53 protein-coding genes and 1 pseudogene (1 of these 54 cut by a window edge) are annotated in these 56,353 nt (G+C 71.9%); 32 read left to right on the top strand and 22 right to left on the bottom strand.

The features are described 5' to 3' along the window. Nucleotides 1–381 (top strand): annotated as a pseudogene (locus ACSDR0_RS13895) (IS110 family transposase); its annotated part reaches 141 nt to the left of the window's first position; the annotation flags it as partial. A 146-nt stretch (nucleotides 382–527) separates the two neighbouring features. On the opposite strand, the gene ACSDR0_RS13890 reads toward ACSDR0_RS13895, so the two are convergent. The 3 genes from ACSDR0_RS13890 to ACSDR0_RS13880 form a co-directional block, all read right to left on the bottom strand. Then, nucleotides 528–1,256, bottom strand: coding sequence for a spermidine synthase (locus ACSDR0_RS13890; RefSeq protein WP_435289192.1), 729 nt, complete (start codon nucleotides 1,254–1,256; stop codon nucleotides 528–530). Nucleotides 1,257–1,428: 172 nt separating this feature from the next. Next, nucleotides 1,429–2,328: an LLM class flavin-dependent oxidoreductase gene (locus ACSDR0_RS13885; RefSeq protein WP_435289191.1), complete on the bottom strand. Its 900-nt coding sequence runs from the start codon at nucleotides 2,326–2,328 to the stop codon at nucleotides 1,429–1,431. Between the two features lie 95 nt (nucleotides 2,329–2,423). Next, on the bottom strand, nucleotides 2,424–3,023 hold the full coding sequence (locus tag ACSDR0_RS13880) for a MarR family winged helix-turn-helix transcriptional regulator (RefSeq protein ID WP_435289190.1): 600 nt from the start codon (nucleotides 3,021–3,023) through the stop codon (nucleotides 2,424–2,426). A 150-nt stretch (nucleotides 3,024–3,173) separates the two neighbouring features. On the opposite strand from ACSDR0_RS13880, the gene ACSDR0_RS13875 reads away from it, so the two are divergent. Beyond that, the gene (locus tag ACSDR0_RS13875) at nucleotides 3,174–4,769 is read left to right on the top strand and encodes an LLM class flavin-dependent oxidoreductase (RefSeq protein ID WP_435289189.1); all 1,596 of its coding nucleotides are present in this window, start codon (nucleotides 3,174–3,176) and stop codon (nucleotides 4,767–4,769) included. A gap of 54 nt (nucleotides 4,770–4,823) precedes the next feature. Here the strand turns inward: ACSDR0_RS13875 and cydB are convergent, their stop codons facing one another. Next, nucleotides 4,824–5,765 carry a cytochrome d ubiquinol oxidase subunit II gene (gene cydB, locus ACSDR0_RS13870; RefSeq protein ID WP_435289188.1) on the bottom strand — a complete coding sequence of 314 codons (942 nt, stop codon included), beginning with the start codon at nucleotides 5,763–5,765 and terminating at the stop codon, nucleotides 4,824–4,826. An 11-nt stretch (nucleotides 5,766–5,776) separates the two neighbouring features. Next, nucleotides 5,777–7,264, bottom strand: a complete 1,488-nt coding sequence (locus ACSDR0_RS13865) for a cytochrome ubiquinol oxidase subunit I (RefSeq protein ID WP_435289187.1) — start codon at nucleotides 7,262–7,264, stop codon at nucleotides 5,777–5,779. Nucleotides 7,265–7,814: 550 nt separating this feature from the next. Here ACSDR0_RS13865 and ACSDR0_RS13860 point away from each other — a divergent pair. Then, nucleotides 7,815–8,342: a hypothetical protein gene (locus ACSDR0_RS13860; RefSeq protein WP_435289186.1), complete on the top strand. Its 528-nt coding sequence runs from the start codon at nucleotides 7,815–7,817 to the stop codon at nucleotides 8,340–8,342. 298 nt (nucleotides 8,343–8,640) lie between these two features. Here ACSDR0_RS13860 and ACSDR0_RS13855 read toward each other — a convergent pair whose 3' ends face one another. The 3 genes from ACSDR0_RS13855 to ACSDR0_RS13845 all read right to left on the bottom strand — a co-directional run bounded on the left by ACSDR0_RS13855 (nucleotide 8,641) and on the right by ACSDR0_RS13845 (nucleotide 10,675). Continuing rightward, nucleotides 8,641–9,105 (bottom strand): hypothetical protein, encoded by a 465-nt coding sequence (locus tag ACSDR0_RS13855; RefSeq protein WP_435289185.1) that lies wholly within the window; start codon nucleotides 9,103–9,105, stop codon nucleotides 8,641–8,643. Further along, nucleotides 9,087–9,800, bottom strand: coding sequence for an SDR family oxidoreductase (locus ACSDR0_RS13850; RefSeq protein WP_435289184.1), 714 nt, complete (start codon nucleotides 9,798–9,800; stop codon nucleotides 9,087–9,089). The genes ACSDR0_RS13855 and ACSDR0_RS13850 overlap by 19 nt, the downstream gene beginning before the upstream one ends. 110 nt (nucleotides 9,801–9,910) lie before the next feature. Beyond that, nucleotides 9,911–10,675, bottom strand: coding sequence for an alpha/beta fold hydrolase (locus ACSDR0_RS13845; protein WP_435289183.1), 765 nt, complete (start codon nucleotides 10,673–10,675; stop codon nucleotides 9,911–9,913). A 71-nt stretch (nucleotides 10,676–10,746) separates the two neighbouring features. Between ACSDR0_RS13845 and ACSDR0_RS13840 the strand changes: the two genes are divergently transcribed. Next, on the top strand, nucleotides 10,747–11,967 hold the full coding sequence (locus ACSDR0_RS13840; protein WP_435289182.1) for an FAD-dependent monooxygenase: 1,221 nt from the start codon (nucleotides 10,747–10,749) through the stop codon (nucleotides 11,965–11,967). Nucleotides 11,968–12,059: 92 nt separating this feature from the next. Further along, nucleotides 12,060–12,779, top strand: coding sequence for a TetR/AcrR family transcriptional regulator (locus ACSDR0_RS13835; protein WP_435289181.1), 720 nt, complete (start codon nucleotides 12,060–12,062; stop codon nucleotides 12,777–12,779). A gap of 187 nt (nucleotides 12,780–12,966) precedes the next feature. On the opposite strand, the gene ACSDR0_RS13830 is transcribed toward ACSDR0_RS13835, so the two are convergent. After that, nucleotides 12,967–13,845, bottom strand: a complete 879-nt coding sequence (locus ACSDR0_RS13830) for a polysaccharide deacetylase family protein (RefSeq protein WP_435289180.1) — start codon at nucleotides 13,843–13,845, stop codon at nucleotides 12,967–12,969. Between the two features lie 280 nt (nucleotides 13,846–14,125). On the opposite strand from ACSDR0_RS13830, the gene ACSDR0_RS13825 reads away from it, so the two are divergent. The 9 genes from ACSDR0_RS13825 (at nucleotide 14,126) to ACSDR0_RS13785 (ending at nucleotide 23,767) form a co-directional block, all read left to right on the top strand. Continuing rightward, the gene (locus ACSDR0_RS13825; protein WP_435289179.1) at nucleotides 14,126–15,193 is read left to right on the top strand and encodes a fatty acid desaturase family protein; all 1,068 of its coding nucleotides are present in this window, start codon (nucleotides 14,126–14,128) and stop codon (nucleotides 15,191–15,193) included. Between the two features lie 154 nt (nucleotides 15,194–15,347). Beyond that, entirely contained in the window at nucleotides 15,348–16,064 is a 717-nt protein-coding gene (locus ACSDR0_RS13820; protein WP_435289178.1) for an SRPBCC family protein, read from the top strand. A gap of 194 nt (nucleotides 16,065–16,258) precedes the next feature. Then, on the top strand, nucleotides 16,259–19,048 hold the full coding sequence (locus ACSDR0_RS13815) for a Na+/H+ antiporter subunit A (RefSeq protein ID WP_435289177.1): 2,790 nt from the start codon (nucleotides 16,259–16,261) through the stop codon (nucleotides 19,046–19,048). Next, the gene (locus ACSDR0_RS13810; protein ID WP_435289176.1) at nucleotides 19,045–19,863 is read left to right on the top strand and encodes a Na(+)/H(+) antiporter subunit C; all 819 of its coding nucleotides are present in this window, start codon (nucleotides 19,045–19,047) and stop codon (nucleotides 19,861–19,863) included. The genes ACSDR0_RS13815 and ACSDR0_RS13810 overlap by 4 nt, the downstream gene beginning before the upstream one ends. A gap of 52 nt (nucleotides 19,864–19,915) precedes the next feature. After that, nucleotides 19,916–21,559 (top strand): Na+/H+ antiporter subunit D, encoded by a 1,644-nt coding sequence (locus tag ACSDR0_RS13805; RefSeq protein WP_435289175.1) that lies wholly within the window; start codon nucleotides 19,916–19,918, stop codon nucleotides 21,557–21,559. Continuing rightward, nucleotides 21,556–22,116 (top strand): Na+/H+ antiporter subunit E, encoded by a 561-nt coding sequence (locus ACSDR0_RS13800; protein WP_435289174.1) that lies wholly within the window; start codon nucleotides 21,556–21,558, stop codon nucleotides 22,114–22,116. Before ACSDR0_RS13805 ends, ACSDR0_RS13800 begins: the two co-directional genes overlap by 4 nt. 139 nt (nucleotides 22,117–22,255) lie before the next feature. Then, the gene (locus ACSDR0_RS13795) at nucleotides 22,256–22,516 is read left to right on the top strand and encodes a monovalent cation/H+ antiporter complex subunit F (RefSeq protein WP_435289173.1); all 261 of its coding nucleotides are present in this window, start codon (nucleotides 22,256–22,258) and stop codon (nucleotides 22,514–22,516) included. Then, nucleotides 22,513–22,842 (top strand): monovalent cation/H(+) antiporter subunit G, encoded by a 330-nt coding sequence (mnhG, locus tag ACSDR0_RS13790; RefSeq protein ID WP_435289172.1) that lies wholly within the window; start codon nucleotides 22,513–22,515, stop codon nucleotides 22,840–22,842. The genes ACSDR0_RS13795 and mnhG overlap by 4 nt, the downstream gene beginning before the upstream one ends. A gap of 25 nt (nucleotides 22,843–22,867) precedes the next feature. Continuing rightward, nucleotides 22,868–23,767, top strand: coding sequence for a hypothetical protein (locus tag ACSDR0_RS13785; RefSeq protein WP_435289171.1), 900 nt, complete (start codon nucleotides 22,868–22,870; stop codon nucleotides 23,765–23,767). Between the two features lie 103 nt (nucleotides 23,768–23,870). Here the strand turns inward: ACSDR0_RS13785 and ACSDR0_RS13780 are convergent, their stop codons facing one another. Next, nucleotides 23,871–24,836 carry an MBL fold metallo-hydrolase gene (locus ACSDR0_RS13780; protein WP_435289170.1) on the bottom strand — a complete coding sequence of 322 codons (966 nt, stop codon included), beginning with the start codon at nucleotides 24,834–24,836 and terminating at the stop codon, nucleotides 23,871–23,873. A gap of 197 nt (nucleotides 24,837–25,033) precedes the next feature. Beyond that, entirely contained in the window at nucleotides 25,034–25,915 is an 882-nt protein-coding gene (locus ACSDR0_RS13775; RefSeq protein ID WP_435289169.1) for a serine hydrolase, read from the bottom strand. Nucleotides 25,916–26,152: 237 nt separating this feature from the next. Between ACSDR0_RS13775 and ACSDR0_RS13770 the strand changes: the two genes are divergently transcribed. The 4 genes from ACSDR0_RS13770 to ACSDR0_RS13755 all read left to right on the top strand — a co-directional run bounded on the left by ACSDR0_RS13770 (nucleotide 26,153) and on the right by ACSDR0_RS13755 (nucleotide 29,520). Continuing rightward, nucleotides 26,153–27,163, top strand: a complete 1,011-nt coding sequence (locus tag ACSDR0_RS13770; protein ID WP_435289168.1) for a LysR family transcriptional regulator — start codon at nucleotides 26,153–26,155, stop codon at nucleotides 27,161–27,163. 580 nt (nucleotides 27,164–27,743) lie between these two features. Next, the gene (locus ACSDR0_RS13765) at nucleotides 27,744–27,938 is read left to right on the top strand and encodes a DUF5999 family protein (RefSeq protein WP_435289167.1); all 195 of its coding nucleotides are present in this window, start codon (nucleotides 27,744–27,746) and stop codon (nucleotides 27,936–27,938) included. Next, the gene (locus tag ACSDR0_RS13760; protein ID WP_435289166.1) at nucleotides 27,935–28,390 is read left to right on the top strand and encodes an ATP-binding protein; all 456 of its coding nucleotides are present in this window, start codon (nucleotides 27,935–27,937) and stop codon (nucleotides 28,388–28,390) included. Before ACSDR0_RS13765 ends, ACSDR0_RS13760 begins: the two co-directional genes overlap by 4 nt. 434 nt (nucleotides 28,391–28,824) lie before the next feature. Then, nucleotides 28,825–29,520 carry a DsbA family oxidoreductase gene (locus ACSDR0_RS13755; protein ID WP_435289165.1) on the top strand — a complete coding sequence of 232 codons (696 nt, stop codon included), beginning with the start codon at nucleotides 28,825–28,827 and terminating at the stop codon, nucleotides 29,518–29,520. 99 nt (nucleotides 29,521–29,619) lie between these two features. On the opposite strand, the gene ACSDR0_RS13750 is transcribed toward ACSDR0_RS13755, so the two are convergent. Together ACSDR0_RS13750 and ACSDR0_RS13745 are read right to left on the bottom strand one after the other, a co-directional pair. Next, on the bottom strand, nucleotides 29,620–30,252 hold the full coding sequence (locus ACSDR0_RS13750; RefSeq protein WP_435289164.1) for a thymidine kinase: 633 nt from the start codon (nucleotides 30,250–30,252) through the stop codon (nucleotides 29,620–29,622). A gap of 269 nt (nucleotides 30,253–30,521) precedes the next feature. Then, on the bottom strand, nucleotides 30,522–31,160 hold the full coding sequence (locus ACSDR0_RS13745; RefSeq protein ID WP_435289163.1) for a hypothetical protein: 639 nt from the start codon (nucleotides 31,158–31,160) through the stop codon (nucleotides 30,522–30,524). A 303-nt stretch (nucleotides 31,161–31,463) separates the two neighbouring features. On the opposite strand from ACSDR0_RS13745, the gene ACSDR0_RS13740 reads away from it, so the two are divergent. The 3 genes from ACSDR0_RS13740 (at nucleotide 31,464) to ACSDR0_RS13730 (ending at nucleotide 36,175) form a co-directional block, all read left to right on the top strand. Further along, a complete protein-coding gene (locus ACSDR0_RS13740; RefSeq protein ID WP_435289162.1) occupies nucleotides 31,464–31,910 on the top strand; it encodes a hypothetical protein in 447 nt (148 codons plus the stop codon). A gap of 173 nt (nucleotides 31,911–32,083) precedes the next feature. Then, entirely contained in the window at nucleotides 32,084–34,174 is a 2,091-nt protein-coding gene (locus ACSDR0_RS13735; protein ID WP_435289161.1) for a hydantoinase/oxoprolinase family protein, read from the top strand. 120 nt (nucleotides 34,175–34,294) lie between these two features. Continuing rightward, nucleotides 34,295–36,175 carry a hydantoinase B/oxoprolinase family protein gene (locus ACSDR0_RS13730; protein ID WP_435289160.1) on the top strand — a complete coding sequence of 627 codons (1,881 nt, stop codon included), beginning with the start codon at nucleotides 34,295–34,297 and terminating at the stop codon, nucleotides 36,173–36,175. 15 nt (nucleotides 36,176–36,190) lie between these two features. Here ACSDR0_RS13730 and ACSDR0_RS13725 read toward each other — a convergent pair whose 3' ends face one another. From ACSDR0_RS13725 to ACSDR0_RS13710, 4 genes are all read right to left on the bottom strand, one after another. Beyond that, entirely contained in the window at nucleotides 36,191–37,159 is a 969-nt protein-coding gene (locus ACSDR0_RS13725) for a hypothetical protein (protein ID WP_435289159.1), read from the bottom strand. A 113-nt stretch (nucleotides 37,160–37,272) separates the two neighbouring features. Beyond that, nucleotides 37,273–38,154, bottom strand: coding sequence for an ABC transporter ATP-binding protein (locus tag ACSDR0_RS13720; RefSeq protein ID WP_435289158.1), 882 nt, complete (start codon nucleotides 38,152–38,154; stop codon nucleotides 37,273–37,275). After that, nucleotides 38,151–38,570, bottom strand: a complete 420-nt coding sequence (locus tag ACSDR0_RS13715; protein WP_435289157.1) for a GntR family transcriptional regulator — start codon at nucleotides 38,568–38,570, stop codon at nucleotides 38,151–38,153. Before ACSDR0_RS13715 ends, ACSDR0_RS13720 begins: the two co-directional genes overlap by 4 nt. Before the next feature lie 260 nt (nucleotides 38,571–38,830). Then, complete coding sequence (locus tag ACSDR0_RS13710) at nucleotides 38,831–39,601, bottom strand: TetR/AcrR family transcriptional regulator (protein WP_435289156.1); 771 nt, start codon at nucleotides 39,599–39,601, stop codon at nucleotides 38,831–38,833. A gap of 123 nt (nucleotides 39,602–39,724) precedes the next feature. Between ACSDR0_RS13710 and ACSDR0_RS13705 the strand changes: the two genes are divergently transcribed. The 11 genes from ACSDR0_RS13705 to ACSDR0_RS13655 all read left to right on the top strand — a co-directional run bounded on the left by ACSDR0_RS13705 (nucleotide 39,725) and on the right by ACSDR0_RS13655 (nucleotide 52,218). Next, nucleotides 39,725–39,979: a hypothetical protein gene (locus ACSDR0_RS13705; protein WP_435289155.1), complete on the top strand. Its 255-nt coding sequence runs from the start codon at nucleotides 39,725–39,727 to the stop codon at nucleotides 39,977–39,979. A 229-nt stretch (nucleotides 39,980–40,208) separates the two neighbouring features. Then, the gene (locus ACSDR0_RS13700) at nucleotides 40,209–40,412 is read left to right on the top strand and encodes a cold-shock protein (protein ID WP_049562746.1); all 204 of its coding nucleotides are present in this window, start codon (nucleotides 40,209–40,211) and stop codon (nucleotides 40,410–40,412) included. Between the two features lie 181 nt (nucleotides 40,413–40,593). Further along, nucleotides 40,594–41,859, top strand: a complete 1,266-nt coding sequence (locus ACSDR0_RS13695) for a PucR family transcriptional regulator (RefSeq protein WP_435289154.1) — start codon at nucleotides 40,594–40,596, stop codon at nucleotides 41,857–41,859. Nucleotides 41,860–41,967: 108 nt separating this feature from the next. Beyond that, nucleotides 41,968–42,102 (top strand): hypothetical protein, encoded by a 135-nt coding sequence (locus ACSDR0_RS13690; RefSeq protein ID WP_435289153.1) that lies wholly within the window; start codon nucleotides 41,968–41,970, stop codon nucleotides 42,100–42,102. Beyond that, complete coding sequence (locus ACSDR0_RS13685; protein ID WP_435289152.1) at nucleotides 42,099–44,483, top strand: AMP-binding protein; 2,385 nt, start codon at nucleotides 42,099–42,101, stop codon at nucleotides 44,481–44,483. Before ACSDR0_RS13690 ends, ACSDR0_RS13685 begins: the two co-directional genes overlap by 4 nt. After that, entirely contained in the window at nucleotides 44,480–45,598 is a 1,119-nt protein-coding gene (locus ACSDR0_RS13680; RefSeq protein WP_435289151.1) for a VOC family protein, read from the top strand. Before ACSDR0_RS13685 ends, ACSDR0_RS13680 begins: the two co-directional genes overlap by 4 nt. Next, on the top strand, nucleotides 45,595–46,536 hold the full coding sequence (locus tag ACSDR0_RS13675; RefSeq protein WP_435289150.1) for a fumarylacetoacetate hydrolase family protein: 942 nt from the start codon (nucleotides 45,595–45,597) through the stop codon (nucleotides 46,534–46,536). The genes ACSDR0_RS13680 and ACSDR0_RS13675 overlap by 4 nt, the downstream gene beginning before the upstream one ends. Continuing rightward, entirely contained in the window at nucleotides 46,533–48,098 is a 1,566-nt protein-coding gene (locus tag ACSDR0_RS13670) for a bifunctional 3-(3-hydroxy-phenyl)propionate/3-hydroxycinnamic acid hydroxylase (protein ID WP_435289149.1), read from the top strand. The genes ACSDR0_RS13675 and ACSDR0_RS13670 overlap by 4 nt, the downstream gene beginning before the upstream one ends. A gap of 2 nt (nucleotides 48,099–48,100) precedes the next feature. After that, nucleotides 48,101–49,063 carry an amidohydrolase family protein gene (locus ACSDR0_RS13665; protein WP_435289148.1) on the top strand — a complete coding sequence of 321 codons (963 nt, stop codon included), beginning with the start codon at nucleotides 48,101–48,103 and terminating at the stop codon, nucleotides 49,061–49,063. Nucleotides 49,064–49,513: 450 nt separating this feature from the next. Beyond that, nucleotides 49,514–50,671 (top strand): CaiB/BaiF CoA transferase family protein, encoded by a 1,158-nt coding sequence (locus ACSDR0_RS13660; protein ID WP_435289316.1) that lies wholly within the window; start codon nucleotides 49,514–49,516, stop codon nucleotides 50,669–50,671. A 50-nt stretch (nucleotides 50,672–50,721) separates the two neighbouring features. Then, on the top strand, nucleotides 50,722–52,218 hold the full coding sequence (locus tag ACSDR0_RS13655; RefSeq protein ID WP_435289147.1) for a carboxyl transferase domain-containing protein: 1,497 nt from the start codon (nucleotides 50,722–50,724) through the stop codon (nucleotides 52,216–52,218). A gap of 15 nt (nucleotides 52,219–52,233) precedes the next feature. On the opposite strand, the gene ACSDR0_RS13650 is transcribed toward ACSDR0_RS13655, so the two are convergent. The 5 genes from ACSDR0_RS13650 to ACSDR0_RS13630 form a co-directional block, all read right to left on the bottom strand. Beyond that, nucleotides 52,234–52,665 carry a hypothetical protein gene (locus tag ACSDR0_RS13650; RefSeq protein WP_435289146.1) on the bottom strand — a complete coding sequence of 144 codons (432 nt, stop codon included), beginning with the start codon at nucleotides 52,663–52,665 and terminating at the stop codon, nucleotides 52,234–52,236. Continuing rightward, a complete protein-coding gene (locus ACSDR0_RS13645) occupies nucleotides 52,662–53,123 on the bottom strand; it encodes a hypothetical protein (protein ID WP_386266744.1) in 462 nt (153 codons plus the stop codon). Before ACSDR0_RS13645 ends, ACSDR0_RS13650 begins: the two co-directional genes overlap by 4 nt. A 10-nt stretch (nucleotides 53,124–53,133) precedes the next feature. Continuing rightward, a complete protein-coding gene (locus ACSDR0_RS13640; protein WP_435289145.1) occupies nucleotides 53,134–53,928 on the bottom strand; it encodes a carbon-nitrogen hydrolase family protein in 795 nt (264 codons plus the stop codon). Further along, nucleotides 53,925–54,815: a DUF418 domain-containing protein gene (locus ACSDR0_RS13635; RefSeq protein ID WP_435289144.1), complete on the bottom strand. Its 891-nt coding sequence runs from the start codon at nucleotides 54,813–54,815 to the stop codon at nucleotides 53,925–53,927. Before ACSDR0_RS13635 ends, ACSDR0_RS13640 begins: the two co-directional genes overlap by 4 nt. Before the next feature lie 337 nt (nucleotides 54,816–55,152). Continuing rightward, complete coding sequence (locus tag ACSDR0_RS13630; RefSeq protein ID WP_435289143.1) at nucleotides 55,153–56,106, bottom strand: SWIM zinc finger family protein; 954 nt, start codon at nucleotides 56,104–56,106, stop codon at nucleotides 55,153–55,155. Between the last annotated feature and the right edge of the window lie 247 nt (nucleotides 56,107–56,353).

Genomic DNA, 56,353 nt, shown 5'->3' with positions numbered 1-56,353 from the left:
CAGCTCGGTGAGCAGCAGGCCGAAGAAGCAGAGGTGGTGATCGGCATCGAGACCGACCGTGGGCCATGGGTGCAGGCACTGGCCGCCGCTGGCTACACGGTGCTGGCGGTTAACCCGCTGCAGGCGGCCCGCTATCGGGATCGGCTACGTGTCTCGGGGGCCAAGAGCGATGCCGCCGATGCGCACGTGCTGGCCGACATGGTCCGCACCGACTCTCACCAGCTGCGCCCGGTGGCCGCCGACGGCTCCGAAGCCGAAGCGATCAAGGTGGTGACGCGAGCGCACAAGACACTGATCTGGGAACGCACCCGCCATGCCCAGCGGTTGCGGCACGCGCTGCGCGACTACTTCCCCACCGCGTTGGCGGCCTTCGATGACCTGACCGCCGCAGCCTGTTCAGGTGGCGGGCGGATCGGTGGCCGATCCGGTAAGGCGGCATGGAGGGGATACGACGGTCGGCCGTGGTGAAACCGGGGTGATTCGGCGTGCGACCCGCGGCTTCTGGAGACACCGGGCAGGACGACCGCTCAGTTCTCCGGGCCGGCGTTTCTCGCGACGTAGACGGTGTTGGCCGATTCGCCGCCCCGCAGCGGGTTGGGGAAGGTGACGACGTGTGCCCGCGAGGTCGCGAAGACCTCCGCGAGCACGGCGGTGAAGTCCGGGTCCGGCGGGTCGTCCGACCACAGGGCGAAGACGCCGCCCGGATGGAGGCGTCCGGCGAGCCCGCGCAGGCCCTCGGGGGTGTAGAGGGCGGCGTGGCTCGGGTGCAGCACGTGGCGCGGCGTGTGGTCGATGTCCACCAGGATGGCGTGGAAGAGCCGGTCCGGGGTCTCGGGATCGAGGCCCGGACCGGCGGCGACCATCGCGAAGAAGTCGCCGTGCACCAGGCGGCAGCGGGCGTCCGCCATCAGCAGGGCGCCGACCGGCAGCACCTTTCGCTGATGCCACTCGATCACCTCGCCGAGCGCGTCGATCACGACGAGCGAGCGTACGCGGGAGTCTTCGAGCACCGCCTGGGCGGTGTATCCGAGCCCGAGCCCGCCCACGGCGACGTCGAGGTCCGTGCCGGGCAGTGCCGCCAGCCCGAGCCGGGCGAGTTCGATCTCGGCCACCGTGAACAGGCTCGACATGAGGAAGTCGTCGTCGAGTTTGATCTCGTAGACGTCGACGCCGAGCGAGGGCTCCCGCCGGCGCCGCAGGCTGATGGCGCCGATCGGCGTCTGGCGCCAGTCGATCTCCTCGAAACGCGCGCTCATCGCAGCCGTCCGTCCATGGTGAAGAAGGCGGCCGGGCTGATGCCCGGGTCGGCCCCGGTGATGTCTGACCCGAATCTATCTTGACGGCGGGACACATCCCGCGGGTGGCGCGTGCCGCCACCCGCGGAATGTCCGCCTGGGACGAGCGTGGGGGCCGGAGGCGCTCCGGTGGTCAGGTCAGGAGCGCGCGGGCCTCGGCCAGCAGGTCGCACTGCTCGCGCCAGTCGCCTCCCGCGAATCCCAGGACCACGTGGCGCGCCCCGGCCTCGTGGTAGGCGGCCAGCCGCTCGGCCACCTGTGCCGGTTCTCCGGTGACGGGCAGCTCCATCGCCTCCTCCAGCGGGATGCCGTACCCGGTGATGCCCGAGGCGATGGACGCGCGGGTGGGCAGGCCGGGGGCCGGGCCGAGGACGCCGGTGGCGCCGATGGCGACGACCGGCTCCGGGCGTCCGTGGGCGGCGGCGAGCTCGGCCAGCCTGGCCCTGCCCGAGGCCACCGCCGCAGGCGGGATCATCGAGGGGAACCAGCCGTCCCCGTGGCGTGCCGCCCGCCGCACGGCCACCGCCGACGCGTTGCCGACCCAGATCGGCGGGGGCGTCACGGCCGGTTGGAGCCGCGCCTCTCCCGGCTCGTCCACCAGCGGGACGCTCTCCCCGGCCAGCAGTCGCGCCAGCAGCTCCAGCGCGGTGTCGGTGCGCCTGCCGCGCTCCCCGTACGGCACCCCGGCCGCCGCCCACTGCCCGGCGCCGCCGCCGGACCCGACGCCCAGGACCAGCCGCCCGCCGGAGACGTACTGCAGGCTCGCGACCTGTTTGGCCGCCCACGCCAGGGGGCGGATCGCCGGGACGAACACGCTCGTCCCGATCCGGATCCGCGTCGTCGCCCCCGCCGCGACGGCCAGCGCCACGGCGCAGTCCAGCGACGCCGCCCCGGTGGCCAGGTGGTCGCCGTGCCAGACGCCGTCCAGCCCCGCCTGCTCGGCGTGCCGTGCCGCGGTGCCCAGGTCGAGCCGCTGCTCCCGCTGCGCGGCGACGGCGGGGAGGATCACTCCGATGTCCATGAGGGGTGCCATGGGGGCATCCTTCAACCTCAAGCGTTCTTGAGGTCAATTCCGTGTCCGTGAGGGCGAGGGCGGGCATCGGTCGCCGTACCCGCGGCGGCCGGTGCTCAGCCGCGGGCGGAGCGCCGCGGCTTGGCGGGGGCGGCGGGGACGGCGGGAACGGCGGGGACGGCGGGGACGGCGGGGACGGCGGGAACACTGTCGGGGGCCAGCTCCTCGACGAGCCGGCAGGTGCTGTGCACCGGGTCGTGGGTGTTGGCCTCGACGGCCAGTTTGCGCAGCAGCTCCCGGAACACCGAGCGGTCGGCCGGATCCAGCGGTGCCAGCACGTGGTCCTCGGCGTGTTCCAGCCGGGTCTGCGTGTCGTTCCAGACCGCTCTGCCCTGCTCGGTGGCGACGACGCGCTTGTTGCGCCGGTCGGCGGGATCGGGGCGGCGCTCGACCAGGCCGGCCTTCTCCAGGTCGTCGAGCAGGTAGGTCATGACCGTCTTGTCGACGCCCAGGCGCTGTGCCAGCGCGCCCTGGCCGCCGGGGAGCCCCTGGGCCGCGGCGGCGAGCACCTGGTAGCCGCGCGGTCCGCCGGGGAGGTGGCTGACCAGCGCGTTCGCGGTCCTGACGTAGGAGCGGAAGACCACTCCGAGGGTCCAGCCCAGGTCGCTGTCCAGGGCGTCCGGGGTCTCGGCGCTGGAAGGTCGGGTTGCGGGCATGCCACGAGATTACCAGGATCGGCGGTCTGGGAGACCTTCTGTTTGACAATTCATCTGCTTTACATACGATCTGTCCTGCCGCAACATCGCGGTGCCGCGCGTCCGGGAGGACGCGTGCCGCGCATCCGAGATGACGCACCGAGGAGAGACATGGCCGACTACGGGCACGAGCTGCTGTTCGGGACCTTCCTGACCCCGGTGGCCGACCAGGCCGAGAGGGTCGTCGCGCTCGCCCGGCTCACCGAGCAGGTCGGCCTGGACCTGGTGACCGTGCAGGATCATCCGTACCAGGCGCGGTTCCTGGACACGTGGACGCTGCTGTCGGTCATCGCGGCCGGCACCTCGACGGTGCGGGTGTCGCCGAACGTGGCGAACCTGCCCCTGCGCCCGCCCGCGATGCTCGCCCGAAGCGTCGCGACCCTGGACATCCTCAGCGGTGGCCGCGTCGAGCTCGGGCTCGGAGCGGGCGCCTTCTGGGACGGGATCGCCGCCGTCGGCGGCCCCCGGCTGACCGCCGCCCAGGGGGTCGACGCGCTCGAGGAGGGCATCCAGGTCATCCGGGCCATGTGGGAGGCCGGGGGCGGAGCCGTGCGGGTGGACGGCCGCCACCACCGCGTCTGGGGGGCACACCCCGGTCCGGCGCCCGTTCACGACGTCGGCATCTGGCTGGGGGCCTACAAGAAGCGCATGCTCGACATGACCGGGAGGCTCGCGGACGGCTGGCTGCCCAGCAGCGCCTACGCCGCCCCCGACGCCCTCCCGGCCATGAACGAGGCCGTCGACGAGGCCGCCCTCGGCGCGGGACGCGCACCCGCCGACGTCCGGCGCCTGTACAACATCTCCGGCACCTTCACCGGTTCCGGCGGCGCCTTCCTGCGGGGACCGGCGGGCGTCTGGGCCGAGCAGCTCGCCGAGCTCACCCTGGAGCAGGGGATGAGCGCCTACATCCTCGCGAGTGACGACCCCGACGACATCCGGCGTTTCGCCGCCGAGGTCGTTCCCGGCGTACGCGAGCTCGTGGACGCCGGGCGCGCCGGTTCGAGCGTGCCCGCCGCCGCGGACCGGCCCGCCGAGGTGGGCGCGCCGACCGGCGTACGGAGCGCGTCACCGGCCGCCACCGCGCCCGCCCGCACCGCGGGAGTGGTCCCCGCCCTGGGGGTCACGCCGACCCCGGACGACGGCACCCGGCTCGCCGACGTCCAGATCTGGGACGAGACCACCCGCCCCACCGGCCCGGCGCCCGACCCGGCCCGCACCTACACGCCCAGGGAGCAGGCGGCCGGACGCCACCTCGTCGACGTCCACGACCACCTCCGCCAGGAGCTGGCCGAGGTGCGGCAACTCGTCGAGGAGGTCACCGCCGGAGCCATGGACCCCGGCGTCGCGCGCTCGCACATCAACACGATGACGATGCGCCAGAACAACTGGACGGTCGGCGTGTACTGCGAGTCCTACTGCCGCGTCGTCACGACCCACCACACCATCGAGGACCAGAGCCTCTTTCCCCACCTGCGCCGCGCGGACCCCAGGCTGGTGCCCGTCGTCGACCGCCTGGAGCAGGAGCACCACGCCATCCACGAGGTCCTCGAAGGCGTCGACCGGGCGCTGGTCGCCTTCGTCGCCGAACCGGACGGTCACAAGGCCCTGCGGGCCGCCATGGACTTGCTGACCGACACGCTCCTGTCGCACCTGTCGTACGAGGAGAGGGAGCTCGTCGAGCCGCTCGCCCGGCTCGGCGTGCACTGAGACGGCCGGTCGACGGCGGCCGGCCGGGACGGCGGTCATCGACGGCCGGTGCTCTCAGGACACCTCGGCGACCAGGCGCCTGCGAAAGATCCAGTACGACCAGGCCTGGTAGCCGAGCACGAACGGCAGCGCGATCAGGCCGATCCAGGTGAGCACGCCCAGCGTGTACGGGCCCGAGGCGGCCTCGGCGACGGTGAGGCCGGGGAACGGGGCGGGCCACAGGGCGCCGAACAGGGCGGCGGCGCCCAGCGCGATGGACGAGGCCGTGGCGGCGAAGGCCCAGCCGTCCCGGCCGCGCCAGGTCAGCGCGACCCCGGCGGCCAGGGCCGCCATCGCGGCGAGCGCGCCCGCCCACAGCCATGGGACCGCCGACCAGGCGCCGATCGTCGTGCCCGCGACGGGGATGTGCGACAGGGCCACCACCGCGGCGGGCAGCGCCACCGCGGAGGCGATCATCGCGGCGCGCCGGGCGCGGGATCGCACCGGCCCGGTGGTCTTGAGCGCGACGAACACCGCCCCGTGCAGCACGCACACCGAGAGCGAGAACACCCCGCCGACCAGGGCGGCCGCCGCGCTGCTCCGCAGCAGGTCCGCGAAGATCGCGCCCCACAGGAACGCGGGCAGGGCGCTGCCGACCAGCACGCCCAGGTCGCACCAGGCGCGGTCGGAGGCGTGCCGGACCTTGCCGCGCCACTCCAGGCCGACGCCGCGCACGATCAGCCCGACGAGGACCAGCACGATCGGCAGGTAGAACTCGCTGAGCAGCCCGGCGTACCAGGCGGGGAAGGCGGCGAACATGGCGCCGACCGCGGTGATCAGCCAGACCTCGTTGCCGTCCCAGACCGGGCCGATCGTGCCCAGGACCTGCTTGCGTTCGGCCTCGTTCCTCGCCAGTGCCGGTGCCAGCATGCCCACGCCGAAGTCGAAGCCCTCCAGCACGAAGTAGCCGGTCCACAGGAACGCGATGACCGCGAACCAGAAGGTGGTGAGTTCCATCGTCGTCGCCTTCAGTACATCAGGGTCGGCTGGAGCCGGGCGTCCGCGATCTCGTCGTCGCCGCGCGAGGGCGGCGTACGGGGAGCGGCGGGGGCGACGGGCTCGGGGCCCGCCTTGACGTGGCGCGTGAGCAGTATCGCCTCGACCAGCGCGAGCACGCCGTACAGCGCCGTGAAGACCGCCAGCGAGACGGCCACCTCGGCCAGGCTGACGCCCGGCGAGACGCTCGCGGCCGTGAGCAGCTCGCCCTGGACGGTCCACGGCTGGCGGCCGATCTCGCTGAGCAGCCAGCCGGCGATCACCGCGATGGTCGGCAGCGGCAGCGCGAGCAGGCAGATCCGGGCGAACCAGGCGGGGACCTCCCTCGGGGCGCCGCGGCGGCGCCGGGTCAGCCAGAGGCCCAGCACCGACAGGCCCACCGTGGACAGGCCGAAGACGATCATCACGCGGAAGGACCAGAAGACCACCGGGAGGTTGGGCAGGTAGTCGCCGGGGCCGAACCGCTCCTCGTAGCGCGCCTGCAGGTCCTCGGTGCCCTGGACCACGGCGTTCGGGTCGTTGGTGGACAGGAGGCTGAGCAGCATGGGCACCTCCAGTCCGGGGACGGGCGAGAACGGCGCGCCGGCGGTGTCGTGCCGGAGCCCCTCGGCCGCGGCGAGCTTCATGGGCTGCTGCTCGTACAGCAGCTTGGCCGACGTGTCGCCGCTGCCCGCGACCAGGGCGCCGGCGATCGCCGTCATCAGCAGCGCGGCCCGCATGGGGGTCCGCCAGATGCTCGCGCCGCCCCGCGGCGCCGGCGCGGTCCCGTCGGGGCCGGGAGCGGTGCCGTCGAAGCCGGGCGCGGCGCCGGTGGAGCCGGGAGCGGTGCCGGTGTGGCGCTCTCGCAGGAGGTGGTAGCCGCAGATCGCCAGCACGAAGCCGCCCGCCACGACGAAGGCCGCCGCGATCACGTGGGGCACCTGGGCGAGCGCGGTGGAGTTGGTGAGCACCGCCCACAGGTCCGTCATCCTGGCCTTGCCGTCGACCACCTCGTACCCGACCGGGTGCTTCATCCAGGCGTTGGCGGCGAGGATGAAGTACGCCGACAGGTTGGATCCGATGACCGCGATCCAGATGGTGGCCAGGTGGACGCCTCGGGGAAGTTTGTCCCAGCCGAAGATCCACAGGCCGATGAAGGTCGACTCCAGGAAGAACGCGAGCAGTGCCTCCAGGGCCAGCGGGGCGCCGAAGACGTCGCCCACGAAGATCGAGTACTCGCTCCAGTTCATGCCGAACTGGAACTCCTGCACGATGCCGGTCACCACGCCCATCGCGAAGTTGATCAGGAAGAGCTTCCCGAAGAACTTCGTGAGCCGCAGGTAGTGCTCCTTGCCCGTGCGGTACCACGCGGTCTGCAACCCGGCCACGAAGACGCCGAGGCCGATCGTCAGGGGTACGAACAGAAAGTGGTACACGGTGGTCACCCCGAACTGCCACCGGGCCAGGTCTAGTGCGTCCATCTTTCCTCGCGTTCCCTTCACGGGCCTGGAGCTCTACCGCTTGTAGTTCTACTTCTAGTAGTACTACGAGTTGTAGAGCAACGGGCGAGGAGGGCGCCGCGAGCCGCTGCGATCTTTGTCACATGGTCCGGCAGGAGACCGCACTTCTCCGCCGGACCGAGATCGTCTTCGACGGCTCGCGACGCCGGCTCTCCCCCGTTCCCCGGGGATCTCCCCCGGGCGTCCCCGTCCGAGGGGACATCCGCCCCCTCGCGCCGGGTGATCCCCGCGCCCGCCTCCCCGGGGTGTGACTCCATGGTGGGGCGGGCGCCCCCCGCGAGGCGTCCGCCTGCGGGGTGATTTCCGGGTACGCCGGGCGGCGGACCCGCCGCCCCCTCCCGTGCCCTTCCCGTGCCCCGGGCCGTTCCCGCCGGCCGGATCAAGTCCCTGCAAACGGCTCGCAAGCGCTCCGTAAGGACCGATACGGGGACCTGCAAGCCCCTCCCCATACAAAGGAGTCACTCCAGGGGGAAATCGGCAAAAGCCGGTTCGGGGAGGTTAAGGAGAAATCATGATCAAGCGACTTGCCACCGGCCTGCTGGCTACGGCCGCCCTCGGCGCCATCGCGCTCGCCGTACCCGCCACCGCGCACGCCGCGACCACGGCGGCCCCGGCGGCGGCGACCACGGCCGCGACCGGCTCGTCCGGCTACGACTACAGCGAGAACTGGGGCCACTACTTCTCGTCCAACCACAAGGCCAGGAGCCGCGGCTGGATCGGCGTCGAGTGGGACGACCAGCAGAAGTGGAACCGGGTCGACGTCAAGGGCAAGCTGTACGACCTCGACCACCGCACGTACAAGCAGGGCGGCAAGTGCGCCTACGTGAAGTTCGCGGTCCACCACTTCGGCGACGGCAGCAACGAGTGGTACGACGGCAAGTCCTACAAATACTGCGGTGCCGGGGGCGCCAAGCAGTTCGCCTTCAGCAAGCACAAGGTCGACAGCGTTCGCGTCAAGGTCTGCCAGATCGGCCTGCACAGCTCTTACCCCACCCGGTGCGGCGACTGGGAGTACCTCTACACCGCCGAGAGTGAGTGACCACATATATCCCCGAACGGCCCGGCCCCTGCCGGCGCATTCGAAGGGTCGTCGCAACACGGTGATCCATTGCCGGCGACGGCCGGCATGGCGAGCCGACTGGGTTTCCGTATTCTCTGGGGTTGCGGGGAATGCGGAAACCCAGGACCGCAGGCAAGAGGAACGCCCACGTGGGGGACACGAAGCCGAGCGAGATCAGGCCGGTCCGGTAGCTGTGACCGCTGCCGGTCGGCGCCGGCCTGTGGGATCACATCGAAGATGCGACTCCCAGTCATGCACCGCGGGCGTACGTCTGAGGTCAGCCCTGCCCGGCATCCTCGCCGAGGCGTCCGGAAGGACCGGGTTCGGTTTCCTTGACGGGCAGCACCATGAGGATCGAAAGGATCAGGAGGCCACCCAGTATCACCGCCACACTGATCTTGTCGATGATCGGGAAGGCGTGCAGGTGCAGCATGTGCCACAGGAAGTGGATCGCGTTGTAGATCGACCATGCGCCCCCGGTCACCGCGAGGGACTCCCGGGTCGGCCGGCGCAGCGCCCACACGCTCAGCACCAGCAGCGCCAGGTTGAGCGCCCCCACGTCGACGGCCAGATGCTCGTTGTACGGGCCGAGCGCCGCCACCCAGTGGAGCCCCGGCGCCGGGAAGTCGTTGTAGAACGACCGCGGGAACACCGCCGCCCACACCCCCTGGTACGCCGCCGCCACCGCCAGCACTCCGGCCATCCAGCGTTTGGCCGCCACGGTCATCGCGACGCCGCCCACTGCTCGAAGGTGATCTTCCCGCTGCGGAAGTCACCGGCCGGCAGCACGCCACCGTTCGCCATCGCCTTGCCGACGGGCACCGTCAGCACCAGTTTGCCTCTGGCCAGGCGGCGCATCATCGATGCCATCGTCAGCACCTCGGGGCCGGCCAGCTCGGTCGCCCGGCCCTGGGCGGGGCCTTCGGCCAGGCGTACGAGCTCGGCGGCGACCTCGGAGGCGGCGACCGGCCGGCTCACCATCAACGGCGCCACCTTCACCGGGCCGGGCACCTTGTCGAGCATCTGCGCCGCGAACTCGTGGAACTGCGTCACCCGCAGGAGCGTCACCGGGATCGGGCCGGCCAGCGCCAGCTCCTCCTGGCGGCGCTTGCCGATGTAGTAGCCCGAGTCGACCCGGTCGACCCCGACGATCGACAGGAGCACGTGGTGGCGTACGCCCGCCCGCTCCTCCGCCGCCAGCAGGTTGCGTGTCTCGGTCTCGAAGAACGCCACCGACGTCTTGCGGCTGAGCGTCGTCACGTTCGCCACGTCGATCACGACGTCCACACCGCGCAGCGCGTCGTCGAGACCGGCCCCCGTTATCAGGTCGACGCCGCCCGACCGGGACATCACCACGACCTCGTGGCCCTGCTCCCGCGCCCGCTCGACCACCAGCCTGCCGACCCAGCCGGTTCCCCCGGCCACCGCCATCCTCATTGTGTTCCTTCCTTTCTCGTTGAATCGGTAAATCGGTAAACAAGACAAGGACGAGGGGCTGAATGTGACAGCCGATCGCACCCGCTCGACAGTTCGGGCCGCCTGGCTCGTCAGCGGTCCAACGAGTCCCAGAAATCGGTGAGTACCCGGACGGCACGGCCGGGGTCCTGGGTCATCCACCAGTGGCCGAGCCCGTCGAGGGTCGCGGTCCCGGCGCCGGCCAGCCGCGCCGTGCGGCACCGCTGTTCGCCGGTCCCGACCAAGAGGTCCTCGGTGGCGAGCAGGGCGAGGCCCGGCCGCTGCGCCGCGCGTTCGAGGTTCCGGCCCAGCTCGGCCATCACCGGTTGGGCGGCTGATCGGTAGAGCGCGTGTGCGGCCCGCCCCATCGCCTCGTCCTGACCTGCCGCGACCCGCTTCGCCACCGGCTCGCTCATGCCGAACCTCACGAGCATCGCGACCCGCGTCGCGAGGTCCGGGCCGAGCGGGACGGCGGGGTCCGGTCCCGTGCTCTCCGGCGCCTGCTGACTCAGGGCGAACTCGTGCCACACGTAGTCCGGGTCGAACAGGCCGATCACATCGCTGACCCAGCTGCGCACGAGGTCCGGGCGGGCCATCACCGCGTTGAGGGTGTGCACGCCGCCCCAGTCGTGCCCGACCAGGTCGACGGGCTCGGCGAAACGCTCCAATTCGCCGATGAGCCAGTCCCGGTAATCATCGACGGTCGCACCGAACCCTGTCGGCAAGGGCGCCCCGAAACCGGGCGGGGACAGGCGGATCGGGCCGGGTCGAGCGGGAGCGACACGTTCGAGCTCGACGAGCAGCGGCTCCCAGACCTCCGGCGTCTCAGGGAAGCCGTGGACGAAAACGGTTGGCATGGCGGGAACTCCGTTCATGTTGGTCCAACTGACCAGATGACCAATATGGTCAGTGAGTATACTCTGGGGACATGAAGACGAACACCACCCCGCGACGGCGGGCTCTCGTAGTCGGACTCGGCGTCAGCGGAACCGCCTCCGCGCTGCGGCTGCACAAGGCGAGCTGGGACGTTGTCGTCCTGGAGAAAGCAGCCGAACGTCGCCGCGGCGGATACTTCCTCACCCTCTTCGGCACCGGGATCACCGCGGCGGAGCGCCTGGGCATCGAGGTGCCGAACCGCTTCTCGACGGACATCGCCTACTACAACGTCGATCGCGCAGGCCGGCGGCGGCGCGGCATGGGCTTCGCCGAGGCCGTGGCCGGCGAGTCACGCCCGGTCGTGCGCGGCGACGTCGAGCAGGCCGCGTTCGACGCCCTGCCCGAGGACGTGGAGATCCGGTACTCGTCCGTTCCGGTCGCGCTACGCCAGGACGCGGAAAGCGTGCAGGTCGACATCGAGGACCTGGCCGCGGGGACGGTGACCACCGAACGGTTCGACCTCGTCGTCGGGGCCGACGGCCTGCGCTCGACCGTGCGCCGACTGGCGTTCGGGCCCGATGATGGCCGCATTCACCGTCTCGGCTACATGCTCGCGGCGTGCGCCCTGCCCGGCCCGGTCCCCGGTTTCCGGGGCACGGACGGGATCATCATGTCCGAGCTGGGCCGGTCGGCATGGGTGTTCGCCTTCGCCGACCGGCCACCGACGGTGCTGTTCAACTACCGGACCGACGATGTGGACGGCGAGTTCACCCGGCCCGCCATCGACTCGTTGCGGGCGGCGTTCGGACCGGAGCCCGCGGGTGCGACGCTCGGCTGGCTGCTCGACCGGTTCGAGCAGGCGCCGGACCACCTGTTCGACACCGCCGAGCAGGTGCGGCTCGACACGTGGCACCAGGGCAGGGTGGTGCTCGTCGGCGACTCGGCGTGGTGCCTGACCCTCTACTCCGGGATGGGGGCCTCCAGCGGCCTGGCCGGGGCCGACATGCTGGGCACGATGCTGGAGCGGTATCCCGGAGACGTGCTGCGGGCGCTGCGGGCCTGGGAGGAGAAACTCCGCCCCTTCATCGAGTTCCACCAGGGCTCCGGCATGGCCATGCGCAAGCTTTTCGTCCCGGCCGACCGCACCGAGTACGGGATCCGGTTCGTCTTCGACCACGTGGCGGGGACGACGCTCGGCAGAACGCTCCTCTCGGAGGCCGAGCACCGCAGCAAGGCCTCCCGGATGAAGACGATCGACATCGCCCTGACGTGACCCGGCCTCGGGGCCCGCCGCACGGTAGGGTTCACCCCCGTGAACCCCCGTGACATCATGACGCCGAAGAGCGAACGGGAGGAACCACGACGGTGAGCCGGCTGATCGAACACGACTCCGTCAAGGCGGCCAGAATCCTCGACAGCGCGCGCGAGCTGGTCCTCGAACACGGCGTCCGCAAGGTGACCATCGCCGAGATCGCCGCGGCCGCGGGCGTGGGCAAGGGCACGGTCTACCTGTACTGGGAGACCAAGGAAGACCTGCTCGTGGGGCTGGCCGCGCGCGAGGTACTGACCTGGATCGAGACCATCAAAAACCAGATCGCCCAGGACCCGCAGTCCATCCTGCCCCGCCGTCTCGCTCCGCTGCTCATCCGCACGACACTGGGCAACCCGTGGCTGCGGTTGCTCATGAGCGACGACAGCGCCCTGCGGCAGCTGCTCCACCGCCCCGCCGACCAGAAGCGCTTCGCCGAGGCCACCACGAGCTCGATGGGCAACGCGGTCGTGACGATCCTGCGCGACCACGGGATCGTGCGCGACGACCTCCCGCTGTCCAGGCAGATGTACGCCCTGCACGCCGTGCTGGTCGGGTTCAGCACCGTCATGAACGATGCCGGTGTCGCGGGCCCGCTCAGCATCGACGATCCCGAAACGGCCCTCGCCGACACCGTCCACATGCTGCTCGAACGGCCTCGTGACCCCGCCGCGCGCGATGTCGCCAAGGCCGCGGAAGCGGTGCGGGCCCGGTTCGCCGAGATTCACGACAACCTCCTGGGACTCGTCGCGGCGGGCGCCGCCGGAACCAGATGACCCGCGTCCTCAAGGCCGTGCCGTTCAGCTGCGGATCGGCCGACGCGGCGTAGGCCGGGCCGCATGCCAATCAATGTGGCCAAAGCGTGGCCCGTGCCATCCAAAGTGGCCGATCATGTCCTGTCTCACGAGAGCCGGCGTCTGTCTCACTGGGGCCGGGCCGTTCGGCCTTTTTGGAAGGACCGCGTCAGCGGGTCGCCGCCTTCAGGTACGCGTCGAGGTTGCCGATCTCGAAGCCCCGGCGTTTGATCTTCGCGACGAGGATCCCGAAGTCGCGCGCGAGGTTCGGGCGAAAGTGCAGCAGCAGGATGTCGCCGGGGCGGAGTTTCTTGTCGGGCACCTGGTAGGCGATCTTCCCGCCCGGCTGCACGGTCGCGGTCCAGAGCAGGAGCGCGTCGATGCCGCAGGCCTTGGCGGCCCTGCGGGTCAGGGTGTTGTGGTTGCCGAACGGCGGGCGGAACAGGGTGGGCGCGATGCCGGTGTGCCTGCGGATCAGCTTGGAGATGCCGCAGATCTCGGCCTTCTGTCCCTCGTAGCCGAGCGAGGGGAGGTTCGGGTGGGTCAGCGTGTGGTTCTCGATCGTCGCTCCCGCGTCGCGCAGGTCGCGCACGTAATCCCACTTGCCCGCGCCGAGGAACCTGCCGCCCTGGGCGGTCGGGTCGGCCGCGCCCCTGGCCTCCACGGCGTCGCGGGTGACGAAGGCCGCCACGGGGATCCGCCGGTCGCGGACCCGCGCCACGAAGCCGGGATCCTGCTCCCAGCCGTCGTCGATGGTCAGGAAGACGACCTTCCGCCTGGTGGGGATGGAACTGATCACCGGAGGCAGGCCGTCGCCGGGACGCGGGATCCTGCCCACCTCACCCGGCCTGGGCGTCACCCCGGGCGGCCCGGCAGGTCTCGCCGCCTGGTCGCCGGAGCCGGAGGGGGGCTTCGACGCGCGGGAGGCGCCCGGCGCGGGGGTGGCGCCGCCGTCGGTTCCACCGTCGAGGCCCGTGGCGCACCCGGCGCTCATCGCCAGGGCCGTCGCGGCCGCCGTCCTGATCGTCCAGTATGTCCCCGATGCCATGGGCGACCATCCTGCCAGCAGCCGGGAGCCCGACCTAGCGGGTCTGAAGGGGCTGAAGGGTCCGAAGAGAGTGAGTCCGGTGGCTATCTTGTGATCATCCCCTAATCAGGGTGGTTACGGGGGTAGGGTCAGCACTACCAAAAGCTGGGGTGGGAGCGGGGGTTTGCGATCACGGCGACCACGGAATCCTGGGATGGTCGTCTTGCTTGGTTGGCGCCGATCTGTGGCGCTACCTGCTGACGTCGTCATGTCGAGTGATCCGGCCCACCTGAGGAGAACCGTGACCAACTCAACCGCGATCGATGACGCGGATCTTCCCGTCGTCCCTGAAAACGGGGAACGGGGCAGTGATTTCGCCCGACTGTCGCGCCGGATCGCCCAGGCGGGGCTGCTCGACAGGCGCCCCGGCTATTACGCCGTGCGGCTCGGCCTGGTCACGGCGGCCTTCGTCGGCGGCTGGGCCGCCTTCTTCGCCCTCGGCGACTCGTGGTACCAGCTGCTGGTGGCCGCCTTCCTCGCGGTGGTGTTCGCCCAGATCGGGCTCGTCGCCCACGACCTGGCCCACCGCCAGGTCTTCCGCTCCCGCCGCTCCAGCGAGATCGCCGGGCTGGTGGCCGGAAACGTCGCCATCGGCATGAGCTACGGCTGGTGGATGGACAAGCACACCCGCCACCACGCCAACCCCAACCACGAGGACCACGATCCCGACGTCAACCCCGACTTCCTGATCTGGTCGCACGAGCAGGCCGCCAACAGCAAGGGGCTGCCCAGGTACGTGGGCCGCTGGCAGGCGTTCCTGTTCTTCCCGCTGCTCACATTCGAGGGGTTCAACCTCCACGTGTCCAGCGTCCGGGCGCTGCTGCGCCCGACGATGAAGCACCGGGCCGTGGAGGCGTCCCTGCTGGTCGTGCACGTCGTCCTGTACGTGGGCGCCCTGTTCGCGGTGCTGTCGCCCGTCAAGGCCGTGGTCTTCCTCCTCCTGCACCAGGCGATCTTCGGCGTCTACCTGGGCTGCACCTTCGCCCCCAACCACAAGGGCATGCCGATGCTCAGGGGCGAGGAGAAGCTCGACTTCCTCCGCCGCCAGGTGCTGACCTCGCGCAACGTGCGCGGCAGCAAGGTCCTCGACGTCGTGCTCGGCGGCCTCAACTACCAGATCGAGCACCACCTCTTCCCGAGCATGCCGATGCCCAACCTGCGCCACGCCCAGCCGATCGTCCGGGCGTACTGCGAGGAGCTGGGGGTCGACTACCTGGAGTCCGGGATCGTCAGCTCGTACGCGCAGGCGTTGCGCCACCTGTACGACGTGGGCGAGTCCCTGCGGGCGAAGACCCCCGTGCCCAGCTAGTTCGTGTCCGTGCCTCGCGCCTCTCGCTCCTGATCCGTGGACGCGGGGGGCCGGTGCGGGGTCGGCACTGGGGTAGCACTGACAAGGGCGGGTCGCGGCGGCGGGCAGATGTTGCTGTTATCCGCCCGCCCGGCGATTGCCTAGGGTGCTTGGTGTGAAGCTCGCAGGCAGTGCCGTGCTCGGCATCGACAGAGATCGTGTGTGGTCAGCGCTCCAGAACCCGGCCGTGCTCGTACGCACGATCCCGGGGTGCGAGCGCCTGGAGGAGACGGGGCCGGACACCTACCGGATGACCGTCACCGCGGGGGTGGCCTCCATCAAGGGCGTCTACCAGGGCGAGGTCGCCCTGTCGGAGCCCGAGGCGCCGGAACGGTTCGTGCTCAGGGCCCGGGGCCAGGGCGCTCCCGGCACCGTGGACGCCACCGTGGAGATCCGCCTCAGCGAGGTCGAGGGCGGCACCCGGATCGACTACGACGCCGAGGCCGTGATCGGCGGCATGATCGGCGGCGTCGGCCAGCGCATGCTGGGCTCCGTCGCGAGGAAGACCGCGGGGGAGTTCTTCTCCGCCGTGGAGAGCCACCTCGTCTCCGGGGGGATTCCGGCCGCGCCGGCTCCCGCCGACGGCGTTCTCGCCGGGATCGCGCCGGGCGGCGATCCGTCGCCCGTCGCGCCTGTCGTGTCCGCCGCGCCGGGATCGCCGGCCGCGGTGGGTCAGGCCGGGTCCGCGCACGTCTTCGAGCGCCCGGCCAAACAGCCCAGGCCCGGGGTGCCCGCCTGGTCGCTCCTCGCCGCGTTCGGGATGGGCGCGGGCGTCGCGCTCGGCAGCGCGGTGATCGGCTGGCTGCTCGGCCGTACCGGCGGGAAGCGGTGACCGCGCCCCCCGGCGGGGGGCGGTTCACGCTCGGCAGGGGTGTCCGCGGGAAGCGGTGACCGCGTCGGGGAGCTGATCACGTCCCGGTGAAGAACCGGCGGTGTTCGGGTCAAGCGGCCCGCGTGCTTGATCGGTGAAAGGTGTGCCTCCCGGCATTTTGGGATACGTCGGCCACGACGGGTGCCCGGGGGAACATGGAGCCGCTGCTGATCATGCACGCCGTGGCGGCGGTACTCGCCCCGGCGCTGGTGCGCCGCTTCGGCCGGGACGCGTTCTTCCCGCTCGCCGTACCGCCCGCCTGCGGGTTCGCCTACACGGTCTGGATCGCCCTGACCGGCGTCCCGGTCGAGTCGCACCATGACTGGGCGCCCGCCTTCGGTCTGGGGCTGTCCTTCCGCGCCGACGCGCTGGCCGTGCTGATGATGGCGCTGGTCACCGGCGTGGGCGCGCTGGCCGTGCTGTACTGCTCGCGCTACTTCGACGCCACCGCCGAGGGGCTCGGCCGGTTCGCCGGGGTGTTCACGGCCTTCGCCGGGGCGATGCTCGGCCTGGTGGTCGCCGACGACCTCCTGTCGCTGTACGTGTTCTGGGAACTGACCACGGTCTTCTCCTACCTGCTGATCGGCCACGACCCCCGGAGCAGGGGCGGCCGCAGGGCCGCGATGCAGGCGCTGACCGTCACCACGTCCGGCGGGCTGGCGATGCTGGCCGGCATGGTCGTGCTCGGCGAGGCCGCGGGGACGTACCGCGTCTCCCGGATCGTCGCGGACCCGCCGTCCGGCGGCCTGGTCCCGGTGGCGGCGGTGCTGATCCTGGCCGGCGCGCTGTCGAAGTCGGCGATCTTCCCGTTCAGCATGTGGCTGCCCGCCGCGATGGCCGCGCCGACGCCGGTCTCGGCCTACCTGCACGCCGCGGCGATGGTGAAGGCCGGGGTCTACCTGATCGCCCGCCTGGGCCCGGCCTTCGGGGAACTCGCGGTATGGCGCTGGACGGCCGTGGTCCTCGGCCTGCTCACCATGCTGCTCGGCGCGTGGCGGGCACTGCGCGAGTACGACCTCAAGAAGCTGCTCGCCTACGGCACGGTGAGCCAGCTGGGGTTCTTGACCGTGCTGTTCGGTGCGGCCACCCGCGACACCGCGATCGCCGGGGCCGGGATGCTGCTCGCGCACGCATTGTTCAAAGCGGCCCTCTTCCTGGTCGTCGGTGTCGTCGACCGCTCCACGGGAACCCGTGACCTGCGCGAGCTGAACGGCCTGCGGCGCTCGGCGCCGTGGCTGTTCGCGACCGCCACCGGGGCCGCCGCCTCGATGGCGGGCATCCCGCCTCTCCTGGGGTTCGTCGGCAAGGAGGCCGCCTTCGAGTCGCTGCTGACCGGGCGGCCCGCCGACACGGCGGTCCTCGCGGGAGTCGTCCTCGGGTCGGCGCTCACCGCCGGCTACAGCGCGCGCTTCCTGTGGGGTGCCTTCGGCGCCGGCCGAGGCTCGGAACCGGTGCGGGTGCGCCGCAGCGGCGCCCCGATGTTCCTGCCGCCCGCACTGCTCTCCGGGCTCGGGCTCGTCGCCGCCCCGTTCGCCGGGCGGTACGGCGAGGCGATGGAAGGCTACACCGGCACCTTCCCCGGCCCCGGCCACGGCACCCACCTCGCGCTGTGGAGCGGCGCCCCGGTACCGCTGCTGCTGTCGGCGGCCGCGCTGGCGGGGGGAGCGCTCCTCTTCCTGTTCAGGGAACCGCTGGCGCGGGCGGGGACGGCACTGCACGTGATCGACTCCGGCCGGGTCTACTGGGCCCTGATCCGCGGGCTGGGCCGCTTCTCCCTGCAGCTGACCGGTGTCGTCCAGCGGGGCTCGCTGCCCGACTACCTCATGATCGCGTTCGTGTCCCTGGCGGGGGTCGCGGTCTTCTCGCTGCTGTACGGACCCCCGCCCGGCGCGCGTCCGGACGTGGTGCTCTGGGAGCGCGTCGAGCAGCCCGTCATCGGCGTCCTTCTCATGGCCACGGCCGCCGCCGTGCTCAGGGTGCGCTCGCACGTCGTGCTGGTGCTGGTGGCGGGCCTGACCGGGTACGGCACGGCGCTGCTGTTCCTCGTCCACGGCTCGCCCGACCTGGCCCTGACCCAGTTCCTCGTCGAGACGCTGAGCCTGGTCGTGTTCGTGCTGGTGCTCCGCAGGCTTCCCCTCGGGCCCCGGGAGGATCGGCCCCGGGTGCCGTTCGCCGCGCGGCTCACCCTCGGCGTCGTGAGCGGCGCGGTGGCGGCCGGGGCCGGGGTGCTCGCGATGAACGCGCGGCAGGCGACGCCGGTCGGCACGCTGATGGTCCCGTCCGCGCGGGAGGCCGGGGCCGCCAACCTCGTCAGCGCGCTCCTGGTCGACATCAGGGCCTGGGACACCATGGGGGAGACCTCCGTGCTCGTCGTCCTCACCCTCGGCATGACCGGCCTGGTCTTCCTGCGCGGCCACTCGTACGCGCTGCGGCCCCCGGGGGGCGGGACCGGAGACGATTCCCGGACGTACTGGCTGGCGGCCACCCTGCCTCCCGGGCAGCGGGCGGTCATCTTCGAGCTGGTGGCCCGGCTGACCTTCCACACGGTGATGGTGATCTCGGTCTTCCTGCTGTTCACCGGGCACGGCGCGGTGGGCGGGGGGTTCGCCGGGGGCATGGTGGCCGGTCTCGCGCTGGTCGTGCGCTATCTCGCCGGAGGCCGGTACGAGCTGGCCGTCGCCGCGCCGATCACCGCCGGGGTGCTGATCGGCCTGGGACTCCTGCTGTGCACGGTCACCGCGTTCTGGGGGCTGCTGGCCGGTGCCGGGCCGCTGGACATGCTCCCCGCCGACCTGCGCGTCCCGCTCGTCGGCGACCTCCACCTGTCGACCGTGCTGCTGTTCGACGCCGGGGTCTACATCACGGTGATCGGCATGGCGCAGGACGTCCTGCGCAGCCTGGGCGCCGAGCTGGACCGGCGGATCGACGAGGGGGAGGATCGGTGACCGCCCCGCTGCTGCCCCTCCTGGTGGCCGGAACGCTCGTCGCCACCGGCGTGACGCTGCTGCTGGAGAGAAGCCTGGTCCGGCTGCTGGCCGGTGTCATCCTGCTCGGCAACGGGGTGAATCTGCTGATCCTCACCGCGGGCGGGCCACCGGGGAGGCCGCCGATCCTGGGCACGTCGGCCCCGGAGCGAATGTCCGACCCGCTGCCGCAGGCCATGGTGCTCACCTCCATCGTCATCACGCTGGGCGTCACCGCCTTCCTGCTCGCCGTGGTCCACCGGTCCTGGCAGCTCACCGGCGCCGACGAGGTGCAGGACGACACCGAGGACCGCCGGGTTCGGCTGCGGGCCAGGCGCGGCGAGCTGGGCCAGGACGTGCTCGACCGCCGGGAGGCGTACCGGCGGCTGGTCAGGGAGCAGCGCGCCGAGCTCGCCCGGCTGCGGGAGGCCCACCACGAGCGGGAGCGCAGGGAGGCCGCGGAACTGGAGCAGCGGATCCTCGACGTCAACGTCGACCTGGGGCGCTGGCTGCAGGAGCACAAGGACGAGGGCCTGTCCGCCGAACAGCTCGCCGAGCGTTTCGCCGAGGCGCAGCGCGCGGAGGACGTCTCCAAGGAGGAGCGGCGCAAACGCGTACGGGAGATGCGCGCCGAGTTCGCCCGCAGGGAGCGGGAGCAGGACGCGCGGGAGCGCGAGATCCGCAGGCGGTTCCGCGCCCGCCGGCGCGACGTCCGCAGGCGGATGCGCGCCGCGATCCGCGCCGACCGGGCCCGGCAGGCCAGGGCGCAGGATCGCGACCTGGAGGGGGAGGACTGATGCGGGCTCGCGTCCCGCGCGGTGGGGAGTCCCGGAGAGAGGGGGAGGGCCGGTGGAGGCGCTGATCCCGGTGCCCGTGGTGCTTCCGCTGCTGGCCGCCGGGCTCAAGCTGGCCATCGGCCGGAAGCTGCAGCGGCTCCAGGCGCTCATCAGCCTGGGCACGCTCGCGGTGGTGCTGCTCGTGTCGCTGCTCCTGCTGCCGGCCGCCGACCGGGAGGGGCCGCTGGTGGCCCACGCCGGAGGCTGGGGAGCGCCGATCGGCATCGCGCTCGTCGCCGACAGGCTCTCCACCCTCATGCTGGCGGTCTCCTCCGCGATCACGCTCTGCGTGATGATCTACTCGCTGGCCCAGTCCCGCGCCGACCAGGAGCACAGGGCCCCGTTGTCGATCTTCCATCCGGCTTATCTGATCATGGTCGCCGGGGTGTCGGACGCCTTCCTCTCCGGTGACCTGTTCAACCTCTTCGTCGGGTTCGAGATGCTGCTCGGCGGCTCGTACGTGCTGCTGACCTTCGGCGGGACCGAGGCCCGCATCCGGGCGGGGGCCACCTACGCGGTGGTGGGGCTGACAGCGTCGCTGCTGTTCCTCGTCGCGATCGCGGTGGCCTACGCCGCGACCGGCACCGTGTCGATGGCGCAACTGGCCGAACGGTTCTCGGTGCTGCCCCAGCACATCAGGCTGCTGGTCGAGCTGACGCTCCTGCTGGTCTTCGTGGTCAAGGCCGCGATCTTCCCGATGTCGGCGTGGCTGCCCGACTCGTACCCGACCGCGCCCACCCCCGCGACGGCGCTCTTCGCGGGGCTGCTCACCAAGGTCGGCATCTACTCGATCATCCGGCTGGAGGCGCTGCTGTTCCCCGGAGGCCCGGTGAGCGGCCTGCTGATGTGGTCGGCGCTCCTGACCATGCTGGTCGGGGTGCTCGGGGCGGTGGCGCAGACCGACATCAAGCGAATGCTCTCCTTCACCCTGGTCAGCCACATCGGTTACATGGTGTTCGGGGTCGCCCTGTCCAGCGTCGCCGGTATGGCGGGCGCCGTCTTCTACGTCGCCCACCACATCACCGTGCAGACGAGCCTGTTCCTGGTGACGGGCATGATCGAGCGTCGCACCGGCACCACCTCCCTGGACCGGCTCGGCGGCCTGGCGGGGCCGGCCCCCGCGATCGCGGTGCTCTTCTTCGTACCCGCGATGAACCTGGCGGGCATACCGCCGATGTCCGGCTTCCTGGGCAAGCTCGGGTTGGTCCAGGCGGGGATCGCGGACGGCCGTCCGATGGCCCTGACCCTGGTCGCGGGAGGGCTGCTGACCAGCCTGCTCACCCTGTACGTGGCGGCCGCGACCTGGAGCAAGGCCTTCTGGGGGGCGCCGCTCCCGGAAATGACCACGGAGGGGGGAGCCGTGCCGGAGACCGGGGAGGACGAGGCCGGTGCGCGGGGGGAGCCGGGCGCGGGCGGTACGGCGGGGGCCGGAAGCCGAGGGAGCGGCGAGGGCGGCACCGGTGGGATCACCGGTGAGGCCGTCGTCACCGCCGTCGCCATGCCGGTGCCCATGCTCGCCGCCACGGCGGCGCTGGTGGTGCTGGCCCTGTCGTACACCGTGCTGGCCGGGCCGCTGTCCGCCCTGGCCGAGCGGGCCGCGGGCGAGCTGCTGGCCCGCGAACCGTACATCTCCGCGGTGCTCGGCGGTGAGCGGTGAGCGGGTCGGGTCCGGCGCTCCCGGTGCCCCGGGTGCTGGGCAGGCCCGTACCGCTGCCGCTGGTGGCCTGGCTGACGGTGGTCTGGCTACTGCTCTGGGGAGACCTGAGCGTGGGCAACGTGCTCGGCGGCCTGCTGACCGGGCTGGCCGTCGTGTGGCTGCTGCCCCTGCCGGTCCAGGACTCCGGCATCCGGCTCCGGCCCGTCGGGATCCTCCTGTTCCTCCTCCGCTTCGCGCGGGACCTGATGATCTCCAGCTTCCGGGTCGCCTTCTGGGCGCTGCGCCCGGGGGAGCCGCCTCCGGTCCAGATCGTCGAGGTCGGGCTGCGCTGCTCCTCGGAGACGACGGCCGTGCTGATGACGGTGGCGCTGTCGGCGCTGCCGGGCAGCCTGGTGCTGGAGGCGAACGTCCGGCGGAGGTTGCTGGTGCTCCACGTGCTCGGCGTCCCGGGTGACGCGCCGACCGTCAGCCGGGTCACCCGTGAGGACGTGATGCGGTTGGAGAACCGCATCGTGGCCGCCTTCGGCACCCGCGCCGACCAGGAGGAGCTGAGGTGAGGGTGGCGTACGGGGGAGCCGCGATGGCGCCGGCGTATGGGGAGGTGTCGCGATGGCGCCGGTGTATCGGGAGGAGCCGTGGTGACGGTGACGTATCGGGAGGAGCCGTGGTGACGGTGACGTATCGGGAGGAACCGCCGTGACGGTGACGTACCTGACCGTTCTGGTGCTGCTCGCCGCCGCCGCGGTGATGGCGCTCTACCGCCTGGTGTGCGGTCCCACGATGCTGGACCGGGCCGTCGCCCTGGACGTGCTCACCGCCGTCGTCATGTGCGCGATCGGGGCGGAGGCGGCGACGCACCGGGAGTACTCGGCGCTGCCCGTGCTGCTGGTGCTGTCCCTGCTGGGGTTCGTCGGCTCGGTCTCGCTGGTGAGGTTCTTCGCGGGACGTGCCCGGTGACGGTACCGGACGTGGCCGCCGCCGCGTGCCTGCTGCTGGGGGCGGGGCTGGCGTTCGCGGCGGGGGTGGGGATGGTCAGGTTTCCCGGCACCCTGTCGCGCATGCACGCGGCGACCAAGCCCCAGGTGCTTGGCCTCCACCTCGTCCTGCTGGCCATGTGGCTGCGCCATCCCCGCTGGGCGATCGCCGGGGCCCTGTCGCTCATCGCCGTCTACCAGGTGGTGACGGCGGCGGTGGCCGCCTACATGGTGGGAAGGGCGGCGCATCTCGCCGAGTCGCCACGGGACGACGGCACGGCCGTACCGCCCGGTGACGCTCGCGCTTAAGGATCTCCCGGCGTACCGTGTCGGTATGCGTGATGGACGTGCGGAGGATGCAAGGACCGAGGCCAGACGACTGATCCGTGATCTGCTGGGCGAGGAGCGGCCGGACGCCGCCCTGCTGCTGAGCGAGGCGAAGGCGGCGCTGGGCGCCGACCGCGTCGCGCGTTCCGTCGAGCTCGCACGCGGCGCCCCCCTCACCCGCAGATCCACCGAACTCGCCGCGCTGGCCGGTCTGCTGGTCGGCACTCGCGAACTCGGTGAGAAGTGGTGGCGGCAGGAGCGCGGTGGCAAGCTGCCCGCGCCTGACGAGGTGCTCCAGACCTTCACGGCGATCGAGCCGTGGACCGACCTGACCGTCCTGGAGATGCTCGCCGCCTGGATCGCCGACGACGTGGCCGACGAGACCTGGGGCCGCCCGTCCGCCGTCACCGACCTCAACTCCTGGCAGGCCGAGGACCGGGTCGAGCTGCCCGGGGACGCGCACCCCGGCCAGCGGATCGTGGTCTCCTTCGACGCGGGCGGCCGCCTCGACGCGGTGGTCGTGCGCCGTCCCGACACCGAGCTCGGCTCCAACCTCGACTTCGACTCCCTCCGCTACTCCCGCCCCGCCGAGGCCCAGTGGAGCTGGGGCGTCGCCGCGGGGCTCGGCCCCCACCGGCTGGACGAGCACCCCGACCCGTACGGGCAGCCGGTCGACGCCGAGGCCGCCGCGACCCTGCACGCCTGGGCGCTGCGCCACGGCGCCTCCGCCGAGCAGGCCGGCGAGATGTGGCGCGACAAGGGCGACGTCGTCGCCTCCATCGAACGGATCGACTGGATGTGGCGCAGCGGCGAGTGGTTCGCCTGGTGGCGCGGGGTGTCCGCCCTGGTCGACGGCGAGCCCGAGCAGCTGGCCGCCCGCCTGGAGGAGATCGCCTCCGTCCCCTAGCGGGACCGGCGGCGCGGACCGCTGTTCTCCCGATGCTCTTCCGGCGTTCTCCGGCGTTCTCCGGTGTTCTCCCGCTGTGCTCTCGGTGGCGAAGGCGCGGGCCTCAGCCGAACGTGTGCGGCGTCAGATAGTCCGGGATCACGACCTTCGTCTGGGGACTGACCCTGCGCACCGCCGCGACGAACTCGGCGAGGCTCTTCCTCGACTTCTCGTCGGCCTGCGGCGGGTTCCGCAGTGCCACCTCGAAGTTGTCCCAGTGCACCGGTACGACCACGCGTGGCATGTCCAGGGCCCGCAGCAGGCGCGGCACGTAGTCGTACGTGGACGACGAGGAGGTGGTGGGGATCATCGCGACGTCCGGGGCGAGACCGGTGAGGTTGCGCTCGACGAAGTCACTGCCGCCCATGAAGAAGACCGACGGGCCGCCCTTGACCGTCACCTGGAACGCCAGGGTGTCGCCCTCGGGCAGCTCGGAGATGTTCTCCGGCCTGCGCTCCGGCCTGGTCAGCCGGACGCCGGGGAAGACCATGGAGTAGCCGGCGTTGCGGCTGTGCAGCGACGCCACGACCTCGACGACGTAGTCGCCGAAGTCCAGGACCTCCCCGCCCTTCACCGGGCTGAGCAGGTTTTTATCCACGTCGAACGCCAGTGCCAGGTTGCACGTGGTGGCGGTGCCGACCACCCGCGCGCCGGTCGACGTCGCGATGTGCGGGACGTCGTTGAAGTGGTCCCAGTGAGCGTGCGTCACCAGCACCACCTTCGGCGTGCCCGTGTGCCTGCCGACCGCCTCGGCGTCGACCTCGAGCGGTGTGGCGGGCTTGAACGCGCCCGCCGCCAGGCCGGTGTCGAACCGCGTCACGTACGGGTCGACGAGGAGCGTCGACGCCCCCGCGTCCACGCGCCAGCCCGACGTACCGAGCCAGCGGAACGTCGCGGCGGTCTTCGTCCCGCCCGGACGCGATGTCGCGGCCCTGGCGGGGGAGGGGGTCAGGAGACTCCCGGCCATCGGCGCCAGCGCGGCCCCCGCCGTCGCGGTGCGCAGGAAACCTCTTCGATCGAATCGCGACATGTCTCCCCTTAGGTGCGTATGAACGTACGGTCGTCACCGGGATGCCCTGGTGACGACCGCCGGCCGCGTGCGGCCCGATGAGGACCCAACCATCGCCGGGCCGCCCACGTCCAAGATCCACGACCGTCGTCTCCCATAGGCGAACGCGTATCAGAGCAGCTGGGGCGGGTATCGCGTGGCACGCGGGGAGGCGGAACTCACCCGGCCCGCAGCGCGTCGACGGCGGTCCGCGCGGCCTGGCCGATCGCCAGGTCGACGTCGAGACGCCGGGTGGGCAGCTGCCCGCTCCGGGCGAGGACCGCCACCGCGTAGCTCTCGCCGGAGGGGTACTCGACGACCCCGGCCTCCATGTGCAGGCCCGGCAGGGTCCCCGTCTTGGCGGCCACCCGCGTCCCCGGCGGGAAACCCGAGGCGATCCGCGTCCAGAAGATCTGCCGTGTCATGTAGTCGCGGACGGCCGCGCACGCCTCCGGCGGCCCCGCCTCGTCCCGCCAGATCAGCCCGAGCAGCCGGGTCATGTCGCGCGCCGTGCTGGAGGTCGTGTGATCGGGATCGAGGACCCGCAGGGCCCGTACCCGCTCGGGGGGCAACGTCGGGAAGATCCGCGCGAACTCGGCGTCGTCCCGCGCCCCCACGTCCGCGAGCATCGACTCCAGCACCTGCCTGGGCCCGCCGATCACGCGCGTGCGCGCCAGCCCCAGCTCCGCCGTCAGCATCTGCACGGTTTCCAGGCCGATCCTCCGCATCAGCAGGTCGGCGGCGGTGTTGTCGCTGACCTGCATGGCGAAGTGGGCGAGATCGCGCAGCGACATCTCCACGTCGTCCGCGCACCCGGCGGTACCCCACCCGCCGAGCCTGTCCTCCGCCGTCACGAGAACGCGTTCGGCCGGGTCGAGCTGGCCGGCCGCCGCCTGGCGGGCGAACTCCAGGACCAGGAGCACCTTGAAGATCGAGGCGATCACGACCTGCTCATCGGCGCGTACGGCGATCTCGCGGCCCCCGGCGACGTCCAGTGCGTGCAGGTGCCCCTCCACCCCGGCGGCCGCGAAGATTCCCGCTATCCGTTCCTCTGCCGACATGCCCGCAACGCTATCCAGGTTCGTGGCCCGTCCGGACACGTCACCGGGTCCGTGCCGTGCCACCGGCCCGTGCCTCCGCCGCTGGATCGGTGCCGTGCTGACCCCGTCACCGGGTCTGTGCCGTGCCACCGGCCCGTGCCCTCGCCGCTGGATCCGCACCGTGCCACCGGGTCCGTGAACCCGCCACCGGGCCTGTGATCCGCCACGGGGCCGTGAGCGATCGCCTATCGTGACGCCGTGGACCTCTCCCGGCATCTGCGACATTTCATCGTCGTCGCGGAAGAACTGCACTTCGGCCATGCCGCGGAGGTGCTGGGCATCGCGCAGCCACCGCTCAGCCAGTCGATCCAGAGGCTGGAGCGCGAGCTCGGCGCCGAGCTGTTCGACCGCTCGCGCCGGCAGGTCGAGCTCACGATGGCGGGCCGTCTCCTCGTCGGGGAGGCCAGGCGTTTTCTGGCCGGTGAGGAGCGCCTGCGGGCGATGATGCGCCAGGCCGGCGACGGCGAGCTGGGAACCCTCCGGGTCGGGGTACCCCCGGAGATCCCGGCCGTGACGCTGCACACCCTGCTGCGGCACGTCACCGAGGAGACGCCGGGGCTGCACCTGGAGCTCCACGAGCTCACCACCCCGGAACAGCTGCGCCGCCTGACCTCCGCCCAGCTCGACGCGGGCCTTGTGCACCACCCCGTCGACGCTCCCGGCCTGCGGTCCGGTCCCGTCGTGGAGATCCCGCTGGGCGTGGTGCTGCCACGTACCTCCCCCCTGGTACTGGCACGGCCGGAGGCACAGTCGCGGACGGGGTCGGGGGGGCCGAGGTCGCGGCCCTGGGAGATCGCGCTGGCCGACCTCGCCGGGCACGACCTCGTCGTCTTTCCCCGCGAGACCTCCCCGGCGTGGTACGACCGCATGCTCGATGTCTGCCGCGCCGGGGGGTTCTCGCCCGTACGCCTCCAGCACGCCCGTAATCCGGAGTTCCTGCTGGGGCTCGTGCTGGCGGGGCACGGGGTGGCGTTCGAGCAGGAGGCGATAGCCCGCAGGGAGCCTCGCCTGGTCTGGCGCCCCCTGGCCGGCGCCCCCCTCCGGCGGGGGATCTGTGTCGCCTGGCCGGAGCGGTCGGCCCACCCCGCGGCCGCCAGGTTCGCCACCCTGGCGGCCGAGGTCCTCGCCGGGGACGCCGCCGGGACGCCGCGGGCGACGCCCGGGGCGGCGGTGACGCCCCGCCCCTGGTCCGTGGTCTACACCCCGTAGTTCCCGCCGGTCGCGCCCGTTCCTCCCCGCACCCCAGGCCGGTCGGGGAACGGGAGATCTTCGCCGCTTTTCCCGTCCGTCTCGCCGCCAGGCCGCCGCGCCCCGCCCAGTGTGTGCCGGGTTTCTCGCCCGCCTTTACCCGGCACAGGGAGAAGTCCGTAACGCAAAGAATGCTCTACCAGCACGAGACCATTGCTCTATCGACGTTCCACACATACGGGTGTAAACACAGATGAAACAACACATAAACGGCGACGAAATCAACACAATGTTCGTTCAGGGAGCGTGGCAGAAGATTCTGCGTCACGCACAGGTCATCGAACAGGTGGATGTGTCGCCGACGGAGGGTCTCCGGTCATCACCGGAACCGTCCGCCGCGAACCGGCCGCACCGAAGTACGCGGAGGCGCGGGCACGCGCGAGGACACCGCTGCCGGGGAACGGAAGCGGAATGGGCCCCCTTTCTCTGGAGAGGGAACCGGTCTCGTCGTCGCTGAGCCGGAGGCGAGCAGGTGAGGACGATCCCTCGCTCGAGGTTCCGTAAGGTCCCTTCCGTAGCCAATCAAGATCGGAGTAAAGCCGTGTGTCAGCACATTCCCACTTGCCCGTCCGCGGACGCCTTCGATCATGAGGCTGCTCGTCTCATGGTCTCTCATCCCGAGCAGGGATGGGGGTTGCTCTGCAACGGTGTGGTGGTTTTCGATGACACTGGGGAACTCCTGCCCGACGGACGTGGCATTCCCGCGCATCGCGCTCCCTGCGGGATAGCGACATGAGAAGGTTCACTGCTTTCGCCCTTTGCGCGGCCGCCGTCCCGCTCTCCCGCCCTCGTCCCAGAAGGGCCTCCTGGTCGCTGCTGCCCATCCCGGCCTCGGTGCCGAAGGCTCGGCGGCTGATCGGCGGCCGGCTGGCCCAGTGGGGAATCGACGGGCAGAGCGAGATCGTCCGGTTGCTCGCCAGCGAGCTCGTCACCAACGCGCTGCGCCACGCGTGGGGACCGATCCAGCTCACCGTTTTCTACCGGGACGGAAGGCTGCGCTGTGAGGTGGGTGACGCCAACCCCGCCCTGCCCCAAATGCGCGAAGCTCACGAGGACGACGAGGGAGGGCGCGGGCTGCAGCTGCTCGACCTGCTTTCCGGGCAGTGGGGCAGCGACCGCACGCCCGGCGGGAAGGTCAGCTGGTTCGAGCTGCCCTCGCACACGCATCCCGATGACACGGCGGCCTGAGAGGGCGGGGGCTCCCCGCGACACGGCTCACCCGCCACGACAGGAAAGTCCCTTGAAGGGACGAGACGAACGAGATGGACAAGATGGACGATATGGACGACCCGCGCCGCCCGGACGGTGGCATCCGACAGAACTCGGCAGGCCAGGCCCGTACGCGCACACGACAGGAGTCCCGGACGATGCACCAGATCCGAGTTCGCAAGCACTCACGACGTCGCGCCCGCGTCGTGCTGGACCTGCGGAGCCCGTCGGGAAGGCTGCTGCCCTACTGACCCTCGACGCCGGGTGTGAACACCCCGCCCGGCAACGGCCGCCGTCCCGCCGGTCATGCGGCCCGCGCGTCCTCGTCCCGCATTCGCATTCAGCGTCCGACTCCATGAGGGATGGGACGAATCAGTGGAATCAGCGGGTTCCGGCGTCGGTTGCAGCGTTATGTGAAGGTTGAAATCTACTCAGACGTTGTCTGTCCCTGGTGCTACATCGGCCACACCCGTTTCGCCCGTGCGGTGGAGCGCTACCGGGCCAAGGGCGGTGAGGTGGAGGTCGAGTTCAGGCCGTTCCAGCTCGCGCCGGACGCGAAGTCCACCGGAGAGCTCACGCTCACCTGGGCCGCGGCGAAGTTCGGCGGGGCCGAGCAGGCCGCCCAGATGTTCGGGAGGGTGACCGGGGTCGCCGTCGAGGACGGGCTGGTGCTGGACTTCGATCACTCGATCCAGGCCAACACCTTCGACGCGCACCGCCTCATCCAGCTCGCCGGAGAGCAGGGCAAGGGGGAGGAGGCGCTCTACGCCCTCTTCCGCGCCCACTTCACCGACGGCCTCGACGTCGGCTCCCGTGAGGTTCTCGCCGGGCTGGCCCGGGACCTCGGTGTGCGGGCCGACCTGGAAGGGGAGGACGGCGCGGCGGCGGTGAAGGAGGAGCTGGCCCAGGCCCGCGCCATCGGTGTCAGCTCGGTGCCGCTGTTCCTTTTCGAGGGCCAGTTCGCCGTCTCCGGCGCCCAGCCCGAGGACACCCTGCTCGCCGCCCTCGAAGAGGTCGCCGAGCGCACCGGCCAGTCACCGGCCGCCAGGGCCGTCAAGGCGGCCACGACCGGTGACGCCTGCGACGACGAGGGGTACTGCCCCGTCTGACACCTCCGGCGGGGGCGTTCCCCCGCCCCCAGAGGGATCATCGAGTCCACGGCTCGGGGCAGCCCCCGATCATGGCGTTTCCCCGCCCGCCGGAGGGGGTCAGCCGGGCAGGCCGAGCTCGCCGGAACGGTAGTGGCGGCGGCACAGGACCTGGTAGCGGATCGCGTCGGTGCCCGTGTCGCCGATGACGACCTGCTCGCCCGTACGGACCATCCTGCCGCCGACCACCCGGGCGTTCAGGCGCCCGGGGCGTCCGCACCAGCACAGGACCTCGACCTGCAGGCGGCTGATCTCGTCAGCCAGCTCGAACAGCCGCTGGGCGGCGGGGAACATCTGCGAGCGGAAGTCCGAGGCCAGGCCGAAGGCGTAGACGTCGACCCCGTGGCCGTCGGTGAGATCGGCGAGCTGCTCGATCTGGGCGACCGTGTAGAAGCACGCCTCGTCGCAGATGACGTAGTCGATGGGCTCGTGCGCGCGGACCAGGGCCACCAGGTCGAGGTCGTCGACGACCTCGACGGCCTCACTGCCCAGGCCGATGCGGCTGGTGACCTGCGGGGTGCCCGAGCGGTCGTGCTTGGTGAGCACCAGGCCGCGCCTGCCCTGGCGGCCGTGGTTGTAGTTCATCTGCAGGGCCAGCGTGGACTTGCCGCAGTCCATCGGCCCGAAGTAGAAGCGCAACACTCCGTCCCGGGAACCTGCGGGAACGGCGGAGAGGGCAGACAATTCGGTCACGGGGCGCCAGCCTAGTACTCCGGCCGCGCTCCGCGATCTCCACCCCTCAGGATCGGTTCGTCGCTTTCACCTGCCGTCGGGGCGTACGGGACCTCCTGCCGCGCCCGGCGGGACCGTTTCCGGCCTCACCGGGAGAAGCCCCCGGCCCGCCCGGGAGAACAGGGGAAACGGGGGGATCGGGAAGGACCCCGGTGATTCGGGGAGTCGGGAGGAGACGCGGAGAACCGAGGGGCCCGCCCATCCCGGCGGACGAGCCCCTCGGCCGTGGGTCAGAGTTCGCCGCTCTCGATGGCCGCCTTGAGGCCCGCCTGCGTCGCCTGGTGGGAGGAGACGCCGTTCGTCACGGTGAAGTCGATGAGCAGGATGCTCGCCTCGAAGGTGAGGTGCTCGGTGACGCGCGTCCGCCCGTCGCTCAGGTCCTCGAAGACGATCTTCTGGTGCGTGACGACGTTCGGCAGCGTCCAGGTGTCGGTCTCGTAGTAGAGATCGTCGCGGTGGATGCGCTGCTGCGCGTGCGTGTTGACGGTGACGGGCAGTCCGGCGACCGGGATGTCCTCCACGGCCGTGAAGTTGACGTGGCGCGTCCCGGCCTCGGTCCAGTCGGCGTGGGTGACGACCCGCTTCAGGAACGAGTGCATGCCGAGGTGGTTGTTGATGTTCGAGTAGGCGTCGAACACGTGCTCCACCGGCGCGTTGATCTCGATGGAGACGTCGCGCTTGGCCTGGCTCCTTCCCGTTATCGGGAGGGGGGCGGTCAGGCACTCGTAGAACCTGTGGGTGTCCCACGCGATCTGCCACTGGGCGGCGAGCACGGGGTCGGTGTCGGCCCGGGCGGGGGAGGAGAACACGGTGAGAAGGAGGGCGGCGGCGGACAGCGGGGCCACGAGGAGCCGGAGGAGCTTTGTCACAGATACCTCTGAGGACCGAATGAAAGTAGTGAATGTCTTCTATCTCATCCGATCGTGGTTTCAGTGCCCCCGTCATGGATCGTGATCTCCATGTTTCGTGGACGGCCCGCCCTCGTACATCCGCCCGAAAGGTAACGATCTACACCTGACGGTGAGCTGTGGGTCGTATAAGGATGTTTGGAGAGAAGATGCGCTGGTAGGAGTGGGTGGTTCCCGGTTGACAAGCCGTGACATGCCCTGACTTGGCGTGACGGTGAAAACCGTGGGAGATTCCTTTTGGTCTATCGAAAAGTGGGAGAATCTGTGACGACCACCAACAACTCCGCTCCACCCCTCGGCAAGACCCCGGCCGTCGTGACCCCCGGTCCCTCCGGCACGGAGACCACGGAGATGCCCGCGGCGCTCGCGGCGATGATGACCGAGGACGAGGCCGTCGCCGCCCAGGCCGAGGCCGCTCGCTGGCGGTACGGGTTCTACGTCGTCGTCATGGGGCTCGTGGTCATCCTGATCGGCTTCGTGGTGATCGCGCTGCGCGAGGGCGACACGGCCGCGCCGTTCGCCGGGCTCGTCGGGGTCTCGGGCGCGGTCATCGGCGCCTACTTCGGCGTGCAGGTCGGCCAGTCCGGCAAGGACCGGGTCGAGGCCGAGCTGCGCCGTACGAACGAGATGGCCATCCGTCTCGCCGCCAAGATCCACGCGCACGACGCCGACGCGGTGATCAACACCACCATGGGCCCCCGCCGCCGCTAGGGTCCGCTTCCGCGGCCTCACCGGCCCGCCGACCGTGGCGGGAATTCGTCCCGGCGAGGCGGCGGAACCGTCCCGGCGAGGCCGCCCCCCGCCAACACTGCCCAAGGATCGGGCACAGCTTCGGCAGGGTCCGCCGATTTGTGGACTCGCCTGGACTGGGTAGACACGGGGGCATGCGCAGCGTCCGTATCGGGGTCGACACCGGAGGCACGTTCACCGACGTGGTCGCGGTGGACGAGCAGACCGGTGAGATCACCACGACCAAGACTCCCTCCACCCCGGCCAACCCGGCCGACGGGTTCATGGAGGGGGTGCGGAAAGTCCTGCGGAAGGCGGCCGGTGCGGAGGACGCGACCATGGATGCCGTGTCGGCCGTCGTGCACGGCACCACGGTCGCCACGAACCAGCTCCTCGAAGACCGCATCGCCGACCTGGGCTTCGTCACCACCGAGGGCTTCGAGTTCATCCTGGAGATCGCCCGCCAGAGCGTGCCGGACGGCTACGGCAACTCCTATTTCTGGGTGAAACCACCCCGCATCGTCCCGGTGCACCGTGTCAGGACCGTCGGCGGACGCCTCGACCACACCGGAGCCGAGGTGCGGCCGTTCGACGAGGAGCAGGCCGTCGCGGCGGCCCGGTGGTTCCGCGACCGTGGCGTCACCGCGATCGGCGTGTGCTTCCTGCACTCGTACGCCAACCCCGCCCACGAACTGCGCATGCGGGAGGTCCTCGAACGGGAGCACCCGGACGCCGTCGTCTCGATCTCGTGCGACGTGCTGCGCGAGTACCGCGAGTACGAGCGGTCGGTCACCACCCTGGTCGACGCCGCGGTCAAACCGACCATGCGCCGCTACATCGCCAACCTGTCCGAACGCCTGGAGGCGGCGTCGTCCACGCGGGTGGTCGCGCGGGCCGGGAGGGGGAGCGGCATGCCGTTCTCCGTCATGAAGAGCAACGGCGGCGTGCTGTCCGCGGCCGAGGTCGTGCACCAGCCGATCACCACCGTGCTCTCGGGCCCGGCGGCGGGCGCGCTCGGCGCCGCGCTGATCGCCGCCACCGCCGGGCACCCCTCGGTGATCACCCTGGACGGCGGCGGCACCTCGACCGACGTCGCGGTGGTCGTCGACGGGGAACCGTCCCTGACCACCGAGGGCAGCATCGGCCGCTACCCCTGCAAGATCCCGATGATCGACATCGTGACCGTCGGCGCGGGCGGCGGCTCCGTCGCGTGGATCTCACCCGAGGGCACGCTGAAGGTCGGGCCCAGATCGGCCGGGGCCGACCCCGGCCCGCTCTGCTACGGCCGGGGCGGCACCGAGGTCACCGTCACCGACGCGCACGTCTTCCTCGGCCGGGTCCCCCCGCACCTGCTCGGCGGGGAGATCCCGCTCGACGCCGACGCCGCCCGGGAGGGAATCGAGGCGCTCGCGGGCAAGATCGGGCTGTCCCCGGAACGGACCGCGGCGGGCATCCTGGAGATCAGCGCGTTCAACCAGTCGAACGCCATCCGCCAGATCACCGTCAAACGCGGCCTGGACGTGCGTGACTTCCCCATGGTCGCCTTCGGTGGCTCGGGACCGCTGCTGGTCTGCCGGTTGATCGACATCCTCGGCCTGCCGTCGGTGATCGTCCCGCCCGAACCGGGAAACGTCTCGGCCTTCGGGCTGCTCACCGTGGACGTCAAGAACGACTACGTGCGCACCTTCGTCACCCGCGACCTCTCCCTGGAGAGCGCCGAGGAGATCTTCGGCGACCTGGAGGGGCAGGCCGCCTCGGCCCTGGACCGCGAGGGCTTCGCCACCGGCGCGCACGTCTACGCGCGCAGCGCCGACCTGCGCTACTACGGCCAGGCCTACGAGGTCAGGGTGCCCGCGCCATCGGGCCCGCTGGACGAGGACTGGCGGGCCGAGGTGCTGGATCGCTTCCACACCGAGCACCGCAAGCTCTACGGGTACGGCTACCGCGACGACCCCCGGCACGGCGTCGAGTGGGTCAACCTCCGAGTCTCCGGCATCGGCCCGATCACCCGCCCCGTCATCCGGCGCGGACCCCACGGCGACCGGCGGCCCGAGCCGGTGGCTTCCCGCGAGGTCTTCTACGACGAGTGGGGCACCACCCCCATCCACCGCCGCTCCGACCTGGCCGCCGGAGTGGAGATCGCCGGCCCGGCGGTCATCGAGGAGTACGGCTCCACGCTGCCGCTCCACCCCGGCTTCACCGCGACCATGGACGAGTTCGGAAACCTGGAGGTACGCCGTGCATGACGCGGAGCGAGCCCGACGCGGCGAGCGATCAGTGAGTGCGCAGCGAGCCCGGTGCGGTGAGCGGAGTGGTCGGCGAGGGACGAGCGGCCCGTGTGGTGAGCGAGGAGCGGTGAGCGACCGATGAGTGCGCAGCGAGCCCAAGGCGGGGAGCGGCCGGTGAGCGTGGCCGACCCGGTGCTGGTGGAGATCGTCGAGGGGACGCTCGCGTCGGTGGAGATGGAGGTCGAGACGGCCATCGCCCGTACCGCCCGCTCACCCATGATCCGCGACGCGCACGACTTCCGCGCGGGCATCCACGACGTACGGCTGCGCAAGCTGACCGGCAGGTCCTACTCGGCGCTGGTCCAGCCGATCGTCAGGGACTTCCCGGTCGGCGAGATGAAGCCCGGCGACGTGTTCTTCCACAACGACGTCTACCTGTCCGAGGGCGGCATCGGGCATCTGCCCGACCTGTGCGTGACGGTCCCGGTCTTCCACGACGGGCAGGTCGTCGCCTTCGTGCAGGCGTTCGGCCACCACGACGACATCGGCGGGGCCGTACCGGGCTCCATGCCGAGCAACGCGCGCAGCGTGTTCGAGGAGGGACTGATGGTCCCGCCGATCAAGCTGTGGGACGAGGGCGTGCCCAACCGGGCGGCGCTCACGATCATGACGCGCAACTCCAGGATGCCCGACTCCCTCGCCGGAGACCTGGACGCCGAGTGCTCGGCCTGCCTGATGGGCGCGCGGCGGCTGGGAGAGCTGTTCGACCGGTACGGGCGCGAGGCGGTCGAGGCGTGCTTTGACGCGATCATTTCCAACACCACCGAGACGTTCCGCAGGGAGCTGCTGGCCAAGATCCCCGAGGGCACGCACGTCTGGGAGGACTACGCCGAGCACGACGGCGTCGACGAGCCCCGCCTGCACACGCAGCGGATGACCCTCACCGTCGACCACTCCGCTCCGGTGCCTCTCGTCATCGACTTCACCGGCACCTCCCCGCAGGCCAAGGGCCCGATCAACCACGCGGGCGACTACGCCGACGGGGTGTTCCTGAAGAAGTGGCTGGCGCCGATCCTGCGCAACCTGGCCGACACCCCGGAGCGGATGGCCGAACTCGACGTCAACGAGGGTGTCGTGCCCCTCATCGAGATGCGTTTCCCCGAGAAGGGCACCCTGCTCACCCCCGTCTTCCCCGCCCCCACCAACGCCCGCACGTTCGTGATCCTGCGCCTGCTGGGCGTGCTGGCCGGGGTGCTGGCCAAGGCGACCGGCGGCCGGATGCCCGCCGACCAGGAGACCATCCGCTACACCGGCGTCTACGGCGACGGCGTCGACGGCACCCCGTACCTGATGAGGGAGGTCCTCGGCGGCGGCTCCGGCGGCCGGTGGTACGCCGACGGCGAGGACACCATCCACGTGGTGCCCGACTCGCGCAACATCCCGGTCGAGTTCGCCGAGTCCCGCTGGCCGTTCCGGGTCGAGCGGCTCGGCCTGGCCCGCGACTCCGGCGGCCCCGGCCTCTACCGGGGCGGCCTCGGCTACGACAAGCACCTGCGGATGCTGCGCGACGCCTCGTTCATGTCCATCGCCGACCGCTCGATCCTGTCGTGCTGGGGCGTGAACGGCGGCCGGGCCGGACAGCCCTTCGTCGTGGAGATCGAGGGCAGGGAGATGGAGGGCCTGGTGGACGACTCGCCGGTCCGCGCCGGTGAGATCATCCGCGTGCGCACCACGGGCGGAGGCGGCTGGGGCTCCCCGCTGGACCGCGACCCCGCCCTGGTGGCCGCCGACGTCCGGGACGGCAAGGTCTCCGCCGACGGCGCCCGCGACGACTACGGGGTCGTCCTGTACGGCGACCTCGACGATCTCCGGGTGGACGCCGAAGCCACCGAGGCCCGCCGCGCCGGCCTGCGCGCCGCTCTCCCGGCCGATCCGGCCGCCCGGCCCTTCTTCGACCGGGGTCCGGGCTTCCCCACCCTGTCGGGCGGCCTGCCGTACGCGGAGGTGGATCTCATGTGACGCTCGTGGAGCGGCTCATCTCCGGCGGCGGAGGGTGCGGGTGACGGTGAGGCCGCCGAGGGCGAGGGCGCCGGTCAGCAGGATGGCGGTCTCGGTCCACTGGAAGCGCCAGAACCGGTCGACCGGGTGGTGGTAGACCGCCTTGCGGTAGCCCTCGTCGATCAGGCACTCCTCCTTCAGCAGCTGGGCCCGTTCCGAACGGGCGTCCACCCCGGGAGGCGGAGGGCAGGCGCCGGCGGGCGGCTCGGCGATCTCCCGGCCGGAAGGATCGACCCAGGCCTCGCCGACCAGGTTGCCGCCGCCCTCGTAGAGCGCCGTCCAGCCGGTGGTGACGGTGCGCACCGGCTCGGCGTAGGAGTCGCGGGAGAAGAAGACGGACGGGACGGTCAGGGCGACCAGCGCCACGGTCACCGCCATCGCGGCCAGGGTGCGCCGGAAGAACGTCCCGGCGGCGGCGCCCAGGACGAAGGCGAACAGCCACCACGCGGCCGGGACGACGCCGATCATGGTGAACGTCCCGGGTTCCAGCGACTTGTCGCCGACCACGTCGCGGAACACCGGCAGCCACGCGCTGATCATCGCCGACAGGAGCAGGGCGGCGGCCATGACCATGCCGCCGAGCAGGCAGAGTTTGGTCACGAGCCACCGTCCGGGGGAGACCGACTGGGTCCAGGCCAGCGCGCTGGTCCCGCGCTCGAACTCGGACGCCAGCAGCGGTGCGCCCCAGAAGGCGCCGACCAGCGCGGACCCGGCGACGGGAAGCAGGCCGAAGACCATGAAGACCGGGTAGTAGTAATCGTCGTAGATCGTCGAGTTCACGCCGGAGCACGCGGCGGCGGGGCCGGGGCAGCCGGGCGGGGCCTGGTCGGCGACGTAGGCGGTCGCCCGCAGGCCGGAGATCAGCAGCAGCACCCCCAGGGCGAGCAGTAGACCGCAGGTCACCAGGATCTGCGCGCGATGCTGTCGCCAGGTCAGCCAGAGCAAGGAGGAATCCCTTCAGGTGGTTCACCCGGTACGCCTGGTTCACCCGGTACGTCCGACGGTCCGTGCGAAGGACCGCGCGAGGCCGGTGGTCCCGTACGGCGGAGCGGGGTGGATCAGCGGGTGGAGGTCAGGGCCGGGCGGGGGAGGGCCGCGAGGTCGGGGGCGCGCAGATAGGCCAGCACCGTCTCCTCCAGGTTCACCGGGCGGGCGGTCCAGCGCGGGTCGAGCGGCGGAGCGCCGTCCCGGACGAGCAGGGTGGCCCGCCGCCCGGCCCCGCCCCGCGAGATCACCGGCAGCCGGGCGGCGAGCGCGTCGGCGCCCTCGGCGGGGCCGGTCAGCAGGAGGTGCCCGGCCACCAGCTCGTCGATGTCGCCGCTGACCTGGACCCGGCCCCCGTTGACCACCATCAGCCAGTCGCAGGTCCCCTCCAGCTCCGACACCACGTGCGAGGAGAGCAGCACGGTCAGCCCCGTCTCGGCGACCGCCGCCATCAGGCCGCGCATCACGTCCTGGCGGGCCAGCGGGTCGAGGTCGGCCAGCGGCTCGTCCAGCACCAGCAGGTCCGGGCGCTTGGCCAGCGCGACGGTGAGCGCCACCTGCGTCCGCTGCCCACCCGACAGGCCGCCGACCCTGCGGCCGAGCGGAATGTCCAGCTCGGCCAGCCGCCCCCTGGCCGCCGCGTCGTCCCACCGGGGATTGAGCCTGCGCCCGAACGTGAGCATCTCGGCCACGCTGAAGCCCGCGTACAGCGGCTTGCCCTGCGCCATGAACGCGATCCGCTCCAGGTTCTCGTGCGCGGGCCTGCCGAAGACCCGCACGCTCCCCGTGGTCGGGGCGAGCAGGCCGACGGCCATCTGCAGCAGGGTCGACTTGCCCGCGCCGTTGGGACCCACCAGCGCGACCACCCGCCCGGACGGCACCGCGACCGAGCAGTCGCGCAGCGCCCAGGTCCGCCGGTAACGCCTGCCCAGTGCCTCGGTCTCCAGGGCGGTCACGCGATCTCCTCACGGGACGCGCGGGACTCGCGGGAGAAGTCGGTCAGGACCGAGGCGACCAGTGCCTCCAGATCCTCCAGGTCCAGGCCCGCCTGGTGCCCGTCACGCACCCAGCGCACCAGGTCGGCGCGCAACTGCGCGCGGTCGCCCGTGGAGGTCCGGCCCAGCGCCCGCTCCACGAACGTGCCCTGCCCCGGCCGCCCGCTGACCAGGCCCTCACGCTCCAGCTCGCGATACGCCTTCAGCACCGTGTTCGGGTTGATCGCCAGCTGGGCCACGACCTCCCTGGCCGTCGGCAGCCGGTCACCCGGCTGTAGCGCGCCGAGCCGCAGCGCATGCCGGACCTGGTGCACCAGCTGGAGGTACGTCGCCACCCCCGAACCCCGGTCGAGGTGGAATTCGATCAACGTCCACACCCTTTCACTAATTAAGTAGTGAAAGGGTGAAGCTCGCGCGGGGGAATGTCAAGCCCGGCCGGGTACGCCTCCGCGATAACCGCCGCACGGCACGGCGGGCCAGGAGATCTCGGTGATTCCCATGGCGTGCGGGGTGCGGGGGCGCGGCGGTCCTTGGGGGCGCGGGTCGCGGGGGCACAAGGGTTGCTGGGTGCGCGGATCGCCGGGGCGCCGGGTCGCGACGGATCTTGGGTGCGCGGGCCGCCGGGGCGCGAGGGTCCTCACGTGCGCGGGTCGCCTCCCGGGCCCGTGGTGAAGATGCGACCGAGGTGGTAGTCGACGGCACGCCGGACCTCGGCCATGGTGCGCCGTCCGTGGAGGGCGTCCATGCCCAGCCCGGTGACACCGGCCACCAGGAGGTCGGCCTCGTGGCGCGGGTCGAGCCCCGGCGCGGCCGTCCCGTCGCGCTGGGCCCGCCCGATGACACCGGCGACCAGATCCTCGAGGGGCTGGGCGTCGTGCAGGAAGACCGAGGCCAGCGCGGGGTCGGTGAGACTGCGGGCGTAGTAGGCGGCGAGGACCCTGAGAGCCGCGCGGCGCCGGTCGTCCAGCGGCAGGAACTCACCCAGGATCGCCCGCAGCAGGGCCCGGGAGTCGGAGGGGTCGGCCAGGGCCTGGCCGATCCGTACGCGGGAGTGCCGCTCGTTGTCCTCGTTCAGCAGCTGGAGCGCGGAGACGAGCAGCCGGTGCTTGCTGTCGAAGTGGTACTGGACCACGCGCAGCGACACCCCGGCCTCGGCGGCGACCTCCCGCATGCTCGCCGCGTCCAGCCCGCGCTCGGCGGCGATGCGCCAGAGCGCCTCGGCGATCTCGCGGCGCCTGGAGGAGCGCGCGCCCGGCTCGGGGGACGCGGGCGCGGGAGGCGGGTTCTTCCGCCGCCGGTACGCCTTGGCCTGGCAGCCGCGCGAGCAATACGCCGGAGGCCGCCCTCGCGTCACCGCTGGCAGCGGGGCGCGGCAGACCTGGCAGGCCGCCCTCTTTTCATCACGCACCTTCACAGTATATTCACAATATTATGTGATGTAAGTAGCAGGAAAGGCTGATCGATGCCTTTTGATCTCATGGCGCTTTGATACGTTCGTATCATCATCGTGCGACACATGAGGAGGTCGGCCATGAACGAGGCCTGGTATCGGCTCGGAATGCTTCTGGTGCTCGCCGCGGGTGTCTGGGAGGGGCCGATAGCGATCATCTTCCGCCTGTTCACCGACAAGGCTCCCAATGTTCTGACCGCGGCCAACTACCTGCCCGCCCCCTGGTGCCACGTCGCGGCCGCGGGCGCGATGATCGCCGCCTTCGCCCTGATCGTGCTCCTGGACGCCGGTCACAAGCGGGCATTGGCGCGCAAGGAGGGGCCGGGCGGTGGGTGATCGTTACCGGCTCCGGGCTCCGGCCGGGGTGGACTCGCGCGTTGGTCCGCACAGGTGCTAGCCTGGACTTAGTTGCGGTTGTGGTACCCATGAAACTTTGTGTGCACCTGGCGGATAACCCTTCAGGTGCATTTTGTTTTCCCGGTCATCTCCGGATGGGCTCATCGCGGCGACGCGAGGTTCGCACAGTGCGGATCTCGGCTCTGCCCCCTATCGAAGGAGAATGATCATGGCGACTGGAACCGTTAAGTGGTTCAACGCTGAAAAGGGCTTCGGCTTCATCGAGCAGGACGGCGGCGGCGCCGACGTCTTCGCTCACTACTCCAACATCGCCGCCCAGGGCTACCGTGAGCTGCAGGAAGGCCAGAAGGTCTCCTTCGACGTCACGCAGGGCCAGAAGGGCCCGCAGGCGGAGAACATCGTTCCCGCCTAGTAGCAACAGGCACATCACGGGCCGGGGCCCGCACCTTTCGAGGTGCGGGCCCCGGCTCGTTTCGTGTCCCCCGTCCGTGCGCCGGGCCCAGGACGGCGTACCGGCCTCCCGGTCACATGCCCCGAGGAGGCCGCGGTTCCGCCCGGCGACCGGGGAGACGTCCCTGGCCGATACTGGGGGAATGAACGTGCCCTCGGCCGCCTGGCTGCTCAGGCTCGCCCCACGCGGTGAGGTGCCCGAACCCGCCTCCTCCTCCGTGGTGCTGGCGGCGGCGGCCTCGCGCCTCGGACCCGGCCCGGTCGGCTGGGCGGTGAAGCTCGCCCACCGGATGACCGAGGACATCATCGAGCAGGTGCCCGAGCACGGCGGGGGACCGGCCCCGTTCGAGACGTTGCGGCGGTCGGTCGAGGCGACGGTCCTGACCGCTCTGGAGGGGCTGCTGCACGAGGTGCCGCCCACCCCGGACCTCGTCGCGCCGGCCGCGGTGGAGGGCGACGCCGAGCACGCCCGGCGCGGCATCGCGCTGGACCGGGTGCTGCGCGGGGTGCGGCTCGGCCACGCGATGCTGCATCGGGCGCTGATCGCGGCGCTGGAGGAGGAGCCGGAGGAGGTCCGGGCCGCCGAGGGCCGCCGGGTGGCCGAGACGCTGTTCGCCTACGCCGACGTGCAGGCCAGCCGGCTGGCCGAGGAGTACATCGCCGAGCGGGAGCGCTGGCGGGCCGGCAGCGCCGCCGCCCGCCGCCGGATCGTCGACGACCTGCTGGCCGGGCGCGCCGTGGCGGTCGAGAAGTCCTCGCGGACACTGGGGTACGAGCTGCGGAACCATCACCGCGCCTTCGTGGTCTCGGCCACCGGCCCCGAGACCCTCTCCGAGGAGGTCCAGCGGTTCGCCGAGACGCTCGGGGAGGCCACCGGGGCGCAGGGGCTGCTGGTGGTCCGGGCCGATCCACGCGAGACCTGGGTGTGGGCGGGCTGGGCCGCCCACCCTCCCGCGGGACTGATCGCCGATCTCCGCGATCGGCTGGAGGCGCCGGAGGGCCTGACGGCCGCGGCCGGACCCGCCTCCCACGGCCCGGCGGGGGTACGACGCAGCCACCACGGGGCGCGGGAGGCCGCCCGGGTGGGCCGCGCGGGCTGGCTGGCCGACTACGCCGAGAACAGGGTGCCGGCGCTGATCACCGCCGACGCCGAGCACGCCCGCTGGTTCGCCGAGGAGACTTTGGGAGAGCTCCTCGGCGGCGACGCGCGCTCCCGGGAACTGCGCGAGACGTTGCGCGTCTACCTGGCCTGCGGCCGGAGCCCGCAGACGGCCGCCGGGCTGCTGCACATCGCCCGCAACACCGTTGTTTACCGGGTGCGCGCGGCCGAGGAGATCCTCGGCCGCGCGATCGGAGACGACCCGCTGGAGATACGGCTGGCCCTGGAGATCGCCCCCACCCTGTCCTGAGCGTCTTGGGCGCGGCGACCAGTCGCGGCGCCATCTTCTGGCTTCCCGGCCCAAGCGGTCCGGCGGCCGCCCCCGTTCAATCGGAGGTGAACCCGCCAAGGAGGACAGATGCGCATGGCCGATCTCGCCGGACGGACGATCCCGGCCCCCGGTGACGAGACGATCGACGTTCACCGGGGCTCGTGCGGCCACTTCGGGGGCGCCGGCGCCTCCCGTACGACCCTTGGGACGGTCCGGTCATGACTCCGGCCGCCCACACCCGGGGGGAGCGGCCGCTGGTGCTCCTGCCCGAGGACCTGGCCGCGGTGGAGGCGATCCCGTTCGAGGAGCGCGACCTGCCGGCGAGCACGTACGAACTGCTCGCCCTGGCCGGCGCCCGCCACGGAGACGACCCCGCCCTGCACCTGCTCGGTGAGGGCGCGGACGACTGGCGCCGGGCCCCGGTCTGGACGTTCGCCGAACTGTTCGCGCGGGTGACGCGGGCGGCGAACGCCTACCACGCGCTCGGGCTGGAGCCGGGCGGCACCGTCGGGCTCATGCTGCCCAACAGCGGCGCCGCCTACGCGGCCCTGTTCGGCGCCCAGGCCGCCGGAGTCGCCAACCCGGTCAACCCGATGCTCGCCGAGGAGCACCTGACCGGCATCCTGACGCTCACCGGCGCCCGGATCCTGCTCGCGCCCGGCCCGGACTCGGCCCCGGAGCTGTGGCGTAAGGCCGAGCGGATCGCCGCGCGGCTGCCCGGGGCGCGCCCGCCGGTGCCGCTGGAGGAGTTCACCGGCTTCGCCGCCGGCCGGCCCGCCGACCGGCTGCTCGGCCCCTACCGGCCGGGACCGGGCGACCTGGCGGCCTTCTTCCACACCGGCGGGACGACCGGGACGCCGAAGGTCGCCCCGCACACCCACCGCAACGAGGTCTACATGGCGTGGGCGATGGGCTGTTCCGGCGGATTCCTGGACGAATCGGTCTGGCTGGGCGGGCTGCCGCTGTTCCACGTCAACGCCGTGCACGTGACCGGGCTCGCCCCGTTCCTGCACGGCCGGCCGGTGGTCGGCCTCGGCCCGCTGGGCTACCGTGACCGGGCGCTGATGGCCGACTTCTGGCGGATCGTCGAGCACTACCGGGTCACCGGCTTCTCCGGCGTGCCCACCGTGTACGCCTCGCTGCCGCCCGTCCCGGCCGACGTCGACCTGTCACGCCTGCGGGCCGGGGTCGTCGGCGCGGCGCCGCTGCCCCGCGGGGTCCGCGACGCCTTCGAGTCCTCGACCAAGGTGCCGATGCTGGAGGGCTACGGGCTGACCGAGGCCACCTGTGCCACCGCCTCCACCCCGGTGCTCGCCCCGCGTCCCGGTTCGGTCGGCCTGCGCCTCGCCTACCAACGGGTCAAGGCGGTCGAGCTGGACGTCGGCGGGACGTCCGTCCGCGACCTGGCCCCCGGCGAGAGGGGGGTGCTGGCCGTCAGCGGGCCGAGCGTGTTCCCCGGCTACCTGCGGCCGGGGCCCGGCGGGCCGGTACCCGACCCGTCCGGCAAGATCTTCGATGGCTGGCTGGTCACCGGTGACCTCGGCCACGTCGACGAGGACGGCTACGTCCACCTCGTCGGACGTGCCAAGGACCTGATCATCCGGGGCGGGCACAACGTCGACCCCCGGCCGATCGAGGAGTCCCTGCTCGGCCATCCGGAGGTCACCGCGGCCGCGGTCGTCGGCGGCCCGGACGCCCACTCCGGCGAGGTCCCCGTCGCCTACGTCACCCTCGCCCCCGGCGCGCGGGCCACCGAGGAGGAACTGGCCGCCTGGGCCGTCCGGCACGCCCCGGAACCGGCCGCCGCGCCGAAGGCCGTGCACGTCCTGGAGGCGCTGCCGGTGACCTCGGTCGGGAAGGTGTTCAAACCGGCGCTGCTGCGCGATACGGTCCGCCGCGTCGTCCTCGCCGAGATCACCGGGGCCGGGCTCATCGGGGCCGTCGAGACGGACGCCGAGGACGGGCGGGTCCGTGCCTCGATCACCGTGGCGGGGGACCGGACGGCGCTCGCCGCGCGGCTCGACCGGTACACCTTCACCCACACCTTCACCGAGCCCGAGCCTGAAGCGGGCCTCGAGCCTGAAGCGGGCCTCGAGCCCGAGCCCGAGCCTGGACCCGGACCCGGACCCGGACCCGTGGCGGGACCCGAGCCCGAACCCATTGCCGGACCCGGCACCGAACCCGTCGTCGGCGCCGCGGTGCACGCGTTCCTGGACCGGAACGTCGTCGGCCTCCTGGGCACGCTCCGTTCCGCGGGCATGCGCCAGTCCGTCGTCTACTACGCGGCCGACGGCGACCGGCTGCTCGTCTCGACGCTGTCCGGCCGCGGCAAGGCCAGGGACGTCACCCGCACCGGCCGGGCCTCGCTCTGCGTGGCCGGGACGCGGCCCCCGTACCCCTCGGTGACGCTGGAGGGCCCGGCCCGGGTGCGCACCACCGCGATCGCCGCCGACACCGCGGCCGTCATGGCCCGCATCGCCGGACACGAGATCACCGACCCGATCGGCGACGACGACCTGGCCGCCATGGGACGGGTGATCGTCGAGATCACCGTCGACCGCGTCTACGGCGCCAGCTACCTCGACGAAGGAAATCGATCATGACCCATGACGTGCACAGCGGCCTGCACAGCGAGCACGGCGGGACCCGCCGCGAACATCCGGGCCGTACGGCCAACCCGGTGATCAAGGTCGCCGACCTGGCCTGGCTGGAGTTCGTCAAGACCGACCTGAAGCGCGCCGAGACGTTCCTCACCGACTTCGGGTTCACCGTGGCCGCGCGCACCGACGCCGCCCTCCACCTGCGCGGCACCCTGCCCGGCAGCCACTGCCTGGTCGTCAGGAAGGGGCCGGTGTCCCGGTTCGTCGGCCCGGCCTTCCACGCCGCCGACCCCGCCGACCTGAACCGGCTGGCCGCCGCCACCGGAGGCCGGGTACGCGACCTGGCCACGCCCGGCGGCGGGCGGGCGGTCGACCTGGTCGACCCCGGCGGGCTCCCGGTGCGGGTCGTTCACGGGGTCGAGGAGCTGCCCGCCCTCGCCGGGCAGCGGCCCCTGCCGTTCAACCGGGGACGGGACCTCGGGCGGATCAACCTCACCCAGCGGCCGGCCCGCGAGCCGGCCGGGGTGGAGCGGCTCGGCCACGTCGTCCTGCAGACCCCGCGCTTCGGCAGGGCCCTGGACTGGTACCTGGAGACCCTCGGGATGATCGTCAGCGACTTCCTGTACCTGGACGGTCAGCGGGACCGCGGCCCCACCATGGCGTTCGTCCGCTGCGACCGCGGCACCGAGCCGGCCGACCACCACACCCTCGCCATGCACCTGGGCCCCGGCACCGGATACGTGCACTCCGCCTACCAGGTCGCGGACCTGGACGCGCTCGCCGCCGGCGGGGAGTTCCTCAAGAGCCGCGGCTACCGGCGCTCCTGGGGGATCGGCCGCCACGTCCAGGGCAGCCAGATCTTCGACTACTGGCGCGATCCCGACCGGCTGATGGTCGAGCACTTCACCGACGGCGACCTGTTCGACAGCACCGTCGAGCCGGGCTGGGCCGCCATGTCGGCCAGCGGCCTGGCCCAGTGGGGGCCACCGGCCACCCGCGACTTCCTCGGCTCCAACCCCTCGCCCGCCCTGCTGCGCGACGTGCTGAACGCGTTGCGCGCCGACAACGAGATCGACCCGGGCCGCCTGGTCGGTCTGATGAAAGCGATGAACAGATGAGTGTCAACGTACTGCGCACCCAGGACGCCTGGTGGGTGGAGAACGACGGCGAGGCCACCCGGGTGCCGACGTCCGCGACCACCACGGCCGAACTGCTCGCCGATCGCCCCGCCCTGGAGAAGGCGCGGCACGGCTCCGAGCGGGTGCCGGTGAGCGGGCTGCGCCCGCTGTCGCCGGTCACGGCCCCCTGCCGGGTCGTCGCGCAGATGGTCAACTACCGCTCCCACGCCCGCGACTCCGGCATGGATCCCGACAAGGTGCCGCCGACGTTCTTCCGCAAGTCCTCCGGCTCGGTGAGCGGCCCGTACGACCCCATCGAGGTTCCCTCCCACGTCGGCCTGCTGGACTACGAGGTCGAGATCGGGCTGGTCCTCGGCGCGCCCCTGCCGATCGGCGCCACCGTGACCGAGTCCGACCTGCCCCGCCTGGTCGCCGGGCTCGTGGTCGCCAACGACGTCTCCGCCCGCGACGTCCAGTTGAGCAAGGGCCAGTTCTACGAGAGCAAGTCGTATCCGACCTTCACCCCGCTCGGGCCGCACCTGACCCTGCTGGACCCCGAGGACTTCGCCCGCCTGCCGGACCTGCGGCTGACCCTGGCGGTCAACGGGCAGACCCGGCAGGACTCCACCTGGGACGACATGATCGTCAAACCGGCGCGGGCGCTCACCCTGCTCGCCCGCTTCCAGACCCTGCTCCCCGGCGACCTGCTGCTCACCGGCACCCCGGGCGGGACCGCGCTCAAGGCCCCGCCCCCGCTCGTGGAGAAGATCGGCGCCCTGCTGCCGCCCGAGGTGAAGTGGCGGACGTTCTTCGCCCGGCAGGCCAGGAACCCCCGCTATCTGCGGCCCGGCGACCGGATCAGCGCCCGCGTCCTCAGCGGCGACGGCCGGCTCGACCTCGGGACCCAGACCACGACCGTCCGGGCGGCCCGGCCGTGACCGGTAGCCCCGAGGCCGGGAGGCTGCCCGTCGTCATCGTCGGCGCGGGCCCGACCGGCATGACCGCCGCGGCGCTCCTGGCCCGCCACGGCGTCCCCAGCGTCGTCTGCGAGCGGCATCCCGAGCCCTACCCGCTGCCCCGCGCCGTCCACCTGGACGACGAGGTGCTGCGCATCCTGCAGAACGTCGGCGTCGCCGAGGAGTTCCTGGGCATCAGCATGCCCGCCGAGGGACTGCGGCTGGTCGGCCCCGACCTGTCCACGATCGCGGAGTTCCGCCGGGACCGGCCGGTCGGCGACCACGGCTGGCCGCAGGCCAACATGTTCGACCAGCCCGAGCTGGAGCGCCTGCTGCGCGCGAACCTCGCCACCCTGCCCGCCGTCGAGTTCCGCCCGGGCACGCTGGTGGAGGACGTCGAGAACGTCACCGGCGGACCCGGCCCCGTGCGGGTCTCGGTCCTGGACACCGCCACGGGGCGGCGGTCCCGGATCTGGTCGGCCGCGGTCCTGGGCTGCGACGGCGCCAACAGCACGGTGCGCACCGCCATCGGCGCCACCCTGAAGGGAGGCCGGTTCGCCGAACGGTGGCTGGTCGTCGACGCCCGCAGCCCCCGTCCCCTGCGGCACTGGAACGGTGTCCACCAGCTCTGCGCTCCCGACGCCGCCGCCACCTACATGCGCGTCGGCGAGGACCGCCACCGCTGGGAGTTCCAGATCGGACGTCATCCGCTGTCCGGTCTGGAGACCCTGCTGTCCCCGTGGCTCGGCGACGTCGCCTTCGGCGAGCTGCGGATCCTCCGGCAGGCCGAGTACACCTTCCGGGCCAAGGTGGCCGACCGCTGGCGGCGGGGACGGGTGTTCCTGCTCGGTGACGCCGCCCATCTGACCCCGCCGTTCATCGGCCAGGGCATGGGGTCGGGGCTGCGCGACGCCGCGAACCTGTGCTGGAAGCTCGCGCTCGTTCTCACCGGGGGCGCCGACGAGCGGCTCCTGGACACCTACCAGGCCGAGCGGGCCGCGCACGTCAGGAGCGTCATCGGCATCGCCGTCACCGTCGGCTGGATCATGACCTCGCCGTCTCCCTCCGCCCGGCTCGCCCGCCGGCTGGTCGCCACCGCGAGCCGCCACCTCCCCTTCCTGCAGGCCCGCCTCGCCGGTACGGCGCTGCCCCGCCTCCCCGACGGGCCCCTGGTGCGCCGGGCCCACGACCCGCTCGCCGGAGCCCTCTGCCCCCAGCCCTGGATCGCCGTCGAAGGGGAGACGCGCCGGCTCGACGATCTGATCGGCGGCTCCTTCGCCCTGCTGCACAGCGGGCCGCTGGTGCCCGAGCTGGCGGCCGTCGCCTCCCTGTGCGACGCCCGGACCGTCCGGGCGAAGGGGGAGCTGGCCCGCTGGCTGGCGCGGGCGGGCGCCGACAGCGCCCTGGTCCGGCCGGACGGGATCGTCCTGGCCAGCGCCACGACGAGGACACGCAGGCAGCGGTTCTACCGGTTCGACGACGCCTGGACCAGGCTGATGCCGGTACGGGGCCGGGGCCGCCCGACCTTCGAGACCACGGGGTGACCATGACCGATCCACGACGCGTCGACGTCCACCAGCATTTCGTCCCCGAGGAGTACGCGCGCTGGCTGCGCGCGGAGGGAATGCCGACCCCCGCAGGCCACGACCTGCCCGCCTGGAGCCCGGCCGAGGCGCTGGCGTTCATGGACCGTCACGGGGTCGCCACCGGGATCCTGTCGCTCACCTTCCCCGGCGTCCGGATCGGCGACGGCGCCCGGGCCAGAGGGACGGCTCGCGAGAAGGCCCGCGTCTTCAACGAGCTGGGCGCCGAGCTGGTCAAGGACCACCCCGGCCGGTTCGGCCTGTTCGCCACGCTCACCCTGCCGGACGTGGACGGCGCCGTCGCCGAGGCCGTCCACGCGCTGGACGAGCTGGGCGCCGACGGCGTCGTCCTGCTCGCCAACAGCCGGGGCACCTACCTCGGCGACCCGGCCTACGACCCGCTTATGGCCGAGCTGGACCGCCGCCACGCCCTGGTGTTCGTGCATCCCGCCGAACTCCCCGCCTCGCCGGTGCCCGGCATCCCGCCCTTCGCCGTCGACTTCCTGCTCGACACCACCCGGGCCGGCGCCCGCCTGGTGCGCAACGACGTCCCCCGCCGCTTTCCCGGCATCCGTTTCGTCATGGCGCACGCCGGAGGGTTCATCCCCTACGCCGCCTACCGGATCGCCGCCACCGTCTTCGCCGAGACCGGCCGCGACCCCGACCAGATCCTGGACGAGCTGAGCTCCTTCTACTTCGACACGGCCCTGTCCGGTTCGCCGGCCGCGCTGCCCAGCCTGCTCGCGTTCGCCAAGCCGGGGCACGTCCTCTACGGCAGCGACTGGCCGTTCGCCCCGGAGATCGCCGTCGGCTACTTCAACGGCCTCCTCGACGGCCATTCCGTGGACGAGGCCACCCGGGCGGGCATCCACCGGGACAACGCCCTGGCGCTCCTGCCCCGCCTCGCGAAACGGCCGGGCCTCTGACCCGGCGAAGGCGGGGGCCGGGGAGGAGCGGGAGGAGCACCTGGGAGAGCCGGGGCGGGCGTTTGTCGCGGTGAGGGCCGTCCGGCCGCTCGCCGTCGCGGGAGCCGGCGGAGCGCCCGTCCAGGAGTGAGACGCCGGTGAAGCCGGCCGTCGCCGGCGACGGTGAACCGGCCGTGTTGGCCGGTCCGTGTGGTCCGCCGGAGTGTCCGACGTCGCGTCCAGGTGAGCCGGCACGTGGGCGCCCCCTGTTTTCCCCGGCCGGAGCCGTACGGGAGATCGTGACGAACACGTCCCCGCGATCTCGCCCCCTCCCGTCCCGCTCGGTGATGGTATGGGAGATCATGGGGGTTCCTCCGTCCGGATATCGTGCCAAGTGGTCTCATGACAAACAGGCCGGGATCGGGGGAGCCCTCGTCGGCCGGGCCGACCACCACGCACCGGAGGTTGATCTTGCAGGGAGCACTCGGCGACATCGTCGTCCTCGACCTCTCTCGCGCGCTCGCGGGCCCGCACGCCGCGCAGATGCTCGGCGACCTGGGTGCCCGGGTGATCAAGGTGGAGCATCCCGCGGGAGGTGACGAGTCGCGGGGCTGGGGCCCGCCGTTCGTGGGTCCCGACCACGACATCTCCACGTATTTCCTGGCGGCCAACCGCAACAAGCAGTCGATCGCCGTCGACCTCAAGTCCGCCGGGGGTAAATCGCTCATCGAGCGCCTGGTACGGCAGAGCGACGTGCTGGTGGAGAACTTCCGCACCGGGGTCCTGGACCGGCTGGGCTTCTCCGTCGAGCGGCTGCACGAGCTCAATCCCCGCCTGGTCATCCTGTCGATCACCGGTTTCGGCCATGACGGCCCGGAGGGCGGCAGGCCCGGCTACGACCAGATCGCGCAGGGCGAGGCGGGGCTGATGAGCCTGACCGGCCCGTCCCCCGAGGAGCCGTACCGGGTGGGCGCCTCGGTCGCCGACCTGCTCGGGGGCATCCACGGCGCGTACGGCGTGGTCGCCGCGCTCTACGAGCGGGAGCGGACCGGCAGGGGCAAGGTCGTGCGGACCTCGCTGCTGGCCGCGGTGACCGGGGTGCACTCCTACCACGGCACGGCCTGGACGGTCGGCGGGCAGGTGCCCGGGGCGGGCGGCAACCACCACGCCTCCATCGCCCCGTACGGCGCCTTCCGCTGTGCCGACGGCATGATCCAGATCGCGGCGGCGAACGACGCGCAGTGGCGCAAGGTCGCCGCCTTGCTGGACATCGACCCATTTGTCACGAAATATGCGACCAACAGGGAAAGATTTGCCCATCGGGATGAGCTGATCGCCGACATGGAGCAGACGCTCACCAAGCACGACAGGGGGCACTGGCTGGCCGCGCTCGGCGAGGCCGGGGTGCCCGCCGGGGCCATCAGGTCCATCGACGAGGTCTACGCCTGGGACCAGACCCGCTCCCAGGGCCTGGTCGTCGAGGTGGACCACCCGGTGCTCGGCACCATCGAGCTGCCCGGACCGCCGCTCCGTTTCGACGGCGACCCTCCCATGCGGCATACCGCCCCGCCCGCCCTCGGTGAGCACGACGACGAGGTCCTCGCCTGGCTGGAGGAGCGCGAGCGATGACAGGCACACCCCCCCCTCCACGCCCGCGTCCCGTCCCGCGGAGCGCGGTCATGACCCCGGCGCGGCCCGACGCGCGCACGCTGATCGACACCTTCCTCGACCCGGGGACGTGGCTGTCGTGGGACGAGCCGCCCGCCGACCCCGCCGCGCCCGGCTCGGGGTACGCCGAGGAACTGGCCGCGGTCCGGGCCAAGACGGGATACGACGAGTCGGTGATCACCGGGGAGGGCCTGCTGGAGGGGCGCCGGGTGGCGATCGTCGCGTGCGAGTTCTCCTTCCTGGCCGGTTCGATCGGGGTGGCCGCCGCCGAGCGGCTCACCGCCGCGGTCGAGCGGGCCACCGCCGAGGGGCTCCCGCTGCTGGCCGCCCCCGCCTCGGGCGGGACCCGGATGCAGGAGGGCGCGATGGCCTTCGTCCAGATGGTGAAGATCACCGCCGCCGTGGCCGCGCACCGCGCCGCGGGACTGCCGTACATCGTCTACCTGCGCCATCCCACCACCGGCGGTGTCTTCGCCTCCTGGGGGTCGCTCGGGCACGTCACCGCCGCCGAGCCGGGCGCGCTGATCGGCTTCTTGGGGCCGAGGGTGTTCGAGTCGCTGCACGGCTACCCGTTCCCCGAGGGCGTCCAGGTCTCCGAGAACCTCTTCGCCCACGGTCTGGTCGACGCCGTCGTGTCGGCGAAGGACGCCCGGCGGATCGCCGTACGGGCGCTCGCCGTGCTGTGCGCCTCCCGCCGGGACCTGGATCCGGGGCCCGAGCCGGACGAGCGGATCCCCACGGTCCAGGCGTGGGACGCGATCAGCCGCTCCCGCCGCGACGACCGCCCCGGGGTGCGGGCGCTGCTCAAGCTCGGCGCCTCCGACGTCACCCCGCTCCACGGCACCGGTGTGGGCGAGAACGACCCCGGCCTGATCCTCTCCCTGGCCAGGTTCGGCGAGGCTCCCGCGGTCGTGCTCGGCCAGGACCGGCGGCACCAGCGGATCGACGCCCCGCTCGGCCCGGCCGGGCTCCGGGTCGCCAGGCGGGGCATGCACCTGGCCTCCGAGTTGGGGCTGCCGCTGGTCACCGTGATCGACACCGCCGGTGCCGCGCTGTCCAAGGCGGCCGAGGAGGGCGGCCTGGCCGCGGAGATCGCCCGTTCCGTGGCCGATCTGGTGATGCTCGACGCCCCGACCGTGTGCCTGCTGCTGGGGGAGGGCGCGGGCGGTGCCGCCCTCGCGCTGCTCCCCGCCGACCGGGTGCTCTGCGCCCAGCACGGCTGGCTGTCGCCGCTGTCTCCCGAGGGGGCCTCGGCGCTGCTGTACCGGAGCGTCGACTTCGCCCCGGAGATCGCCGCGGCGCAGGGCGTGAGATCCACCGACCTGCGCCGGGACGGCCTCGTCGACCGGATCATCCCGGAGTTTCCCGACGCCGCCTACGAGCCGGAGGCGTTCTGCGTCCGGGTCGCGCGCACCCTGGAGCACGAGATCGCGAGACTGCTGGAACAGGCCCCCGCGGACCGCCTCGCCGCCAGGCTGGCCCGCTACCGGCGGCTCGGCGTGAGCTGAGGGGGCCGGGGGGCGTTACAGCTCAGAGCCCTCCGGGACGAGAGGGACGGGCAGCCGCTCGATCCTGATGGAGAAGACCTCGTCGCGGGGGACGACGACCTCGTACGCCCCGTGGTCGACCATCCAGTAGCCCAGCGCCTCGGCCTTCATCCCGCTGTGCCCGGTGTAGGCGATGTGCAGGCTCTCCTCGCCGTTCTCCTCGGAGACGTCGAGGACCAGGCACGGCTCCCCGCCGAACGCGCCGACCGTGCGGACCAGCACCAGCCAGTCGAGGTCCTCGCGGGCGACGACCAGCCGCCAGTATCCGGAGGCCGCCTCGAAGCCCTTCTGGGCCTCCTCGTTGAACAGCACCACCTCGGCGCTGCCCGGACCGAGGGCCGCGGCGTACGTACGGCCGGAGTAGCGGGCGGCGAACCCCGAGGCCACCGGCTCGATCTCGGCGCTCATGAGGCGGGCCGCCAGCTCAGGCCGTCGTAGAGGCCGAAGAGGCGTTCCTCGCCGGGGACCACGTGGATGATCTCGGCCCCCGCGGGGATCGGCATGGGCGTGGTGTGGAACTGCGGCACGACGTGCTCCCGCGAGGTGGTGAAGCCGTTTCCGGCGAAGGGGGGTGAATCGTTCCAGTCACCACCCATGTGCGGGCCGTACGGCACGACGTAGGCGTCCATGTCGCGGGCGAACCAGCGCATCAGATAGATCTCCGGGACCGTTGCGGCCAGCTCCGAACCCTCGAACCCCAGGTCGAGACCGGCGAAGAGCTGCGCGGGGGTGGTCAGCCGCGCGCAGTCCTGAACCCGGTACACGTATCCGGAGATCACGGTGCGTCTGCCGGCCAGATAGGGCACGAGCAGCCGAGGCGGTATGACCTTCTGCATCTGCGTTCTACGCCCAGGTGGCTCACTCACGGTCGGCATTTTACGATCCGCCGACCTGGAGCCGCCGGTGTTCCAGGCACGGCAGGGCATTCCGGGTGGCAATCGTGATCTGCGAGTCGATTTCGCACATCTGTACGGCCGGTGTGGGTCCCATATCGGTGCGTGTCACTCCCATTGGATCGATCAGCATGCTCCGCCCGATCCCGAAGCCGTCGCGGGCCTCCGGATTCGGCGCCTGGCCCACGGCCGCGACCCAGGTGGTGTTCTCGATCGCGCGGGCCCTGACGAGGGTGGTCCAGTGCTCCTCCTTCATCGGCCCCGAACCCCACGCGGCGATCACCGCGAACATCTCGGCCCCCAGGTCGACCAGGGCCCGGGTGAGCTCGGGGAAACGGATGTCGTAGCAGGTGACCAGGCCCACCCGGAGCCCGGCCAGCTCCACCACGACCGGGGTGTCGCCCGGCGCGACCAGCTCGGACTCGCGGGCGCCGAAGGAGTCGAACAGGTGGATCTTCCGGTAGGTCGCCTCGATCGAGCCCGAGGGGCCGATGGCGACCGCGGTGTTGTACACCCGGCCCTCGACGGGCTCGAACACCCCGGCGATCACCGACAGGCCGTGCTCCCGCGCCGCTCCGGCCAGCCCGGTGACGAACGGCCCGTCCAGTGGCTGGGCGAGGTCGGTGACGTGCCTGCCGTACCGGGTGAGGGTGGCCTCCGGGAATATCGCCAGCTCGGCGCCACCCGAGGCGGCCTCGGCGAGGGCGTCGAGGGCACGGCTCAGGTTGGCGGAGGGGTCTTCGGCCACCGGGATCTGACAGAGGGCGATGCGTGTCACGGATGTGACCCTATCCGTCTGTTCGGTACTCGTTCCATCCACGTGAGGCTCCGCCACGCCCATTCCAGCGGCCCGTACCTGTACCTGGCCAGCCACGCGCGGCTGAAGAACGCCTGAAACACCAGGACGGCGACGGAGAGCGCCACACCGGCGAGCCGGGTGTCGTCCGCGATGAGCAGCGGTAAGAAGAGCAGGATGATCGGGGTGCTCATCAGGTAGTTCGTCAGCGCCATCCGGCCGAGCGGGGCCAGGGCCGCCAGCAGCGGGTCGCGCAGCCGGGTCCGCAGCAGGAGCAGCAGCCCGGTGCCGTAGGCCGTGGCGGCGGCGAGCCCGGCGGCCGCGTAGACGGCCCCGTGGAAGAGGACGGGGTCCTTGGCGATACGGATCCAGAGCCAGGTGAGCGTCACGCCCAGCACCGCGCTCGCCACGAACGCGGGCGGCAGCAGCCACTCGGGTGGCGGGCGTTCCATCAGGGCCATGCCCAGCACGAACAGGCCGGGGATGAGGATCATTCCGCCGCCCTGGTGCACCGCCCACGCGGTGAGGGTGACGCCCAGCACCACCACCGCGGGCTGGGGGAAGAACGAGACGGGCAGCAGAACCAGCGCCCCGAAGATCGCGTACGGCAGGAGCACCTCGCCGTGGTTGAAGAACTGGTGGATCAGGCCGAGGGCCGCGAGCACCGCCAGCCTGCGCAGCAACACGGCACGAGGGTGTTCGGTCCGCCCGGATGCCGACCTCAGGAAGAGGACGAAGCTCAGCCCGAACAGGAACGAGAAGATCGGGTAGAACCTGCTCTGCAGCAGGTTGTCGATCGCCCAGTCGACCGCGTTGCGATCGGCGTCCCTCAGATGCTCGCGTGTGTGCTGCCAGGTGTTGACCAGCATGATCCCGCACACCGCGAAGCCGCGGAGCGCGTCGAGCTCGTGGAGCCGGGTTGATCCGGTCGGTCCCGTTGGGTCCGTCGGTTGGGTCGGTCCGGTCGGTCCGGTCGGTCCGGTCGGTTGGGTCGGTCGGGTCACAGGAAATAGACGTATCACCCCATAATCGCTTACGCATAGACGACGTCTCTTACGCACAGACGACCCCGTTCATCGATCGGCGCCCGGACGGCCGGGATGGCGGGCGGCGCCTCGGGCCGGGTGACCGGCCCGCCGCCCGCCGCTCAGAGGTCGGGCCCGTCCGGGGAGAGGGGGACGGGCGTCGCGTTCCTTCGTGAGGGTGTCACCGTTTCCCGCGAGGGTGTCGCCGTTTTCGTGAGGTCACCGTCCTCGGCGAGGTGTCGCCGTCCTTCGTGAGGTCGCCGTCCTTCGTGAGGTCGTTGTCCTTCGCAAGGGTGTCACCGTCCTCCGCGAGGGCCCGGTAGGCGGGCCGGAGCAGGTCCTGAATCGGGACGCGCCGCGCCGTGAGCGCGGGCGGTTCGAGGGCGCGCAGCAGCAGGTCGGGCGGGCCCGCGGGCGGCGCCGTCCGGTCTCGCAGGCGGGCGGGGGAGACTCCGGGCTCGTAGAAGTCGGCCAGCCGGTCGGCGAACGGCACGTCGGTCACGTCGAGCGGCCCCGGCCGTGCCTCCCGATCCTCGGCGGCCGCGTCGCCGCCCGTCTGGCGGAGGGCGTCGAGCAGGGCGTCCCTCGCCATGCCCCGCCAGGCGAGGACCAGGAACGGGTCGTCGTCGAACGCCTCGGCCAGCACGTACAGGACCGCCGACAGATGCTTGCAGGGGAAGCCCCAGTCGGGACACGAGCAGTCCATGTCCAGGTCGCGCTGATCGGGGAAGAGCGGCAGCCCGCACTCGCGGAAGACGTCCTCGATCTCCGGCGGCATCTCCCCGGCGAGCAGTTTCGCGCGGTGGAGGGCTTGAGCGCCCAGCGCCTCGGCGAGTGTCCGCCACCGGTCCGCGTCGTAGGCCGTGATCTCGATGCGGACCCGGTACGGGCTCTTCCTCGACCCCTGCACCCGCGCCGCGACCAGCCCGGGGCCGAGCTCCAGGTCGAGGACCTGGCCCGAGCGCGCGTACGAGCGCCCCCGGCCGAGCCTGCCCCTGTCGCAGACGCGCTCAAGGATGTCGATGAACCGCCGCGACCACCACCGCTCGCCGATCGAACCCCGCCTGCTGCGCACCCGCATGCCGCCCTCGACCCGGATCGGCCCGGAGGAGTCGAACCAGCCCTTGCCGCTCATCGCGCCTCCCCCGCCGCCGGTTCGCGAGCGCACCCGTGAAGCGCGCCACACTTGCCCGGGTCGTGTCCGTGCGAGGTGGGCCTCCCCGGATCATGCCCGACCTGGAGGCATCCGCCTGACGCGTCTCGCCCGACGACTCGCCCGCCGCCCCCGCTCACGAGACGGCCTCCGGGCCGAGCCGGAACAGCTCGCGCAGCTGGTCGGTGGACAGGTCGGTGATCCAGTCTTCGCCGGTGCCGACCACGCT

The sequence above is a fragment of the Streptosporangium sp. G11 genome (assembly GCF_051192615.1).
Taxonomy (GTDB): domain Bacteria; phylum Actinomycetota; class Actinomycetes; order Streptosporangiales; family Streptosporangiaceae; genus Streptosporangium.
This window is presented reverse-complemented; position numbering and strand designations above follow the sequence as displayed.

Coding starts and splice junctions, on each gene's coding strand:
- ACSDR0_RS13875 (WP_435289189.1), top strand. CDS start 3,174: ATGGCCGACTACGGGCACGAGCTGCTGTTCGGGACCTTCCTGACCCCG.
- ACSDR0_RS13785 (WP_435289171.1), top strand. CDS start 22,868: ATGCGTGATGGACGTGCGGAGGATGCAAGGACCGAGGCCAGACGACTG.
- ACSDR0_RS13830 (WP_435289180.1), bottom strand. CDS start 13,845: ATGGCATCGGGGACATACTGGACGATCAGGACGGCGGCCGCGACGGCC.
- ACSDR0_RS13635 (WP_435289144.1), bottom strand. CDS start 54,815: ATGCTGGTCAACACCTGGCAGCACACACGCGAGCATCTGAGGGACGCC.
- ACSDR0_RS13630 (WP_435289143.1), bottom strand. CDS start 56,106: ATGAGCGGCAAGGGCTGGTTCGACTCCTCCGGGCCGATCCGGGTCGAG.
- ACSDR0_RS13845 (WP_435289183.1), bottom strand. CDS start 10,675: ATGCCAACCGTTTTCGTCCACGGCTTCCCTGAGACGCCGGAGGTCTGG.
- ACSDR0_RS13760 (WP_435289166.1), top strand. CDS start 27,935: ATGAGAAGGTTCACTGCTTTCGCCCTTTGCGCGGCCGCCGTCCCGCTC.
- ACSDR0_RS13665 (WP_435289148.1), top strand. CDS start 48,101: ATGACCGATCCACGACGCGTCGACGTCCACCAGCATTTCGTCCCCGAG.
- ACSDR0_RS13690 (WP_435289153.1), top strand. CDS start 41,968: ATGCGCATGGCCGATCTCGCCGGACGGACGATCCCGGCCCCCGGTGAC.
- ACSDR0_RS13780 (WP_435289170.1), bottom strand. CDS start 24,836: ATGTCGCGATTCGATCGAAGAGGTTTCCTGCGCACCGCGACGGCGGGG.
- ACSDR0_RS13650 (WP_435289146.1), bottom strand. CDS start 52,665: ATGAGCGCCGAGATCGAGCCGGTGGCCTCGGGGTTCGCCGCCCGCTAC.
- ACSDR0_RS13890 (WP_435289192.1), bottom strand. CDS start 1,256: ATGAGCGCGCGTTTCGAGGAGATCGACTGGCGCCAGACGCCGATCGGC.
- ACSDR0_RS13700 (WP_049562746.1), top strand. CDS start 40,209: ATGGCGACTGGAACCGTTAAGTGGTTCAACGCTGAAAAGGGCTTCGGC.
- ACSDR0_RS13880 (WP_435289190.1), bottom strand. CDS start 3,023: ATGCCCGCAACCCGACCTTCCAGCGCCGAGACCCCGGACGCCCTGGAC.
- ACSDR0_RS13695 (WP_435289154.1), top strand. CDS start 40,594: ATGAACGTGCCCTCGGCCGCCTGGCTGCTCAGGCTCGCCCCACGCGGT.
- ACSDR0_RS13685 (WP_435289152.1), top strand. CDS start 42,099: ATGACTCCGGCCGCCCACACCCGGGGGGAGCGGCCGCTGGTGCTCCTG.
- ACSDR0_RS13655 (WP_435289147.1), top strand. CDS start 50,722: ATGACCCCGGCGCGGCCCGACGCGCGCACGCTGATCGACACCTTCCTC.
- ACSDR0_RS13865 (WP_435289187.1), bottom strand. CDS start 7,264: ATGGACGCACTAGACCTGGCCCGGTGGCAGTTCGGGGTGACCACCGTG.
- ACSDR0_RS13730 (WP_435289160.1), top strand. CDS start 34,295: ATGAGTGCGCAGCGAGCCCAAGGCGGGGAGCGGCCGGTGAGCGTGGCC.
- ACSDR0_RS13840 (WP_435289182.1), top strand. CDS start 10,747: ATGAAGACGAACACCACCCCGCGACGGCGGGCTCTCGTAGTCGGACTC.
- ACSDR0_RS13815 (WP_435289177.1), top strand. CDS start 16,259: ATGGAGCCGCTGCTGATCATGCACGCCGTGGCGGCGGTACTCGCCCCG.
- ACSDR0_RS13675 (WP_435289150.1), top strand. CDS start 45,595: ATGAGTGTCAACGTACTGCGCACCCAGGACGCCTGGTGGGTGGAGAAC.
- ACSDR0_RS13680 (WP_435289151.1), top strand. CDS start 44,480: ATGACCCATGACGTGCACAGCGGCCTGCACAGCGAGCACGGCGGGACC.
- cydB (WP_435289188.1), bottom strand. CDS start 5,765: ATGGAACTCACCACCTTCTGGTTCGCGGTCATCGCGTTCCTGTGGACC.
- ACSDR0_RS13705 (WP_435289155.1), top strand. CDS start 39,725: ATGAACGAGGCCTGGTATCGGCTCGGAATGCTTCTGGTGCTCGCCGCG.
- ACSDR0_RS13775 (WP_435289169.1), bottom strand. CDS start 25,915: ATGTCGGCAGAGGAACGGATAGCGGGAATCTTCGCGGCCGCCGGGGTG.
- ACSDR0_RS13850 (WP_435289184.1), bottom strand. CDS start 9,800: ATGAGGATGGCGGTGGCCGGGGGAACCGGCTGGGTCGGCAGGCTGGTG.
- ACSDR0_RS13735 (WP_435289161.1), top strand. CDS start 32,084: ATGCGCAGCGTCCGTATCGGGGTCGACACCGGAGGCACGTTCACCGAC.
- ACSDR0_RS13860 (WP_435289186.1), top strand. CDS start 7,815: ATGATCAAGCGACTTGCCACCGGCCTGCTGGCTACGGCCGCCCTCGGC.
- ACSDR0_RS13885 (WP_435289191.1), bottom strand. CDS start 2,328: ATGGCACCCCTCATGGACATCGGAGTGATCCTCCCCGCCGTCGCCGCG.